This is a genomic window from Amphritea sp. (assembly GCF_050300915.1).
GTDB lineage: Bacteria > Pseudomonadota > Gammaproteobacteria > Pseudomonadales > Balneatricaceae > Amphritea.
This window is the reverse complement of sequence record NZ_JBNKYN010000001.1, coordinates 56,204-113,874: the sequence shown is the minus strand read 5'-3', so window position 1 is coordinate 113,874 and position 57,671 is coordinate 56,204. Positions and strand designations below refer to the sequence as shown.

Annotated in this window: 50 protein-coding genes and 1 tRNA gene (2 of these 51 running past the window's edge); 26 read left to right on the top strand and 25 right to left on the bottom strand. The window is 52.1% G+C overall.

The features are described from left to right. The 8 genes from bioB to ACQY8X_RS00500 form a co-directional block, all read left to right on the top strand. Positions 1-62 carry the final stretch of a biotin synthase BioB gene (gene bioB / locus ACQY8X_RS00535; protein WP_428033209.1) on the top strand. 985 nt of this gene lie to the left of the window's left edge, so only the last 62 of its 1,047 coding nucleotides appear in the window; its start codon lies beyond the left edge, outside the window; it ends in the stop codon at positions 60-62. A gap of 48 nt (positions 63-110) precedes the next feature. Beyond that, positions 111-1,280, top strand: coding sequence for an 8-amino-7-oxononanoate synthase (gene bioF / locus ACQY8X_RS00530; protein WP_428033186.1), 1,170 nt, complete (start codon positions 111-113; stop codon positions 1,278-1,280). Further along, positions 1,280-2,044 (top strand): alpha/beta fold hydrolase, encoded by a 765-nt coding sequence (locus tag ACQY8X_RS00525; protein WP_428033185.1) that lies wholly within the window; start codon positions 1,280-1,282, stop codon positions 2,042-2,044. Before bioF ends, ACQY8X_RS00525 begins: the two co-directional genes overlap by 1 nt. After that, complete coding sequence (gene bioC / locus ACQY8X_RS00520) at positions 2,041-2,826, top strand: malonyl-ACP O-methyltransferase BioC (RefSeq protein ID WP_428033184.1); 786 nt, start codon at positions 2,041-2,043, stop codon at positions 2,824-2,826. The genes ACQY8X_RS00525 and bioC overlap by 4 nt, the downstream gene beginning before the upstream one ends. Positions 2,827-2,831: 5 nt before the next feature. Further along, positions 2,832-3,524 carry a dethiobiotin synthase gene (gene bioD / locus ACQY8X_RS00515; RefSeq protein ID WP_428033183.1) on the top strand — a complete coding sequence of 231 codons (693 nt, stop codon included), beginning with the start codon at positions 2,832-2,834 and terminating at the stop codon, positions 3,522-3,524. A 131-nt stretch (positions 3,525-3,655) separates the two neighbouring features. Then, entirely contained in the window at positions 3,656-3,901 is a 246-nt protein-coding gene (locus ACQY8X_RS00510; protein WP_428033182.1) for a hypothetical protein, read from the top strand. Between the two features lie 182 nt (positions 3,902-4,083). Then, the gene (locus ACQY8X_RS00505; RefSeq protein ID WP_428033181.1) at positions 4,084-4,965 is read left to right on the top strand and encodes a putative metalloprotease CJM1_0395 family protein; all 882 of its coding nucleotides are present in this window, start codon (positions 4,084-4,086) and stop codon (positions 4,963-4,965) included. A gap of 205 nt (positions 4,966-5,170) precedes the next feature. Further along, on the top strand, positions 5,171-5,776 hold the full coding sequence (locus ACQY8X_RS00500; protein WP_428033180.1) for a glutathione S-transferase family protein: 606 nt from the start codon (positions 5,171-5,173) through the stop codon (positions 5,774-5,776). Between the two features lie 146 nt (positions 5,777-5,922). On the opposite strand, the gene ACQY8X_RS00495 is transcribed toward ACQY8X_RS00500, so the two are convergent. Beyond that, entirely contained in the window at positions 5,923-8,076 is a 2,154-nt protein-coding gene (locus ACQY8X_RS00495) for a glutamine synthetase III (protein WP_428033179.1), read from the bottom strand. Between the two features lie 378 nt (positions 8,077-8,454). On the opposite strand from ACQY8X_RS00495, the gene ACQY8X_RS00490 reads away from it, so the two are divergent. Beyond that, complete coding sequence (locus ACQY8X_RS00490) at positions 8,455-9,066, top strand: EF-hand domain-containing protein (RefSeq protein WP_428033178.1); 612 nt, start codon at positions 8,455-8,457, stop codon at positions 9,064-9,066. Positions 9,067-9,183: 117 nt separating this feature from the next. Here ACQY8X_RS00490 and ACQY8X_RS00485 read toward each other — a convergent pair whose 3' ends face one another. Continuing rightward, complete coding sequence (locus ACQY8X_RS00485; protein WP_428033177.1) at positions 9,184-9,858, bottom strand: cysteine hydrolase family protein; 675 nt, start codon at positions 9,856-9,858, stop codon at positions 9,184-9,186. 62 nt (positions 9,859-9,920) lie between these two features. On the opposite strand from ACQY8X_RS00485, the gene ACQY8X_RS00480 reads away from it, so the two are divergent. Beyond that, entirely contained in the window at positions 9,921-10,694 is a 774-nt protein-coding gene (locus ACQY8X_RS00480) for a DeoR/GlpR family DNA-binding transcription regulator (RefSeq protein ID WP_428033176.1), read from the top strand. A gap of 41 nt (positions 10,695-10,735) precedes the next feature. Here the strand turns inward: ACQY8X_RS00480 and ACQY8X_RS00475 are convergent, their stop codons facing one another. Next, positions 10,736-12,064 (bottom strand): aspartate aminotransferase family protein, encoded by a 1,329-nt coding sequence (locus ACQY8X_RS00475; RefSeq protein ID WP_428033175.1) that lies wholly within the window; start codon positions 12,062-12,064, stop codon positions 10,736-10,738. Between the two features lie 11 nt (positions 12,065-12,075). Further along, the gene (locus ACQY8X_RS00470) at positions 12,076-13,071 is read right to left on the bottom strand and encodes a phosphotransferase enzyme family protein (RefSeq protein ID WP_428033174.1); all 996 of its coding nucleotides are present in this window, start codon (positions 13,069-13,071) and stop codon (positions 12,076-12,078) included. Positions 13,072-13,248: 177 nt separating this feature from the next. Here ACQY8X_RS00470 and ACQY8X_RS00465 point away from each other — a divergent pair, with 177 nt between their 5' ends. The 5 genes from ACQY8X_RS00465 (at position 13,249) to fabG (ending at position 18,033) form a co-directional block, all read left to right on the top strand. After that, on the top strand, positions 13,249-14,385 hold the full coding sequence (locus ACQY8X_RS00465) for an ABC transporter substrate-binding protein (protein ID WP_428033173.1): 1,137 nt from the start codon (positions 13,249-13,251) through the stop codon (positions 14,383-14,385). A gap of 124 nt (positions 14,386-14,509) precedes the next feature. Continuing rightward, the gene (locus tag ACQY8X_RS00460) at positions 14,510-15,571 is read left to right on the top strand and encodes an ABC transporter ATP-binding protein (protein WP_428033172.1); all 1,062 of its coding nucleotides are present in this window, start codon (positions 14,510-14,512) and stop codon (positions 15,569-15,571) included. Continuing rightward, on the top strand, positions 15,571-16,425 hold the full coding sequence (locus tag ACQY8X_RS00455; protein ID WP_428033171.1) for an ABC transporter permease: 855 nt from the start codon (positions 15,571-15,573) through the stop codon (positions 16,423-16,425). Before ACQY8X_RS00460 ends, ACQY8X_RS00455 begins: the two co-directional genes overlap by 1 nt. After that, positions 16,425-17,240 carry an ABC transporter permease gene (locus ACQY8X_RS00450; protein WP_428033170.1) on the top strand — a complete coding sequence of 272 codons (816 nt, stop codon included), beginning with the start codon at positions 16,425-16,427 and terminating at the stop codon, positions 17,238-17,240. The genes ACQY8X_RS00455 and ACQY8X_RS00450 overlap by 1 nt, the downstream gene beginning before the upstream one ends. A gap of 13 nt (positions 17,241-17,253) precedes the next feature. Beyond that, entirely contained in the window at positions 17,254-18,033 is a 780-nt protein-coding gene (gene fabG / locus ACQY8X_RS00445) for a 3-oxoacyl-ACP reductase FabG (protein ID WP_428033169.1), read from the top strand. Between the two features lie 79 nt (positions 18,034-18,112). Here the strand turns inward: fabG and ACQY8X_RS00440 are convergent, their stop codons facing one another. Further along, positions 18,113-18,877: a hypothetical protein gene (locus tag ACQY8X_RS00440; RefSeq protein ID WP_428033168.1), complete on the bottom strand. Its 765-nt coding sequence runs from the start codon at positions 18,875-18,877 to the stop codon at positions 18,113-18,115. A 356-nt stretch (positions 18,878-19,233) separates the two neighbouring features. Here ACQY8X_RS00440 and ACQY8X_RS00435 point away from each other — a divergent pair, with 356 nt between their 5' ends. Continuing rightward, on the top strand, positions 19,234-19,890 hold the full coding sequence (locus ACQY8X_RS00435) for a response regulator (protein ID WP_428033167.1): 657 nt from the start codon (positions 19,234-19,236) through the stop codon (positions 19,888-19,890). A gap of 4 nt (positions 19,891-19,894) precedes the next feature. Continuing rightward, positions 19,895-21,232, top strand: coding sequence for an ATP-binding protein (locus ACQY8X_RS00430; RefSeq protein WP_428033166.1), 1,338 nt, complete (start codon positions 19,895-19,897; stop codon positions 21,230-21,232). 127 nt (positions 21,233-21,359) lie between these two features. Here ACQY8X_RS00430 and ACQY8X_RS00425 read toward each other — a convergent pair whose 3' ends face one another. The 8 genes from ACQY8X_RS00425 to ACQY8X_RS00390 form a co-directional block, all read right to left on the bottom strand. Continuing rightward, entirely contained in the window at positions 21,360-22,028 is a 669-nt protein-coding gene (locus tag ACQY8X_RS00425; RefSeq protein ID WP_428033165.1) for a tetratricopeptide repeat protein, read from the bottom strand. A gap of 72 nt (positions 22,029-22,100) precedes the next feature. After that, a complete protein-coding gene (locus ACQY8X_RS00420; RefSeq protein ID WP_428033164.1) occupies positions 22,101-22,868 on the bottom strand; it encodes an SDR family NAD(P)-dependent oxidoreductase in 768 nt (255 codons plus the stop codon). Beyond that, complete coding sequence (locus tag ACQY8X_RS00415; protein WP_428033163.1) at positions 22,858-23,526, bottom strand: TenA family transcriptional regulator; 669 nt, start codon at positions 23,524-23,526, stop codon at positions 22,858-22,860. The genes ACQY8X_RS00420 and ACQY8X_RS00415 overlap by 11 nt, the downstream gene beginning before the upstream one ends. Positions 23,527-23,606: 80 nt before the next feature. Next, positions 23,607-24,935, bottom strand: coding sequence for an AMP-binding protein (locus tag ACQY8X_RS00410; RefSeq protein WP_428033162.1), 1,329 nt, complete (start codon positions 24,933-24,935; stop codon positions 23,607-23,609). A 3-nt stretch (positions 24,936-24,938) separates the two neighbouring features. Next, positions 24,939-25,637: a thermostable hemolysin gene (locus ACQY8X_RS00405; protein WP_428033161.1), complete on the bottom strand. Its 699-nt coding sequence runs from the start codon at positions 25,635-25,637 to the stop codon at positions 24,939-24,941. A 199-nt stretch (positions 25,638-25,836) separates the two neighbouring features. Continuing rightward, a complete protein-coding gene (locus ACQY8X_RS00400) occupies positions 25,837-27,249 on the bottom strand; it encodes a sodium-dependent transporter (protein WP_428033160.1) in 1,413 nt (470 codons plus the stop codon). Positions 27,250-27,323: 74 nt separating this feature from the next. Continuing rightward, positions 27,324-28,391: a Glu/Leu/Phe/Val dehydrogenase dimerization domain-containing protein gene (locus ACQY8X_RS00395; RefSeq protein ID WP_091357764.1), complete on the bottom strand. Its 1,068-nt coding sequence runs from the start codon at positions 28,389-28,391 to the stop codon at positions 27,324-27,326. A gap of 36 nt (positions 28,392-28,427) precedes the next feature. Next, a complete protein-coding gene (locus tag ACQY8X_RS00390; protein WP_428033159.1) occupies positions 28,428-31,904 on the bottom strand; it encodes an indolepyruvate ferredoxin oxidoreductase family protein in 3,477 nt (1,158 codons plus the stop codon). Positions 31,905-32,649: 745 nt separating this feature from the next. Here ACQY8X_RS00390 and ACQY8X_RS00385 point away from each other — a divergent pair. Continuing rightward, positions 32,650-32,726, top strand: a tRNA-Met gene (locus ACQY8X_RS00385). A 786-nt stretch (positions 32,727-33,512) separates the two neighbouring features. Further along, the gene (locus ACQY8X_RS00380) at positions 33,513-33,890 is read left to right on the top strand and encodes a hypothetical protein (protein ID WP_428033158.1); all 378 of its coding nucleotides are present in this window, start codon (positions 33,513-33,515) and stop codon (positions 33,888-33,890) included. Positions 33,891-34,096: 206 nt separating this feature from the next. Here the strand turns inward: ACQY8X_RS00380 and ACQY8X_RS00375 are convergent, their stop codons facing one another. The 4 genes from ACQY8X_RS00375 to xseA form a co-directional block, all read right to left on the bottom strand. Then, entirely contained in the window at positions 34,097-34,858 is a 762-nt protein-coding gene (locus ACQY8X_RS00375; RefSeq protein ID WP_428033157.1) for an alpha/beta fold hydrolase, read from the bottom strand. A 103-nt stretch (positions 34,859-34,961) separates the two neighbouring features. After that, the gene (locus tag ACQY8X_RS00370; RefSeq protein ID WP_428033156.1) at positions 34,962-35,588 is read right to left on the bottom strand and encodes an FKBP-type peptidyl-prolyl cis-trans isomerase; all 627 of its coding nucleotides are present in this window, start codon (positions 35,586-35,588) and stop codon (positions 34,962-34,964) included. A gap of 49 nt (positions 35,589-35,637) precedes the next feature. After that, positions 35,638-36,468 (bottom strand): peptidoglycan DD-metalloendopeptidase family protein, encoded by an 831-nt coding sequence (locus tag ACQY8X_RS00365; RefSeq protein ID WP_428033155.1) that lies wholly within the window; start codon positions 36,466-36,468, stop codon positions 35,638-35,640. A 9-nt stretch (positions 36,469-36,477) separates the two neighbouring features. Then, entirely contained in the window at positions 36,478-37,848 is a 1,371-nt protein-coding gene (gene xseA, locus ACQY8X_RS00360) for an exodeoxyribonuclease VII large subunit (protein WP_428033154.1), read from the bottom strand. 165 nt (positions 37,849-38,013) lie between these two features. On the opposite strand from xseA, the gene guaB reads away from it, so the two are divergent. The 4 genes from guaB to ACQY8X_RS00340 all read left to right on the top strand — a co-directional run bounded on the left by guaB (position 38,014) and on the right by ACQY8X_RS00340 (position 43,165). After that, on the top strand, positions 38,014-39,483 hold the full coding sequence (gene guaB / locus ACQY8X_RS00355) for an IMP dehydrogenase (RefSeq protein ID WP_428033153.1): 1,470 nt from the start codon (positions 38,014-38,016) through the stop codon (positions 39,481-39,483). Positions 39,484-39,615: 132 nt separating this feature from the next. Then, positions 39,616-41,196, top strand: a complete 1,581-nt coding sequence (gene guaA, locus ACQY8X_RS00350) for a glutamine-hydrolyzing GMP synthase (protein WP_428033152.1) — start codon at positions 39,616-39,618, stop codon at positions 41,194-41,196. Positions 41,197-41,254: 58 nt separating this feature from the next. Continuing rightward, positions 41,255-42,529: a helix-turn-helix domain-containing protein gene (locus ACQY8X_RS00345; protein ID WP_428033151.1), complete on the top strand. Its 1,275-nt coding sequence runs from the start codon at positions 41,255-41,257 to the stop codon at positions 42,527-42,529. Positions 42,530-42,718: 189 nt separating this feature from the next. Next, the gene (locus ACQY8X_RS00340; RefSeq protein WP_428033150.1) at positions 42,719-43,165 is read left to right on the top strand and encodes a hypothetical protein; all 447 of its coding nucleotides are present in this window, start codon (positions 42,719-42,721) and stop codon (positions 43,163-43,165) included. Positions 43,166-43,533: 368 nt separating this feature from the next. Here ACQY8X_RS00340 and ACQY8X_RS00335 read toward each other — a convergent pair whose 3' ends face one another. Next, positions 43,534-44,202 carry an OmpA family protein gene (locus tag ACQY8X_RS00335; protein WP_428033149.1) on the bottom strand — a complete coding sequence of 223 codons (669 nt, stop codon included), beginning with the start codon at positions 44,200-44,202 and terminating at the stop codon, positions 43,534-43,536. A 506-nt stretch (positions 44,203-44,708) separates the two neighbouring features. On the opposite strand from ACQY8X_RS00335, the gene tadA reads away from it, so the two are divergent. Beyond that, positions 44,709-45,218 (top strand): tRNA adenosine(34) deaminase TadA, encoded by a 510-nt coding sequence (tadA, locus tag ACQY8X_RS00330; protein ID WP_428033148.1) that lies wholly within the window; start codon positions 44,709-44,711, stop codon positions 45,216-45,218. 17 nt (positions 45,219-45,235) lie between these two features. On the opposite strand, the gene ACQY8X_RS00325 is transcribed toward tadA, so the two are convergent. Together ACQY8X_RS00325 and mltF are read right to left on the bottom strand one after the other, a co-directional pair. Further along, on the bottom strand, positions 45,236-46,411 hold the full coding sequence (locus tag ACQY8X_RS00325; protein ID WP_428033147.1) for a M14 family zinc carboxypeptidase: 1,176 nt from the start codon (positions 46,409-46,411) through the stop codon (positions 45,236-45,238). A 170-nt stretch (positions 46,412-46,581) separates the two neighbouring features. Then, positions 46,582-48,045 carry a membrane-bound lytic murein transglycosylase MltF gene (gene mltF, locus ACQY8X_RS00320; protein ID WP_428033146.1) on the bottom strand — a complete coding sequence of 488 codons (1,464 nt, stop codon included), beginning with the start codon at positions 48,043-48,045 and terminating at the stop codon, positions 46,582-46,584. A 163-nt stretch (positions 48,046-48,208) separates the two neighbouring features. On the opposite strand from mltF, the gene purL reads away from it, so the two are divergent. Then, complete coding sequence (purL, locus tag ACQY8X_RS00315; RefSeq protein ID WP_428033145.1) at positions 48,209-52,111, top strand: phosphoribosylformylglycinamidine synthase; 3,903 nt, start codon at positions 48,209-48,211, stop codon at positions 52,109-52,111. Between the two features lie 103 nt (positions 52,112-52,214). On the opposite strand, the gene ACQY8X_RS00310 is transcribed toward purL, so the two are convergent. The 5 genes from ACQY8X_RS00310 to ACQY8X_RS00290 form a co-directional block, all read right to left on the bottom strand. Next, on the bottom strand, positions 52,215-54,086 hold the full coding sequence (locus tag ACQY8X_RS00310) for a TonB-dependent receptor plug domain-containing protein (protein WP_428033144.1): 1,872 nt from the start codon (positions 54,084-54,086) through the stop codon (positions 52,215-52,217). 223 nt (positions 54,087-54,309) lie between these two features. Next, positions 54,310-54,702, bottom strand: coding sequence for a rhodanese-like domain-containing protein (locus tag ACQY8X_RS00305; RefSeq protein ID WP_428033143.1), 393 nt, complete (start codon positions 54,700-54,702; stop codon positions 54,310-54,312). 477 nt (positions 54,703-55,179) lie between these two features. Further along, positions 55,180-55,806 carry an OmpA family protein gene (locus tag ACQY8X_RS00300; protein ID WP_428033142.1) on the bottom strand — a complete coding sequence of 209 codons (627 nt, stop codon included), beginning with the start codon at positions 55,804-55,806 and terminating at the stop codon, positions 55,180-55,182. Positions 55,807-55,918: 112 nt separating this feature from the next. Next, positions 55,919-56,218, bottom strand: coding sequence for a YciI family protein (locus ACQY8X_RS00295; RefSeq protein ID WP_428033141.1), 300 nt, complete (start codon positions 56,216-56,218; stop codon positions 55,919-55,921). A 10-nt stretch (positions 56,219-56,228) separates the two neighbouring features. After that, positions 56,229-56,786, bottom strand: a complete 558-nt coding sequence (locus tag ACQY8X_RS00290) for a septation protein A (RefSeq protein WP_428033140.1) — start codon at positions 56,784-56,786, stop codon at positions 56,229-56,231. A gap of 38 nt (positions 56,787-56,824) precedes the next feature. Between ACQY8X_RS00290 and ACQY8X_RS00285 the strand changes: the two genes are divergently transcribed. Then, positions 56,825-57,671 carry the 5' portion of a PHP domain-containing protein gene (locus ACQY8X_RS00285; protein ID WP_428033139.1) on the top strand. 29 nt of this gene lie beyond the right edge of the window, so the window shows 847 of its 876 coding nt (coding positions 1-847); the start codon lies at positions 56,825-56,827; its stop codon lies beyond the right edge, outside the window.

Sequence of the window (57,671 nt, the reverse complement as noted above, 5' to 3'; positions counted from 1 at the left end):
AACAGGCGATTATCAGCACGCTGCATAAACAGCAGGATGAGTCGTTCTTCTACGAAGCCTGATTAATCTTCCCGCCGGGCTGTCACAGACAGCCCCTATAGGATCTGACCATGTCTTTTGATCAGCTGAGCGCTGAGTTACAGGCGCGTAAAGAGCAGTCGCTATACCGTCAGCGACGGATCTTACAAAGTCCTCAGGCACCTGAAGTGATTGTCGATGGCAAAGCCTGTCTGGCCTTCTGTTCCAACGATTATCTCGGTCTGGCAAACCATCCCGACGTGATCGCCGCCCTGAAACAGGGGGCTGACAGTTATGGTGTCGGTGGTGGCGCTTCCCATCTGGTGAATGGCCACAGTCAGGCACATCACGCGCTTGAAGAGGAGCTGGCCGAGTTTACCGGTCGTCCCCGGGCATTGCTGTTCTCCACCGGTTATATGGCCAATATTGGTGCGGTTAATGCCCTGCTGGATAAACGGGATGCGGTGTTTCAGGACCGGGTCAATCATGCTTCGTTACTGGATGCCGGTCTGCTCAGCGGTGCGCGCTTTCAGCGCTTTCTGCATAACGATGCCGATAATCTCAATACCCGTCTGCAACGTACCGACGCCCGGCGTAAGCTGGTGGTCTGTGACGGTGTCTTCAGTATGGATGGCGATCTGGCTGAGTTGCCAGCGATCTGTCAAACCTCCGCTGCTCATAATGCCTGGGTGATGGTGGATGATGCTCACGGTTTTGGCTGTATCGGTAAGCAGGGGCGCGGTACGGTTGACCATTTTGGCCTGGGGAATGATCAGGTGCAGATCTTAGTCGGCACACTGGGAAAGTCGTTTGGTACCTCTGGCGCATTTGTTGCCGGTTCTGAAGAGCTGATCGAAACCCTGATTCAGCATGCCCGCACCTATATCTATACCACCAGTATGTCGCCTGCTATCGCGTCAGCAACCCGCGTCAGCCTGAAGCTGTTACAACAGGAGGAGTGGCGCCAGGAAAAACTCAACCAGCTGATTCAACGTTTTCGCAACGGCTGCGAACAGCTGGGGTTGCCGCTGATGGCATCTCCGACACCGATACAGCCGATTCTGGTGGGTGAGGCTGACCAGGCGATGGCGATCAGTGCGGCGCTGGAAGCGAAAGGGATCTTTATCGGTGCTATCCGGCCACCGACCGTGCCGCAGGGCGCGGCCCGCTTAAGGGTTACCATCAGCGCGACTCATACGGATGAGCAGTTAGATAGATTGCTGGATGCGCTGGATGAGGTGATGACAGGAATGACGGATTGATGCTTTATTCTGAACAACAGGGCAATCCGCAGGGACAACCACTGGTGCTGTTGCATGGCTGGGGTATGCACAGTGGGGTCTGGTGTACGCTTCTGCCTGAGTTGCAGCGAGATTTCCATATCACTCTGATTGATCTGCCTGGACTGGGGCGTAGCGCTGAAACCCTGCCTGATGACTACAACCTTGCGTCCGTTACGCAGTTACTCGCCGAGGTTGCGCCTGCATCTGCGGTCTGGCTTGGCTGGTCACTTGGTGGCATTATCAGCATGACGTTTGCCCAGCGTTACCCTGATCGGGTCAGTGGGCTGATCACTCTGGGCACCAGTCCCTGTTTTGTTGAGCGGCCTGACTGGTGTTTTGGTATGGACGAGGCAACCTATCGCCAGTTTGAAGATGATCTTGCCGCTAACCCTGCTAAAACGCTGCAACGTTTTAATATGCTTCAGACACAGGGCAGCGACACCGCTCGTGCCGATCTGAAATCATTGAAGCAGATTCTCTCTGAAGTAGCGCCGCCCCAGCAGGCACTGGTTGATAGTCTGGCGCTGTTACGTGAGGATTACCGTGGTCTGTACTCCTCCACTGAACACGCCACTCTACACCTGCTCTGTGATCAGGATATTCTTGCCCCGGCAGCAATGGCAGATGAGCTTGCACTGCTGCAACCTCAGGCTGGAATTGCTGTACTGGCAGATCAGTCTCATATTGGCTTTCTGTCTGCGCCGCAGAAACTGGCCGAGAAAATCCGAACGTTCAGTTTATGAGTGTCCAGTTTCTAAAACCGCAGATTGCCGAGTCATTCAGCCGGGCCGCAGTGAGCTACGATAGCGTTGCCCAGTTGCAGCGCCGAATCGGTCATCACCTGCTGGCTCAGATATCTCTGTCATCTGCTGACGTGGTGATGGATCTGGGGTGTGGCACAGGTTATTTTGTACCGTTGTTGTCTGAACAGGCAAAACCGCAGCAACTGATCTGCCTTGATCTTGCCCAGGGGATGCTCCGGTATGCCCGTCAGACGCGCGCAACCCCGAACACACTGTGGCTCTGCGGTGATGCTGAGAGTCTGCCGTTGGCGGATAACTCTGTTGATCTCATCTTCTCCTCTCTGGCGATTCAGTGGTGTGAAGATCTTGCTGCGTTGTTTAGTGAGGCGGCGCGGGTATTGAAACCTGGCGGGCGTTTTCTTTTCAGTACGCTGGGGCCGAACACCCTGCATGAGCTGCGTGACGCCTGGTCGGATGTGGATAGCTTTCAGCATGTGAATCGTTTTATCAGTTTTCCCCGTTTGCAGGTTTGTGCTGAAGGTTATCTGCAAAAAGTCAGTCTGATAGAGACTGAGGAGTTGCTGCTGTACGATCAGTTGCGTGAACTGACTGCTGAGTTAAAGGGAATCGGGGCCCATAATATCAGTGCCGGTCGACAGAGCGGCCTGACCGGCAAAGCCCGGGTGATCGCTTTTAAGCAGGCCTATGAACAGTTTCGACGGTCGGATGGTAAGCTACCGGCGACCTATCAGGTATTTTACGGTGACTTTATTAATGGATAGGCTAAATGGCTAAGCGTACTTTCTTTGTTGCAGGCACTGATACTGATGTTGGCAAAACCGTTGTTTCGGCAGGATTACTAGAAGCGGCTAATCAGCGCGGCCTCTCTACCGTCGCGGTGAAACCGATCGCTGCGGGATGTGAGCAGACCGAAGCGGGGTTACGCAACAGCGATGCGCTGATACTGCAGCAGAGCGCTTCCATAAAACTGAGTTATGAGCAGGTAAACCCCATCGCACTGGAACCGCCCATTGCCCCTCATATCGCGGCACAGCAGGCCGGGCGTCGTCTGGATGCAGACCGTATAGCGGCACTCTGTCGCGGCGTGATGATGCAGCCTGCAGATTTTATGATTATTGAGGGAGCGGGTGGCTGGCGGGTACCGCTGAATAACCGTCAGACCCTGGCGGATATTCCCAAATTGTTGCGTACCCCGGTGATTCTGGTGGTGGGGATGAAGCTCGGGTGCATCAGCCATACCCTGCTGACCGTTGAGGCGATCGTCAAAGACGGGCTACGGTTGGCTGGCTGGGTTGCCAATCGGGCTGAGCCCGACATGAGCTGTTACAGCGAGAATCTGGAAACCCTGAAAGCGATGCTATCGGCACCGTTACTGGCTGAAATACCCCATATTGAGGAGTGTTCTGCGCAGACTATAGCTAAATACATCGATTTAGAGCCGCTTCTGACTGTTCAATAAATGACCTGTATGCTTCTCTGAGCTATAATAGCCTCAGATAAGTTTTTGCAAGCATGTTTTTCACCGTTAACGTTTGTCAGTCTTGCAGCAGAGTAGTACTGCAGGCAGACGTGAAGAGAGCAGGTGTGTTTATGAATGTTACATCAGCATTGAGTACAGGGGTTCTCGGTATCAACCGGGGTCTGGATGGTGTTCAAAAAGCGGCGTCTGATATCGCGGGCGCAGGCAAAACCAATACCCCGGAAGAAGCTACTGGCAGGGATATAAATGAGTCTATTGCCGAGCTGGCGGTAGAAAAAAACGCTGTTGCTGCATCCACTAAAGTGGTTCAGTCTGTTGACGGCACGCTGGGTACACTGATCGATATCCGGGCCTGAGTTGCAGCGGTTTTTCAGAAGCAGGTGTTTAAACCTATAACTGTTATATATCTCTTAAGGGCCTGGATTTAAAAATGGGCTTTCAATGAAACGTTTTTAATGATCAGGGTTTAATAACATTTGTTACAACACTCAGTTTCCAGAAGTAAGGAGCCGGAGATCAATTACGGGAGGTGAGGGTGATGCAGTTACCGTTAACTGCCAATTCACTTACGTTGAATACATATTCATCCAACAACACTGCCGGTAAACATCAACCTGCAGTATCGGGTACTGCTTTACCCGCTTCATTATCTTCACCATCTTTACTTATCCCCGCAACGTTACAGACTTCTCCGATAAAACCCGTTGATGCTCCTGCTGCAGGCGGATCAGCCGAGTTCTACACCGATGAACAGCCGCTGAGTCGCGATGGGCGAAACGCTTCATCAGTGACGGATAGTGATACTAAAGATCCTCAAAATACAGATCCTCAGAATAATGAACAACAGTTGTTGCGTGAGCTGTCAGCCCGTGACCGGGAGGTGCGGCAGCACGAACTGAGTCACGCTGCCGCGGGCGGACAATATGCCGGTGCACCAACCTTCGAGTATCAGCGCGGGCCTGATGGGCGTCTCTATGCGGTGGGTGGTGAAGTCAGCATCGATACCTCTCCGGTGCCGAATGATCCTGAAGCGACACTGGAGAAGGCTGAAGTTATTCTCCGAGCTGCGCTGGCAGTAGCTGACCCCTCGCCCCAGGATCGGGCAATAGCGGCCCGGGCTGCAGCGATGGCAGCGGAAGCCCGGGCAGAGCTTGGGCAACAGAGACAGGCGTCAGATCAGAATAGTGGTGATCAGCGAGAAGCTGATCAGATGCGTGAGGCGCGTCGTTCTGAAGAGCAGCAACAGCGCATCAAAGATCAGCAGGAACAGGGAGACTCGCAGTCGGAAAAACTACAGGAGTTTAGTAAACAGCTGGAGGAGGTAAACCAGAAGTTTGCCGAGATTAACCAACGACTGATTGATGCGGGTGTGTTTAAGAAGCTGTTCGCTGAAGGGTTTATTTTTGATGAGAGGGTATAAGAGCATCGCCTCGTTTTACCGCTTCCCGAACGATCTGATAGCAGATAAAACTAGCATTACCGATTTTAAATCCTGAACTTTGCGCTCTGCCAGCCTGTCATAGCATCAGGCCATCGACGTTTTCACCGCTTTAGACTGTAAGAAACTCTGGCCTCTCGATAATAAACCCTTTAAATCAGATTGTTATATAGCAGGATGTGTTTACATGGCTAAGATTAAGGTTACCTATTTTGATATTAATGGCGGTCGGGCTGAGCCGATTCGTCTGGCACTGCACTGCCTTGGTCAGGAGTTTGAAGATTATCGTTTTCAGTTCAGTGAGTTTGCCGAAGTACGCAAGGGAACCCCTTTTGGGCAGGTGCCGGTTGTTGAGCTGGATGGCGAACAGATTACTCAGTCTAACGCCCTGTGCCGCTACTTCGGTAAACAGGCGGGACTCTATCCCGAGGATAACTATCAGGCATTGTTGTGTGATGAGGTCATGGATGTAGTCGAGGATATCAGTCATAAACTATCCGCCACGATGACCATGAGCGGCGAAGCGCTGAAAAATGCTCGTGAACAGTTAGTCGGGCCACTGACCACCTATCTCCAATGGCTGGGTGCGCGTTTGACAAAACAGGGTGGGGAGTATTTTGCCGATAACCGCTTAACTATTGCCGATCTGAAAGTGTTTGTTGTGGTTCAGTGGCTGGGTTCTGGCATGCTTGATCACCTGCCGTTGACGCTGGTTGAGGATGTTGCTCCAGAGCTTCTGGAACATCTGAAACGGATCACAGAGCATCCGCAGATCAAATCTTATTATGTATAGTGCATAACCTGATAAAGCCGCTCCCGGTTTGAGCATCATAAGCGGATGCTTGGATAACTGGGGTGAGGCTGGAAATAAAAAAGCACTGGCCTTGCGGTCAGTGCTTTTTTCATGCCCCGAAAGGGCGGGTGAGATTTTAAATGCGGTTATTTGATGAACAGCATCTCACGGTATTTAGGCAGCGGCCACAGGTCATCAGCAACCAGTGTTTCCAACTTGTCAGCTGAAGCCCGCACCTCATCCATCAGGCCACGAACCTCGGAAGCCAGGAAGCTCATATGGGCTTCGGTGGACTCAAAGTGCTCTGATGCCAGTGCAGCATTCAGTTTTTCAACAGAAGCCATCATCGCACTAGCGGTTTCAGCTACGGCACCGGCAGGTGAGTAGTCAAGTTTAATACCGGTAGAAGCGATGCTGGACAGGTAGTTGATAGCCGCCGGATAGATCATCGTCGTCGCCATCTCTGAAACCAGCTTCGCCTCGACCTCAATTGACAGAACATACTGTTCAGCATACACCTCAAAACGGCTGGCCAGTTCAACCGGTGTCAGCACGCCGGTCTTAGCAAACAATTCAACCACCTCAGGTGATTTGAATGCAGGCAGCGCATCTGCGGTGGTGGGAATATTCTGCAGGCCGCGTTCTTCGACTGCCGCTCTGTGCCATTCGGCAGAATAACCGTCACCGCCAAAGACTACATTGCCATGCAGTTGCATCAGCTCTTGCAGTACGCTGAATACCGCTGTTGCTTTGTCTGCATCTTTAGCCAGTTCCGCTTCCAGCTTCTCAGCAATCCACTCCAGAGAGTCAGCCAGCATGGTGTTCATAGCGACCAGTGGGCCGGAAACAGACTGAGATGAACCCACCGCACGGAACTCAAAACGGTTGCCGGTAAAGGCGAATGGAGAGGTACGGTTACGGTCACCTGGATCGCGTTCAAACTTCAGAATTTGTGATAGCCCCAGATCCATCAGCCCGCCGGTGGTTGGAACATGTAGCTCGCCGGTTTTGATATTGTCAAACACCTTTTCCAGCTGGCTACCCAGATAGACTGACAGAATAGCCGGAGGCGCTTCGTTGGCACCTAAACGGTGGTCGTTGGCGGCAGATGCGATCGCTGCGCGCAATAGTGGTCCAAATTTGTGCACGCCGCGAATTACTGCACCACAAAAGAGCAGGAAGTTCAGGTTCTCATTTGGTGTACTACCTGGATCAAGCAGGTTGCCCTGGGTAGCGTTACCGACAGACCAGTTAACATGCTTACCGGAACCATTCACACCAGCAAATGGTTTTTCGTGCAACAGGCAGACAAATCCATGTTCTTTCGCGGTTTTCTTCAGCAAAGTCATCAGCAATTGCTGATGATCAGAGGCAACGTTAGCCGCTTCAAAGTAAGGCGCGATTTCAAATTGGCCGGGTGCCACTTCATTGTGATGAGTCTTGGCAGGGATGCCCAGTCGGTAGAGTTTGTCCTCTAAATCCTGCATAAATACCTGAACACGCTCAGGGATTGCACCAAAATAGTGATCATCAAACTGCTGACCTTTAGCCGGTGGAGCACCAAACAGGGTTCTGCCTGCTAGCAGCAGGTCGGGACGTGTGTTGGCAAACAGCTCGTCAACCAGGAAGTATTCCTGTTCTGCACCGCAACTGGAGTTCAGTGTAGCGATCTCAGTTTCGCCCATCAGTGTCAGAACTTTCTTCGCTGCTTTATCCATAGCCGCATTGGAGCGCAGCAGAGGAATTTTCTTATCCAGCGCTTCGCCAGTCCATGACATAAAGACGCTTGGGATCATCAGCACAGCGCCGTTTGCGGTATGCATAATGTACGCAGGGCTGGTTGGGTCCCATGCGGTGTAACCGCGGGCAGCATTGGTCATACGCAGGCTGCCGTTCGGGAATGATGAACCGTCTGGCTCACCTTTGATCAGTAAACTGCCGGTAAATTCGGTGATTGCGCCGCCATCTGAGTTGGTTACAACGAAACCGTCGTGTTTCTCTGCCGTCGCATTAGTCATTGGATAGAAGATGTGAGAGAAGAACTTGGCGCCTTTCGACATCGCCCAGTCTTTCATCGCCGCAGCAACAACATCAGCGACAGCAGGGTCAAGCTCTTCGCCGGTTTGTACCGTTTTCTTAATCGCTTTAAACGCAGACTTTGAAAGAGACTCTTCCATTTGCTGCAAACTAAATACATCAGAGGCCCAGATTTTATTCAGTGGCTCAGTCATTTTTGTTTCAAATGGTTTTGCACTGGTGATTTCGTAAACCGCCTTAACGCGAGATTCATTTCCGCTCATGTACTACCTCTGGTATGCAAAATATTCTGGTGGACTTTGGTTACTGCGGATCGTGACAACCCAGTTAACCAATAGCTGACAAGCTATTGGTGTTTTACACAGCAATAATTGAACCAGTTTTATGATTGGCGACGGGTTGTACGAATAATTTTTCAGACGGCGTCGCTTTTGGCCGAACACCGGGATGGACTTGCCTGACTCCGGGTGCTCCGTAATGGATCAAAATCATATTCTTTGACTATTTATTGATCTGTTGCTGACTGGCCGTGGTCTAAAGAGAGTAGATTAGAAGAGTGCTTCTTTAAGCACTTTTATCCATGAGCGGCTATTAATGAGCTCATTTAAATTTAACAGATATTTACCCTGTAGAGGCTTATCATGAAAACACGACTCAGAGTCAGGTTATCCCCGATCTCAGCCCTACTGTCGATCTCTGCCGGTTGTATGATGATATTGGTGGCTCAGGCTGCGGATATTCCGGCACGGGGGCCTATCCCCTTTGCGGTTTATGACCAGGATGGAAACGGTGTTATTAGTCAGGAAGAGTTTGATGATATCCGTAACCAGCGCAGACAGCGCAACGTTGCTGCCGGTACCCCGATGCCGGGGATGGCGAATGCACCGATGTTCCGGGATTTTGACAGCGATGGCGATGGTCAGATCAGCGCCGCTGAATTGCAGGCCGGGCAGACCGCTCAGCGAAACCTGAAGGGCCAGAACCAACCGATGGGTGCCGGTAAAAACGGCATGATGGGCGCTGGCCGCAATCAGCCGTCCTTCAGTGATGTTGATCAGAACGGTGATGGTTTCATCAGCCAGGAGGAGATGAATACCTTCCGTAATGCGCGCATCACTGAGCGGGCTCAGGCGGGGTATCCCATGCGCAATCTCGCCAATATGAAATCATTTGAGGAGATGGATAGCAATCATGATCAGATGCTGGATGCCAGCGAGTTTAGTCAGCATCAGATGCAACAGCGTAATCCTTAAGAATAGTGGCTGCTTCAACCGGGCTTAAGCGAATTGCAATAGGCGGTTTTATCTAAGCGGGGGACGAACAGCGTTGATTGTTCGCTCCCCGTTTTACTTTCATGCCGCAGGCGAGGATTAAAGCAGCATATTTTTCAGATCATCTTTACGGACGACATGGCAGTAGATCATGTTGATGATCTCCAGTTCCCGTTGATGGATCTCATCGGTGGCGGCGGCACAGCAGTCATCAACCACCAGCACCTCAAAGCTTTCATCCGCCAGGCTGCGAACGGTGGAGGAGATGCACTGGTCGGTAAAAATACCCGCGATAATCACCCGTTTAATCCCCATATTCTGAAGTGTCAGACGCAGGTTGGTACCCGTGAGGGCAGAGTCTGTGGTTTTTAAAACGGTAATCTCATCACCGACAGGGGCCAGTTCTGGCACAATCTGGCTGTCATAGCGGTCTTTCGGTAATAACAGGTAGTTAAAGCCCGGTTTTTTCTGGCTTAAAGAGCGGTCGCGGCCATTTTCGGTCTGGCAGGCGATCCGGGCGAACATCACCTCGATACCCTGCTGTCTGGAGAGTTCAATCAGCTCGGCGGTGTTGGGGATAACCGTGTGGTTCATCCGCTGAAAGAATGGCTGCCAGCGCCGATCTTCCTCAGCATCGGCTTTGGACTCAAGGTAGGTTTTCTGTATATCGATGACCAGCAGAGCGGTTTGCTGAGGGTATATTATGATATCCTCAGGCTCATCGGCACAGGCATAGTAAAAGGAGCGGTAGGCTGTTTTCCAGTTCCACGTCATGTGTTTCTCCTGAGTAATATCAATGTGTTGCACAACAACAGAGAGTGAGTTAGTTTGATTTCATGGTAACGAATAAAAAAACAAAGCGTCAGAAACGGATTGTTGAAGAGCTTGGGTTTCAGCCCGGTTTGCGGATTACCGATCTGGCTGAAAAGCTGAGTGTATCGGCTGAAACTGTCCGTCGGGATCTGGATGAACTGACTCAGCAGGGACTTATAGACCGTACTTACGGCGGTGCCGTGGTGCGCAACAATATGCAGGAGCCGGTGCTCAACGAACGGCAGAATCTGATGGTGGACGAGCGCCAGAAGATCGCACGGGCTGCGGTACCGGTGCTGACCGGTGGTAAGCATTTTATGATCGGTTCGGGCGCTACCACGGTGCATCTTGCCCGACGCATGGCGTATGAGATGCACAATATTACGGTGTTCACCCACTCGTTTGGAGTGGCCACTGTGTTGTCGCTGAATCCGACCATTAAAGTGTTTATGGCTCCGGGCCGCTATTATGCGCCGGAAGGAGCGTTGCATGGGTCGCAGACTATTCGCTATCTGCAAAACTTTCGTGCCGACTGGGCTATTCTCGGCGCCAGTGGTCTCGATCTTGAAGGCGGTAGTGATGCGGTGATTGAAGCGGGAGAGGTCTATGGTGCTATGATTTCGCGCTCGACCCGGGCGATGATTGTGGCCGACCATAGCAAATTTGATCTTACCTTTGCTGCGAAATACAGCAGTTGGAATGAGATCGATGTACTGGCCTGTGATGAGCGGCCGAAGGGCGAGCTGGCGCGGGTAATCGACGCCGCAGGCACTTCGGTGGTCACCTACGAACGATGAACTGTAGCGGGTTAAACAGACGCGGTTCTCACTGTTCATGATCAGTTGGCGAGTCGTTCCAGAACCTTCTTTATCGCATCAATAAAAAAGTCCGCCTCTTTCTGGTTAAGACACAATGGTGGTCGAATTTTCAGGGTATGGCCATAGGGACCTGCGGCACCAATCAATACCTTTTCATCACGCAAACCATTGATCACCTGGATTGCCAGTTGGGCTGCAGGTTCTCCTGTCCCGGGATCGCACAGATCGAGGCCGATAAACAGCCCGGCACCTCTTATCTCACCAATGCGTTTATCGGTTTTACTCAGCAGGGTCAGCTGCTGTCTCAGATAGAGACCGATGGTTTTTGCGTTTTGCTGCAGGCCTTCCTGCTCTATCACTTCCATCACCGCCATTGCTGCCGCTGCCGCCACAGGGGTGCCGCCGAAGGTGTTGAAATAGCCCACATCGTCGCAGAAGTTTTGCAGCAGGTCGGGTTTAACCACCAGTGCCGCGACCGGGAAACCATTACCCATCGGTTTGCCCATCGTCACCATGTCTGGCACTACGCCATGACGCTGAAAACCCCAGAAACAATCGCCGGTGCGGCCAAAGCCCGGCTGCACTTCATCGGCGATATACAAACCTCCGGCCCGGTGAACCGTATCAACCGCTGATTTGAGAAAGCCTGCAGGATCGCTGAAGACGCCATCACTGGAAAATATAGAGTCACACAACAGCGCGGCAACGCCGTAACCCCGGTCTGTTAACAACGCTATTGCCCCGCTGACGGCCTGATTAAACCCGGCTTCAATGTCATCGCCATAAGCCGCACTGCCAGGTTCCGGAATGGTGACTACATAGTCAGGGCATACACCATGTTTAAGTGCGGAAGGTGAGACCTGGGTGACATACTCTGTATTGCCGTGGTAAGCGGTGGCGGTGACGATAAAACCCTGTGATCCGGTGTTGGTTTTCGCAATGCGCATCGCCAGATCATTCGCTTCGCTACCACTGCAGGTCATCACCACATTTTTTAATTCCGGTGGCAGGGTCGACTTCAGCTTTTCCAGGTAGCTTTCAGTGATCTCACTCAGGTAACGGGAGTTAGTATTAAGTGTTTCTAACTGCTGGGTGATGGCGGCTGTTACATGGGGATGACAGTGACCAACCGAGGGCACATTGTTGTAAAAATCGAGATAGCGCTCACCGGCCACATCGGTCATCCAGCAGCCCCGGGCGGACACCATCTCTATCGGTTTTTTATAAAACAGTACCGAGGCCGCACCGATATTGTCTGTCCTGCGTTTTAGCAGAGGGCTCGCGATGCTTTCCTGGCTGCTGGCATCGAAGGCATTCATATCCAGAATGCCACGTTTATTATTCGACATGCGCGTTTCCATTATTGATGACTGGAGAGGTATTGAGCCGCTATCTTTACGGTTCCGTCGGTGAAACCTGATCCGAGTTCCTCTGCTGTGGGGGTTTCACTGTGACTGGCAAGCCAGGCGGTCAGCAAGATCCGGCGCAGGGTGATAAAGGTTGGGAACATCGCTTCATCGGCCTCTGAAAGCGGCCGGTTGTTGCGGTAACCTTCAATCCAGGCTGTTTGCAGGTCGGGAATGATCGGGTCTTCTTCTATAAAACTGATAGCGGCTGCAAAATCATACATAAACCAGCTCAGCCCGCAGTCATCAAAATCGATTACCCCTAAACGGTCACCCTCGATCAACAGGTTGGCCAGCCGCAGATCGGCATGCACCAGACCAAAGCGGTTTTCGCCCATACCGTATGCATCGAGTTTATCTCTGATTATCAGACAGGCTGCTTCTATGGTGCTGCGGCCTGTGTCGGTCAGGCCTGCCGCGGCCCGCCAGTCGCCCCACAGCGGCGTCGCTCCGAGCATGGTTTCAAAGTTCCAAGTTTTGCGAACAAAGTTAATCGGTCGTATCCAGCTCTGAGAATGGTTGTGCAGTTTTGCGCTGATACTGCCCAGTTGTCTGAAACCATTGACCAGCTCTGCATCTGCGGAGGGTTCCTTGCCGGACATAAAGCTGAATGCCACCACATCCCGTGTTTCATGGCCGGTGGTGAATGACGCAATCAGCGATCCGCTGAGCGTTTTGATCGGTTCTGGTGTTTCCACCACGCCCTGCTGGCGCAGATCGTTAATCCACAGCAGTTCAGAGTTGATCTCGTCGCGGGTGTGATAGCCAGGGCGGTGAACGCGCAGGATAAGCTGCCTGTTCTGTAGCGGGTCAAAAGCCAGACAGGTCATATTCTCAGAGATAGTCAGTAGGCTGACTTCGGTCTGGTCTGACAGGCCCCACTCTCCGGCCAGACTCCGCGTGCCACACAGTAGCTCATCCAGTAGTTGATCGCTATATAGACCACTCATAACGGGGTATCTCCAGAGGCTGTTGAAATTGTCATTGTTGTTGAAGGTTAAACATAAAATGTTTGACTTACAACATTTATTAATGCAATTTGTGTGTAGTTGCTCAAAATATAATCTGATTTGTTGCAGTGTAACGCATTGCATTTGAATCCTGAGGATTGATAAGAGGGATAGACCATGAAACTTTCTAGACGTGATTTTGCAAAAGCGCTGGCCGCTTCAGCTGGCATGGCTGCTCTGGGCAGTCCCTTTGGACGCCTGAGTGCTGCTGAGAGTGGCCACCTGAATATTCTTTGCTGGGAGGGCTATAACACTGATGAGGTGCTGGGGCCATTTCGCCGTCTCAATCCAGGAGCAACCATTCGCGCAGAGAGTGGTACATCCGACCCGGATATGATTAACAAGCTGCGTGCCGGTGAGGTCAATGTCTGGGATCTGATCAACGTCAACCAGCCCTGGGCGCGGGCGCAGCTATACCCTTCAAAGCTGATTAAGCCGCTCAACAAAGAGCGCTTTATGCCCTACTTTGACAAGATGGCTCCGGAGTTTAAAAAACCTTATCCACTGGCGTTTGCCGATGATGGCGAGCTGATCGGTATGCCGCAGCGATACGGCCCTTTCTCTTTTGTGGTCAACACCGACAAGATCAGTCAGAAAACCGCCGAAGAGGAGGGCTGGAACCTGTTCCTCGATCCGAAGATGAAAGGGCGTTATGGGGTGCTGACCTATGACAACTGGAACATCATCCACATGTGTATTACCGCTGGGCTTAACCCTTTCAAACCCATTGATGAGGCGGGCTTTGTCACCTTTAAGGAAACCGCAGAAACCATCTTTGGTGGCGCGAAACTCCTGTCCGATGATCTGGTGGCGATGAACACCGCGCTGGTAAACGGTGAAATTGATGCCTATTTCACTGGCGGAACCTATACCGCCAGTCCGGCGCGTCTCGATGGTCTGTCAAATATTCGTGCTATCACGCCGAAATCCGGTCCGATTGATGGCAAGGGCGGGGTTGCCTGGATCGAGCTGACCTCGCTGGTCAATAACCCTAAACCCACCACGCTGGCGGAAGATTTCCTCGAGTTTGTACAGAAACCGGACATCGCTAAGGCGGTTGGTTTTGCTGAAGGCACCTATAACCCGGTCAGCCAGATGGGTGATCCTGAGGTGTTCAGCCTGTGGTCTGCTGAAGAGCTGGATGCGATCCAGTGGGACACCATTGAGGAGGAGATGGCTTTGTCTGTCGAGTACGACACCGTGGCTTCCTATGACGAGCTGATTACCATCTACAACGCCGTAAAACGCGCCTGATAAAGCAGCGCTTAGTTGTATTTTTTTGCCGGGCAATAACAGGTATCAGTGAGGCATAGTATGTGCTGGGCCTGTTATCACCGGCGCAACGGTCATGACATTTTTATAGTTTGGATGAGAATCGATGAAGGCATTACCGATTTTAAGCATTGCCGGGTTGTATAAAAAATTTGGTGATTTTACTGCCCTCAATAGTATCGACCTGGATGTGAAAGAGGGTGAATTTCTGGCTATTGTTGGCCCTTCCGGCAGTGGTAAAACAACCCTGATCCGGCTGCTGGTGGGGATGGATGAAGCCACTGACGGCACTATCTGGTTGCGAAATAAACGTATCGATATTGTACCGGCGAATAAACGTCCCACCTGTATGGTATTTCAGTCATTAGCACTGTTTCCCCATATGACGGTAGGACAGAATATTGAATTTCCGTTGAAAATAAAGAATGTTGATGCGCAACAGCGAAGGGCCCGGGCGCTGGAGCTGCTGGATCTGTTGCGACTGCCGCAGGAATATTATTCAAAAGGGATCAATCAGTGCTCGGGTGGCGAAAAACAGCGTGTCGCACTGGCGCGTGCACTGGCATTTGATCCGGAAATTCTGTTCTTCGATGAACCGCTGTCTGCACTCGACTACCGCTTGCGTAAAACGCTGGAAAAAGAGCTCAAAGACCTGCATGCCCGCACCGGGAAAACCTTTATCTATATTACCCACAGTCTGGAAGAAGCGATGGGGATGAGTGACCGTATTGCGATTATGCGCAAGGGTGAGTTCGAACAGATCGCCCCGGCGGATGAGATCTATACCCGCCCGGTGAGTCGTTTTGTTGCTGAGTTCATGGGGGATGTGAATCTGTTTGATGTGGATAACAGATCCCGGGATTCGCTGCAGATATCCCCGATGGCTGTGGATTCTCTGGGGCTGAGTGAACGTGGCGGAACCCTGATGGTGCGCCCCGAAAATGTGAAGTTTATTGCCGCCGATGCCGACGCAGATATTAAAGTCACCGGCACCATCAGTGCTGATTTCAATCTGGGGTCCCGCATCCAGTATGAGATCAATACCGGTAATGATAAACCACTGATTGTTGAAACCCTGCGTGATGATATGTATCAGGGGCAGTTGCATGATCAGGTTACCCTGGGCTGGACTGCGGATCATTGTCACCTGATTCGGGAGCGTCTCTGATGGAGCGATTAGATAAACGACTGGGGGCATTATGTGCCATGCCCATCGTTGCTTTACTGACGCTGTCATTTCTGGCGCCACTGTGCGTGGTGGCGGCGTTTTCGATTATGCCGGAAAAAGTGTTCTCGCTGGCGAATGTGCCCGATTTCTCTGCCTATGCTGAGATCTTCCGTCAGGGATACTGGCGCTCGCTTTGCTGGTCTCTGGGGATGGCATTTGCTGCCACTCTGTGCCTTCTGGTGCTTTGCTGGCCATTAGCTTTTGCAATGGCAAAAGTGTTTAAGAAGTTTACGCTGGTGCTGACCATTGGTGTGGTGATGACGCTGTTTGTATCGGAAAATATCCGCATGTTTGGCTGGGTATTGACGCTGATGAAAGGCGGGCTGGTGGAGGGCTATCTGCGGCACTGGTTTGGTGTTGGTTTTGATGGGGTGTTGTATAACGTGCCGATCATCGTCTTTGGTCTGGTGTATGTGTATTTCCCTTTTATGTTGTTTCCTCTGGCACAGGGGATCTCCATGGTGCCTGATGATGCCCGTCAGGCCGCTGCAGATCTGGGGGCAAGCCGGACGCGCATCTTCTTTGAGATCGATCTGCCGCTGGCGGCTCCCGGGATTATGGTCGGATCGTTGCTGACCTTTGTGCTGGCGGCTGGTGCGCTGGCTGAATCAAAATTGCTGGGTGGACAGGCGGTGATTGTGATCGCCGATGAGATAGAAACGGCCTTTACCTATGGCCAGAACTGGCCGCTGGGGTCTGCACTATCCATGGTACTCATCACTCTGATTGGTGGCCTGGCGATCTGGGCGGTCAGTCGTGTAGATCTGGATACGATTATGGGAGGTAAGCGCTAATGGCCCGTTCATCACGTACAGACAAAGCGTTACTCATCTATGGCATAGCGGCACTGGTGTTTCTCTACCTGCCGCTGATTGCCGTCTTCTTTGCGTCTATATCGAAAGGCCGCTATCTCTCATTTCCCATCCGGGCCTACGATACTAAGTGGTACGGTTCGGCGCTGCAAAGTGATACGGTGGCGGAGTTGTTGCGTATCTCATTACAGGTGGCCGGTATCGTTACCCTGGTCAGTATGGTGGTGGGGTTCTTCGGGGCGCTGGCATTTGCCCGCTATCACTGGCGTTTCAGAAAGCTGTATCAGAAGCTGATTCTGTTGCCGATCTTCTTTCCTCAAACGGTTTTAGGTCTGGCATTGCTGATGTGGTTTAACTCTCTTGAGGTGATTCCGACCTGGCATACCGCGGTGATCGCTCATCTGGTCTGGATCTCGCCGATAGCGACCCTGATTATCTCTATCAGAGCCTTTAGTTTTGACCCGACGCTGGAAGAAGCTGCCCGTGATATGGGCTGTTCAACATTTCAGATTATGAAGGAGATTACTGTGCCGCTGCTGATGCCTGGGGTTATCTCGGCGGGGCTGTTTGCCTTTCTGCTCAGCTGGGGGAATTTTCCACTCTCATTATTTACCACCGGGGCGGACTCAACTCTGCCGGAATGGCTATACGCCAAGATGGTGTCGGGTTACTCACCGCTGGTTCCTACGGTTGGTATTTTAACGGTGCTCTCTTCGGCTTTGATTCTCGCTGTCGCGCTTATCGCGCCCTCTGTACCGAAATTTTTAGCACGTATAAAACAGACTACAACACCTTAAGGAGGTCGCCCAAATGTTGACATCAATTGAAGGAAAAACCTGTATTGTGACAGGTGCATCGAAAGGTATTGGCAAGGGGATAGCCCGGGTTTTTGCCGCTAAAGGCGCTAACGTGATGGTGGTTGCCCGCGGTGAAGCCGATGCGATCAAAGCGGTTGAAGAGATCACCGCAGCAGGCGGCACGGCGGACTTCTATTGTTGTGATATGTCCGACTGGGGTCAGGTCTCAGCGATGTTTGCAAAAACCGCCGAGCGCTTTGGTAGCGTGGATATTGTCTGCGCCAATGCGGGTATTTTCCCGCAGGTGAAAATGGTCGATATGGACCCGGATGACTGGGATCATGTGATGACGACCAATCTGAAGAGTACCTTTCTGACGGTCAAGGCTGCGATACCCTATTTTGAAAAAGCCGGGCAGGGACGCGTAGTCGTAACCTCATCGATCACCGGCCCTGTCACCGGCTTTCCGGGCTGGTCTCACTATGGCGCATCAAAGGCGGGGCAGCTGGGCTTCCTGAAAACGGCAGCGATGGAGTTGTCCCGCTATAACACCACCATCAATGCGGTGATGCCCGGTAACATCTATACCGAAGGCCTGCAGGGGCTGGGGCAGGACTATCTGGATACCATGTCTGCGTCTATCCCGCTGAAACGACTCGGTTCAGTGGAAGATATTGCCAATGCGGCGCTCTTTTTTGCCTCTGAAGAAGCAGGGTATATTACCGGTCAGCAGATCATTGTTGATGGTGGTCAGATTCTGCCCGAGTCTCTTGAGGCAATTGCAGAGATCTGAAAGGCGGTGAATGAACAGCAAAGGGCTATCCTCAGATAGCCCTTTGCTGCGTGATCCGGACATTCTTCAAGCCCTTAGGCTAAACCGCCCCGGTTTGCTGCAAATTCTGCAGAAATCCCTCAAAGAAGCGTTTGTCACTGTTGTACTGGTCGCTACTCATCTGCAGTTTGAAATCTTCCAGATAGCGCAACCAGTCGGTCGACCACTGCTTATAGGAAAAATCCGCAGAGGCAAATGGATTAACATAGCCGGGTTCACCTGGTTCGTGACGAGCCACAAACCGGCCATTTTCATCCACCTCAATATTCGCCACGATCAGCGAACTCATAAGATGGCCCTCTGCCATCATCTTGTCCTTAAAACTCATTCCGTCAGTGGTTTTATACCAGGCTTCGGCGACCGCTGGTGGTGTATTGGAGTTGGGGAACATGAAGGTTTTACCAATGCCGACATCGGTAAAACCATCGTTGTCTGAATCCAGGCCTGTGTGGGGCAGGCGCAGCAGATTATTGGCCCCCTCGCTGCTCATCTGGTCGATCTTGCTGTCATCAATAAAGTCAGCCAGGCTATGCACCTCTCTGAGCACTTCCCGGTCCTCATAACTGAGGTTCTTCAGGAACGACTTACTATTGATGGGCTGCTGTTGCGAGGCCATCTCTGCCAGTTGTATAAACCGTTCCTGGTTTTTAAACAGACGACTGACAAAATCATCGCTGGCACCCCCCTGCATCGCATCGCTGATCACTTTATCAAAACCACCGGACAGATCGGTCTGAACCCGGCTGAAGCGATCTGAAGTGGCTGAGTAAGCCGCTGAAAGAGGGTTAACTGAACTGGTCTGCATGATAGTCTCCCGGGTAATCCCTTATGGGGGTCGTTTTGAAGCGCCCTTTGATTCAATGAACAATGACTTTTCTAAGCGGATATCGTGCCAGTGGTTATCATTGAAAATAAAAGCTTTTAAAAACAGTTGGTTGCTTGTCAGTTAACCGGCTCAATACGGTTTCGAGGGGCAAGGCCTTGCCGCCGGGGGGTAGTCGGTTTCCGTTTTGCAGACTGGTTTGCAAAGCCGGATGGCTGTGGTTAACTCACTGCTGAGCTTAACAATGTAAACCTCGTTGATGTTTGTCTCTGGAAGCGGCCGTTCAGGTTGTTGTCAGGTTTATGTTTTTTAATGGAGGAAAACTGTGGAGATTGTGGGTGCGTATTTTACTGGTTGAAGATGAACGGGGTTTAGGTGCGGCGATACGGGAGCATATCGCCAGTGAGGGGCACGCGGTGGACTGGTTCGAGACTCTCTCTGATGCATCAGCCAGTCTGACGACCACCAATTATGATCTGATTCTGCTTGATCTTCTTCTGCCCGATGGCCATGGGCTGGATCTTCTGACCCGGATCCGGTCAGCTAAAAGCAGTGTGGCGGTGATTATCCTCACCGCACTGGATCAGATTTCGGACCGGATTAAAGGGCTGAATGCCGGTGCCGACGACTATCTGGTTAAACCCTTTGATCTGGGGGAGCTATCGGCGCGAATTATCGCTATTCAGCGGCGTCTCTATGCTGATGGTAGCGGTATGCTGACACTGGGGAGCCTGAGTATCGATCTGACCAATAAGATCATCCTGAATGACGGTGCACCTGCAAACCTTAGCTCCCGGGAGTGGGCGGTACTTGAGCGACTGTTGCGGCATAAAAACTCAATAGTCGCCAAGTCGGTAATCGAGGATGCGCTGTATGAGTATGGCGCAGAGGTAGAAAGTAATACGGTCGAGGTTTATATCAGCCGGTTACGGAAAAAAATTGGCAAAACCAGTATCGAAACCATCCGTGGTGTCGGTTATCGGATGAAGGTTTAAACGGATGAGACACCGCAGTATTAAACGCCGGCTGGTGGTTTCGATAGTCTCTATTGTGACGCTGATCTGGCTGGGCTCCAGTGGCTATTCAGCCTATGTCTTCAATGATGAAATTAATGAAGTGCTGGATGACGCGCTGGTGCAGAATGCCAAACGTCTGATCCCTCTGGCGCTTCAGGATGGCAGCGATGGCGATGAAACGAAAAACAGTGATCAGACCCCTCCGGTTGCCGAGGCGGAAAACGAAAGCTATTTTCTCTATCAGATTCGCGCTAAAGATGGCCATGTAACCCATTTTTCCCATGATATTGCTAAACGTCCTTTCAGTGAGTTATTGGTGGATGGGTTTCAGGATCTGGAAGGCTTCCGGGTTTATACCGAGAGCATCCACAATGGTGATTTTTTTGTTCAGGTCGCAGAACCACTCGATCACCGCGAAGAGGCGGTAATGGAGAGCCTGTGGGGGTTTCTGGTCCCGCTGCTGCTGGTGATACCGGTGACCGGTTTTATGGTGTGGTGGCTGGTGGGCAACTCTCTGATGCCGCTGTTCAGGCTGAACAGGGATATCAGCGAGCGGGGCAGTGAGAACCTGACCCTGTTTGACCACCGCCATCAGCCGCAGGAGCTACTGCCGATCACTGCATCACTGAATGGGCTGATGCAGAAAATATCCCAGGCGATCTATGCCGAGCGGGAGTTTGCCTCCAATAGTGCCCACGAGCTGCGCACGCCCGTAGCCTCTTTGCTGGCGCAGACCCAGCGTTTGCTTGCCGTCTCTGAAGATATCGATACCCAACAGCGGGCGGCAGAGCTGGAACGGGGCTTAAAACGGTTACAACGGCTCTCAGAAAAACTGTTACAACTCTCCCGGGCGGATGCGTCGGTGCTTCGCCGTGGTGAAACCTCCAGTGTAATGACGCTGCTCGCCTTTTTGATAGAGGAGTATCAGCGGGGTACTCAGACAGACCTGCCGATAATCTGTGATGAAGCCAGCCTGCACTCTCTTGAGTGGCCGATGGATATGGATGCCGCCGCCATTATTCTGCGCAATCTGATCGAAAATGCTCTGCGTTATGGCACGCCACAGCAACCGGTGGAGATCTTCAGTGATAGCGATCATGCCCTGCATGTGGTCAACAGTTGCGCCATTTTGCCCGGGGATCAGTTACAGCGTCTGACCAACCGTTTTGAGCGTGGTAGTTATCAGTCTGAAGGCACCGGACTGGGGTTGGCGATTGTCGATACCTTTGTTAAACACGGCTCGGGAACGCTGACATTTTACTCTCCCGCCCGCCATCGTAGCGATGGCTTTGAAGTGGTGATTCAGTTCCCTTCAACGTGAAGACCTGGTTATAAACGCCAACATAGTAAGACGTTTGTCAGGTTGGAGTAGAGATGAAAATCCCGGCGGAATTTGCCGGGATTTTTTGGGTTTATCATGGGGAAATGATAAATAGCAGAGGGGGAGATTACTTTTTCAGTCCGGCAAGTTTTGCCATGGCCAGTTCGATCTCATGCCGACGTCCGGCATCAGCTATCGGGCGCTCGGCGCGGGGTTTGGCTGAGAGAGCTTTCTCAAAATAGTGTTTAGCTTCGTCATAGCGTTTGCTTTCCATCAGGAAGTCAGCGTAAAAGTAGTTGGCATCGATACCATCGGGATTCACTTCAAGGGCCGCCTTAAGATGTTGCTCCGCTTTGTCGTCACTGCCGAAGGCGATGGGCCAGCCGGGCACCTGATAGTAGAGTGAACCCAGCGACGTATGGGCTGAAGCGTTCAGTGCCGTTGGATTCTGTTCCAGAGAGGCTTCAAACAGTTTTTTAGCTTCTTTTACTTTACCCAGTGCAGACAAACCCTTCACGATACCCGCATCGGTGGAGAGAATAATACCCTGCCAGATTTTGGGTTCGGCAAAATCGGCATATTTGGCTGAGGTCTGTTCAGCCTGCTGCTCCAGCTTCTCGATAGCAGAGAGCTGGAGTTTTTCATCGCTTACCTGGTATTTGATTCTGGCCCATTCAGATTGCAGCGCTGCCACATCCTGCAGCATCTCTTGCTGGCCCGCCTGAGCGGCAAACGAGGTAGAGAGGGGCAGGTAGAGGCTCATTACCGCAACCGATATCAGGAGTTTATGTTTCATCATGTTGACCTCAAAGGTTATCTGTCTGGACTATCGGGCTGCAGCTCTGTTGCGCTAACCCAAAAGATACAGTCAGGTTGCGTTATTTAACTCAGTTGATAGTTTTTTTGCTGATTCTGTCTTGTGATGTTTAAAAATCGCCTCGCCAACCCTGACATTCTTGCGTAATCCCTTATCCACAACCGAAGGGAAGTTCGCATTCATAAAGGCGAAGAAACGTTCAGGCTTGCCAAAGCGGACCTCTTTTTCGCCAAGCAGGATGGCGTCGAAAATCCGCTGAGCGACTTCCTCCGGCTGATCATAGGCAGTGCCGGTCTGACTGTTAATCTCGCTGCTGATCCCCTGATTCATTCGGGTTTGCACCGCCCGTGGAGCGATCAGCGTTACCCTGATTCCGGTATCACACAGTTCTCGCCGCAGGCAATCGGAAAACGCCTTAATACCTGCTTTGGCGGCCACATAGCCGGAATAATAGGGCAGGGGAATAATGCCCATCATTGACCCCACATTGATGATCTGCCCGGTATTGCGTTGTTTCATTGCCGGCAGCACCGCCTGTGACAGACGCATCGGCACGGTCAGGTTCAGGTCGATAAGTTCGCTCAGATGCTGGTCTTCGCAGTGCGCGCACTCATTGTAGCCTGCCATATTGATCAGAATATCCGGCGCCAGATGGGACAGGGTGTGGCAGATACCGTCGATATTGTCACTCAGATCGCCAGACTCCTGGCGGTTGAATACAATGACATCCCCGCCTGCATCCCGCAGCAGTTTGACCAGGGGGGCACCGATGCCTCCGGTCCCCCCGGTAATAAAGATGCTTTTCCCTTTAAGCGACATCTTTCACCCCCTCAAAAGGGATAGTGCGCAGCACATTAGCAAACAGGCGGAAGGTGTTTTTAGCCACTTCGATGATGGCTGCCTGGTCTTTGGGGTCGGTTATTTTTTCCAACGTTTTTTCAAAGAACTGCATATGACTGATATCCAGATCACCGTGGGAGTGAAGATAGGAGAACGCCTGCTCTGGCAGATCCAGTGACTGTTTAACCGCATCCGCACCTTTGTTAGCGATGGCGATTGAGGTGCTTTCCAGCATAAACACCATACCCAGAAAGCCGACCGGATTTTTGCGGTTGATATAGTCGTAGTTGTAAGCGATCAGTACCTGTGTTTCCAGCGCTGGCGTACTGTTGCGCACCGTCTTCCGGTCACCGCCGACCGCTTCGATATCGTTGAGAATCCACTCTTCATGGCCGATCTCCTCTTCGATATATTCGGCAATCACTTTTTGCAGAAACAGTTTATTGGCGGGCAGTCTGGCGCCCATCGACATCAGAAATGGCACCGTATGAGACACATGATGAAAGGCTTCGGTCAGGTAGGCCAGATAGGCTTCCTGGGTGATCTTACCCTGGAGGGCATTGGTCAGCTGGGGTACCTGATAGAGCTCTGCACGTTCGGCTTCGGTTTCCTGAATCAACAGATCAAAAAAAGTCATAAAGTGTCTCCTTGTACGTTTTTGAGTACGGAAGTTTTTGCGAGAATAGGTTTCTGTGCGCATAAGTTGATGATTTGAAATTAGAGTTGGTTAAGCCGTTCTAATATTTTTGCCCGCCGGGGGCGGCCTGTGCCGGTCAGCAGGCCGTTGGCAAGGGTGAACGGCTCCGCCAGACGGTAATCTCTGATCTGCGCATATTCCGGTAGCCCCGTATTGGCTTTCAGAATGACCTGCTGGATATCGGCGTTTACTGACACCGGCACGATCAGCGCACTCAGATGCGGTTGCGCATCGCCGTAGACAACCGCCTGAGCGATCTCCGGCTGACACAGCAGAGAGGCTTCCACCCACTCGGGGGAGATATTGCGGCCATAGGAGGTGATCAGAACGTTCTTTTTCCGTCCGGTGATGGAGAGAAAACCCTCTGCATCCAGAGCACCCAGGTCTTCAGTGTTGAAGCTGCCTGTCGCGCTCTGGCCGATGTAACCGAGAAAACCGGGGTTATGAATGTTGATCTCTCCCGCTTCAACGCTTGCCGTTACATGGGGGAGCAGTTTGCCCACACTGCCTGGACGGTCATTGTCCGGTGTATTCAGTGACACCACCGAAGCGCACTCTGACAGGCCATACCCCTCATACACCGGTAGTCCCATCTGACGCGCCATCTGAATCAGATTGGCATCGGTTTTTGAACCGCCCACGGCGATGAATTTTAGCGAGGGCAGCGGTCCCTTTTGCGCAATCTGAGCCAGCAGGATACGCAGTACTTCAGGTACCAGAATGATCGATGTCGCTGCGGTTTCGGCAATCTGCTGATGCAGGCCGTCATAGTTCTGGCCAAACGCCGTGAGGGATGGCAGACGGATGGTACAGCCGGCGATCAGCGCGGCGTACACCCCGGCAACATTTTCCAGTAATACCGCCAGCGGCAGACTGCACAGATGGGTGCCGACAAAGTCCTGCCCCAGCACCTGCTCGATACTGTGGGCAACATTTTCCATGGCCCGCTGCGGCAGACAAACCCCTTTAGGCTGGCCGGTGGTACCCGAGGTAAAGGTGACTTTGGCTGTCGTTTCGGGCAACGCAACTGTGTGCTGTATTCCGGTTGCCACCAGACCATCAGGTGAAATAATGTGAGATACCGCCGCCTGGGAGAGTGTATGGTCTCTCTGCTCCGGGCTGAAGAACGGTGGAATCGGTACACAGACGACCCCGACACTGAGGGCTGCGAGATCCCAGAGCACCCAGTCAACGCTGTTATCCAGAGCGATGGCCAGAGTCGACACCTGGCTAAGCTGTTCTGCCCGGTCAGCAATCTCTGCTTTCAGGTCACGGTAATACACCGTTTGCTGCGCGTCCTGCAGGGCGATTTTGCCTGGTGCATGTTGATTGATGCTCTTGAATATCATGGTTTAGTGTTCCGCTTTGAAGTGGAGACGGGGAAATAAACGTGGTCGGCACTCCCGGAAATCAGCACCGAACAGTGCTTTCAGGCGTGCAACGCCGGTATTAACATTGCCCACCAGTACCCGGGGTTCAGTATCGTAGTAGGTACCCCAATCGGTATCCTGCTCACTGATATTGTTTAAGTGGGCGCGGCATAGTTCTTTGGGATTCAGTCCGGTACGTTTGAAATAACGGTGCAGGAACTGTGTTCCGGTAATGGTGGCGTAGCGGATTTTCTGGTTTTCCAGATAGGACGCCAGCGCGGCAAACAGGAAGGCCGATGCGCCTTTACCGGCGGATGCCAGATTGCCTATCTCGATGATTTGCGCACGCTCGCAGTCCAGCACGTTCTCAATCGGCTGGTCCAGATACTGTTCCAGAAACAACGCTTCTTTATCGGCATAACGGACACCGACAGCCGCCAGAATCTCATCATCCGCATTGCGCACCGACATAATCATCGGGTAGGTAACGTTGATATCGGCGTTATAACTCTGCTTGTAGATATTCTTTATAAAATCAACGACCCGCTGACGCTCAGGTTCAAAGGCACCGGTGATGCTGATAACTGAGGGATTCAGCGAACTGATCTTTGAGATCAGGCCCTGATTGAGATACAGATTTGCTGTATTCAGATCGTTTTCCTGGTAGCGCAAGATATACATTTGCTGTCCCCTGTTTAAGTGTCAGGGACATTCTTGCTGACAAAGCTGACATGAATCTGAACGGGGCAAAATAATTCAATATTTTTTTTATGGTTATTTGTCCGGCCCGGGATAAATGGGGAGAGAGGTGTAAAAAATATCAAGGCGTGAACAAAAAAGCCCTGCGTCGGCAGGGCTTTTGTCGGTGATAGCGGGACTATCAACTCAGGTTGTAGATAAACACCACCAGTACTGCTGCCGGCGTGATAAAACGGATAACAAACATAAAACTTTGGTAAGCCAGGCCGTTGCCCATATCAAATTCATTTTTGGCGGCCGGTTTTGCCATAAACCAGCCGACAAACAGCGCGGTTGCCAGGCCGACTAACGGCATAATCAGGTTGGCGGTGGCGTAGTCGAACAGATCGAAGAAGGTCTTTCCGGCAAAGCGTTCAAACATGCCCAGCGGATGAACATCTGCCCACACATTCAGCGACAGAATGGTAAGGATCCCCAGCGCCCAGATACTGATGCCGCCCATCAGGGTGGCGCTCAGACGGCTGATTCCCTTTTGTTCTTCAAACCATTCTACCAGAGGCTCCAGTAGCGAGATTGCCGAGGTAATGGCTGCGACAACCAACAGGATAAAGAACAGGCTGCCAAACAATATACCGCCGCTCATCTGGCCAAACGCAATCGGCAGGGTCTGGAAGATCAGTCCCGGGCCTGCCCCCGCTTCAAGACCGTTGGCAAACACCAGCGGAAAGATCGCCAGACCTGCCAGCAAGGCCACCAGGGTGTCGACAACGGAGACGGTGACTGCCGTTTTCACGATGGAAACCTGTTTCGGCAGGTAGGAACCGTAAGCCATCATTACCCCCATCCCCAGGCTGAGAGTAAAGAAAGCGTGTCCCAGTGCCGTGAGCACACCGGCGGTGGTCAGTTTGGAGAAGTCTGGCTGAAACAAAAATGCAAAACCCTCGGCAAAGCTGTTGGTGCTCATGGCATAACCCACCATCACCAGCAGCAGAACAAACAGCAGCGGCATCAGGATATTGATCGCTCTCTCCATACCAGAGCTGAGACCGCGGGCGACGATCAAAATGACCAGCAGCATAAACACCGAATGCCATAACAGCAGAGTGTAGGGATCGGCCAGCAGGCTGCTGAACATCGTGCCAATCGCTGCGGTGCTGGCGCCGACAAACAGGCCGTTGGCGGAGTTGCCAATATAGGCCAGCGCCCAGCCACCGATCACCGAGTAAAAAGACAGGATCAGAATCGAGGCCAGCATCCCCATTCCCCCGATCCAGATCCAGCGGTTGGAGAGACCATCCCGCCGGGTCAGGTTGCGCATGCTGTTGATCGGGCTGCGACCGCCACGGCGACCGATCATCACCTCCGCAATCATAATTGGAATACCGATCAGGGCGATACACAGCAGGTATACCAGAACGAATGCTCCGCCACCATTTTCACCGGTGATATAGGGGAATTTCCAGATATTTCCCAGCCCTACGGCCGAGCCGCTGGCAGCCAGGATAAACGCCATGCGGGATGACCACATCGGGTGGTCTTTGCCGGTGTTGTCGGCAGTGGCATCCAGTGCCGGGTTCTGAACCAGTTCAGTCATTGATTTTCTCCAGATCTTATTTTTATGTCAGAGAGAGCCAGCCCATCGGTGATGGGCTGAGTTGTTTTTACAGGTTAGTGTGCCGCACGTGGCTGATTAATGCGTTCTTCGGCCAGCTCATTGGCGATCTCCCCGGTTGGACGATCCTGGGCATCGGCCCGACGGAATATCTCGCACAGGGTGTCGGCGATGGTCTCGATATGGGCGCGCACCTGAGTGTGTTGATGACCGATACGTTCATAGAAAATATCGATGATGCCGCCCGCGTTAAGGACGTAATCCGGGGCATAGAGAATGCCACGCTCACGCAACATCAGATCATGGCGTTGTGACGCCAACTGATTATTGGCCGCACCGGCAATCACTTTTGCTTTGATCAGCGGAATCGACTCATCATTGAGCACGGCACCCAGGGCGCAGGGGGCGATCACATCCACATCCAGAGAGAGAATCTCATTCTGACTGACGGCGATAGCACCCAGTTCTTCGACTGCACGGGTTACCTGTTGCTGATGGATATCGGTAACAAACAGCTGTGCACCCGCCTGATGGAGCTGTTCGGCAAGCCGGTAGCCGACATTACCCACTCCCTGAATCGCCACCTTGAGACCTGTCAGATCGGTGCGGTCCAGTTGATACTGCACCGCCGTTTTCAGACCGATAAAGGTGCCATAAGCGGTAGCAGGGGAGGGATCGCCATTGCAGGGCAGACCATCAATACCGGTACGTTCGGTGATGCCGGCCACATTGCCAGTGTGTTGTGCCATCACCTGCAGATCGGGTACCGACGTGCCGGAGTCCTCTGCCGCAATATAGCGGTTGCCGGTGTGCTCCAGAAAACGTCCCATCGCTGCCAGCAGCTCCGGGGTTTTATGTTTGCGCGGGTCGCCGATGATCACCGACTTACCGCCGCCCAGGTCGAGATTGGCCAGGGCCGACTTATAGGTCATCCCTTTGGATAGGCGCAACACATCGTTAAGGGCTTCCTCATCGCTGCTGTAGTGCCACATCCGGCAGCCCCCTAATGCGGGGCCGCGGTTGGTGTTATGGATGGCGATAATGGCCTTCAGGCCAGTGATCTCATCGTGACAGAAGACAACCTGCTCATGGTTATCAAATTCGGCATGACTAAAAACGGACATAACGGTTTTCCTGAATAATGCTGGGTTTTATTGTTATTAAACAGTTGCCTGGGATGCGCTGCTGTGCGCTTCAAGGATCTGCTCCCGAAGCTGTTGTCGCTGGATTTGCGCTTGCTCATAGGCGCGCTCCTTGACCGGTCCATAGCCGCGAATCACAGAGGGTAGCCGGGCCAGCTCAATCGCATCCTGCAGATTGTCCACACTGAGATTCTGCAGTAGCGCCTGAATATCCTGCTCGTATTCGCGGATCAGTCGTCGTTCGAGACGGCGATCAGCACTGTAACCAAACAGATCCAGGGGGGTGCCCCGCAAAGGTCTGAGGCTGGCCAGCAGACGAAACAGCGGCATGATTTTTTCGCTAAAGCGGCGCTTGACCGGGCGCCCCGTAGCGCGGTTGATCCGCGAGATCAGCGGCGGTGCCAGATTGAATTCGAGTTCAAAGTCTCCTTCAAACTGGCTTTCAAGTTGCTGCCGGAAGTGGCTGGATGTCAGCTGTCGGGCAACCTCATACTCATCCTTATAGGCCAGCACCTTGCTGTAATTTTCCGCAACGGCCAGGCTCAGGGTGTTCCCTCTGCCCAGTTGCTTTTCCGTGTCAGCGACGTTCTGCACCAGTGACTGATAGCGATGCGCCAGGGCAGCTCCCTGATATTGGTTAAGGTGCTGCATCTCCCGGTGAATCACCTCTTCCAGCCCGGGCATTATCCGCACCGTCTGAACATCACTGGCCGGGGAAGTGATCTGTTCAACCTGCTGCAGGTTGTGCGCTGCACGGCGTCCCCAGAGGAACGCTTCTTTATTGGCCGCAACCGCCACACCATTGAGTTCGATCGCTTGCCCGATTGAATCCATCTCAAGCGGGATCAGCCCTTTTTGCCAGGCATAGCCGATGCAGAACAGATTAACCGCCATACCATCACCGAGTAGCTGCGTGGCCAGGGTGGTTGCATCAAGACAGAAGCTGCTCAGAGGTTTGGCGCTGTCACGGATTACCTGCTCCATCTCTGCGGTGGGTACCTGCAGATCGGGGTCTCGGGTAAACGCCGCAGGCATGGTTTCATGATTATTGATCACCACCTGGCTGCGCTGCCGATCCAGCTTGCCCAGCGCCTCTTCGCTGGCCCCTACCATCAGGTCAAAGCCGATCATCAGATCGGTTTCACCCGCCGGAATACGCACCGTATGGATCTGTTCCTGAGACTCGGCGATGCGGATATGGCTCATTACCGCGCCAAATTTCTGTGCCAGGCCTATCTGATCCAGCACCCCAGTACCTTTACCTTCGATATGCGCCGCCATCCCCAGCAGGGCGCTGACGGTCACCACCCCAGTGCCACCAACGCCGGTCAGCAGGATGTTGTAGGGCGTGCTACAACCGGGTAGCTGCGGCATGGGCAGCTGCGGGAAATGACGCTCTTTACCCAGTGGTTCGGGTTTACGCAGTTTGCCCCCTTTGACGGTAACAAAGCTGGGGCAGAAGCCGCGGATACAGCTGAAATCCTTATTGCAGGCGGACTGATCGATAGCGCGTTTGCGGCCACGGTCGGTTTCTTTGGGCAGCAGCGACAAACAGTTGGATTGCACGCCGCAATCACCGCAGCCTTCGCAGATCTCCTGATGAATAACCACCCGTTTTTGCGGGTCGGTCATCTCACTGCGTTTACGGCGCCGACGTTTCTCCGCCGCACAGGTCTGGTCATACACCATCGCGGTGCAGCCAGGGATCTCCCGCAGCTCCATCTGCACCGCCTGCAGATCATCCCGGTGGTGGAAGGTGACCCCATCGGCAAATTCAGAACGGCTGGGGTATTTATCCGGTTCATCGCTGACCACAGCGATACGGTGGACACCTTCACCATAGAGCTGGTGGGTAATCTGCTGTACTGTCAGCTGGCCATCAATGGGCTGCCCCCCGGTCATGGCGACGGCATCGTTGTACAGCACTTTATAGGTGATGTTAGCGCTGGAGGCGATCGCCGCACGAATCGCCAGCAGGCCCGAGTGAAAGTAGGTTCCATCGCCGAGGTTCTGGAATACATGGTTGTTATCAGTGAAGGGGGCCTGACCGATCCAGGTCGCGCCTTCGCCGCCCATCTGGGTAAAGGTGTCGGTGCCACGGTCCATCCAGGTGGCCATATAGTGACAACCGATACCGCCCAGTGCACGGCTGCCCTCAGGCACCACCGTAGAGGTGTTATGGGGGCAGCCGGAGCAGAAGTGTGGAGTGCGCTCCAGCAGGGCACGCGGCTGTGCCAGTTGGTACTCTTTTTCGCTAAGAAAGGTGAGGCGGTCAGCGATCTGCTGACTGTTGTGGAAGGGGGCGACACGTGCGGCAATCGCCCGGGCGATCATCGCCGGTGTCAGTTCGCTCAGGCTGGTTAGTAGCTCATTGCCCAACTGATCTTTCTTACCCACCACCCGGGGACGAGCACTCTGATGCCGGTCCTGCCAGCTGTAGAGTTGCTCCTTCAGCTGATCTTCGATCAGGCCGCGTTTCTCTTCGATGACCAGAATCTCTTCCAGACCTTCAGCAAACTCATAGACCCCTTCGGGTTCCAGCGGCCAGGGCATCGCGACTTTGTATAACCGGATACCCAACCCGGCGGCCTGCACGTGGCTGATACCCAGATCTTCCAGGGCCTGCAAGACATCAAGATAAGACTTACCGGTGGTGACAATACCCAGGCGCGGCTGAGCGGTATCGATAACGATTTTATCCAGTTGGTTGTGGCGGCAGAACGCCTGTGCTGCCGCGATTTTGTAGCGGTGCAGTCGCGCTTCCTGTTGCAGTGGTTTATCCGGCCAGCGGGCATTCAGGCCATCTGCGGGGCGCTCGAAGTGTTCGGGGAGGCTGATCTCCAGTCGCTGGTGATCAAGATTGGCTGAGATGGCTGAATCCATTACCTCGGCCAGCGCTTTCAGCCCCACCCAGCAGCCGCTGAAGCGGGACATTGCCCAGCCATACAGGCCATAATCCAGCATCTCCTGAATCCCGGAGGGATAGAGCACCGGAATCATCGCATCCATAAAGGCGTAATCGCTCTGATGGGGAAGGGTCGAGGATTTACTGGCATGGTCATCACCGGCAACCGCCAGTACTCCACCATACTCTGAGGTACCGAAAGCGTTGGCATGCTTCAGTACATCACCGCTACGGTCAACCCCCGGACCTTTGCCATACCAGAGGCCGAAAACGCCATCGTAGCGGGCACCTTCAAATATGTTGACCTGTTGTGACCCCCACACGGCGGTTGCCCCCAGATCTTCATTAACGCCCGGCTGAAAAACAATATTGGCTGCTTGCAGGTGGTCACGGATCTGCCACAGGGTTTTGTCAAAGTTGCCCAGAGGTGAGCCCCGATAGCCTGAGATGAACCCGGCTGTATTCAGTCCGGCCTGTTTATCCCGTGCGGCTTGTAACATGGGCAGGCGCGCCAGTGCCTGACTACCGGTCAGGTAGACCCGTCCGCTCTGTTTTTCCCACTTATCCTGCAGTGAAACGGTATTTTTCATGTTGATAGCTCCCGGTTCTGAACGGCAACAGTTATATGCTCTGGCTCAGAACGAATCAGACAATAAACGACAGGTAACGGAGGTTCAGACGCCGTGTGGCGAAATAATCGAAACCGTTGGGGAGCGAGCTATCAGATAGGGTGATACAGGTTGGCAGCGATGAGATGCACAGCCAGACAGTAGAGATCGGCACAGGGGAGTGCGCCACAGGGAAACGTGGTCGGTCATGATGATTACCTTTCACCTCAGCCGGATCACAGCCAGGTGCGAATATATTGTTGTTATTGTTCCGGCGGATAGGCCGGGATTTTTATCCTTTCAGCGATACCTTTTTGGGGCGTGCTGACGGTCAACATTAGTCGCGGTAATAGGGCAAGTCAACCAGGGAAATCGATAGGGACTGGCCAGATATAGCTGTTTTTTGTGGCATAAATTAATTCAGGCAGAGGATTTTTCTATCGGAGTTTTATAGGTAGATACCCGTATTTCCTTTAAATTCAACAGCGATTCCTAATCCGCCGCAGACTTAATCGTCAGCATTTTTTACTGAAGATTTTATGTTCTCAGAGGATATTCATTTTTAGATGCGGCCGGTGTTAGTGGGTGAGAAGGCCTGTACAGGTGTAACGTTCAGAGAGAGATTGTTTTCTTAGCTGAAAACAGGCTGTCAGCTGAACTATTGTAATTAATTTAATAAAACGTTTGCCAAGAGGGTAACTCATCTGTAGTATACGCCCCACGTTGATGCGGGGTGGAGCAGCCTGGTAGCTCGTCGGGCTCATAACCCGAAGGTCGTCAGTTCAAATCTGGCCCCCGCTACCACTATTAAATAAAAAAGGGGATACCGAAAGGTGTCCCCTTTTTTATTTAATGTTGTAAGGGACGGATGAAGAACGAAGTTCACAAGTTGTGCTTAGAGCACAACTTGCATCGAGACGCGAAGCGTCGAAGCCCGAAGGGGCATAACAGCCAACAGGCTGTTATGAATAAATCTGGCCCCCGCTACCAACGTAATAATTAAAGGTGTGTCGTAAAGACATGCCTTTTTTTGTGCCTGAAATTCAGTGATTTATACTGATGGAAAGAAAGCGTCGGGCTCGGTTCTTTATAAACGCTCGGGAAGGTCGTCAGTTCAAATCTGGCCCCCGCTACCAACGTAATAATCAGAGGTGTGTCGTAATGACATGCTTTTTTTGTGCCTGTAATAAAGTCCTGTAAAGCCCGGGTTGGATGTTTCTGGTCGTGGCACTTGCCAGCTGTTTTACCGCGAAACCGGTTCATGCAGGTTAAAGGACGGTGTTTACTCACAGGCTTATAATAAAGGCTTGTAAAAAGGGCAAAACCATAGATGAAATGCCAGCTGATTCTAATCAAATACACCTGAATTAAGAGCTCTGTCGTCATTGTGGAACAGGTTGTTATCTATTACCCAGATTGGGTAATTTAACTGGCATAAACTGATTAAGATCACTTTTTATACAGTTGAGCTGTGTTACCTTCTGTGCGTAACGTGATCAAACGAGCGTTTGTATAGAGGTTTGATGCCTGGGGGGGCTAACAACACGTGAATTGATTGAAACTTCATTAGCTTTTAATAGGTGTAAGGCTATGAACAGATATCTGATTCCAGTAATGTCCCTCCTTCTGCTGCTGCCCTGTAGCGGAAACTGCGCCGGACTGGACGGCTTAATGGATATGATTTCGGGCGTAATTAGCGGCGATGAAATACAGCAAGGCGAAGCGCAACAGTCTGCTCAGTCAGAAGAGCATGTTGAACCAGGGGCTGATTTTTCAGGTGCATTCCAGCCGCTGGTACGGGAAGATGGTTCAGGTTTGAGTGTCGATACCGGTCAGTTTATGCTGGTGCGGGTGTCGTCCGGAATATACGCGCTTTATAGCCTTAACTCCGAAGACCGGAAAGACCCTGGCTTATGGCTGGGTAGTGTCAACGGGCGCTTGGGTATGGGGCTGTCCTATGACTTCTAATTTCTGCCTTACTGTGCGTCATGTTTGCTGAGAGTACATGTCAGTACTCTCTCTGGGGTCGTTAGATTTTGTCACTGATTTAACAATGTTCACCTGATCTCTTCAGATCAATCCTGCTCTGGCCAATCGAATCTGATGCTTTATCGAACACTCTGCATCTGACCCTCTTCAGGGGGAGATTTCAGCTCTGTTGCCTGCTGTTGGATTCACTTCGTCAGATAATTTAAGACTAATCGGGTAAAAATCGAAGCCTTCTCGGCGTGGGGCCAGTGACCACTGCCCTGTATCAGTCGATATTCGGCTTTGGGAAACAGGCTGAGTATCTGCTCACGATAGTCTGCGGTGATGTAGTCTGAGTTTTCGCCTTTGATAAACAACACCGGTTTTTCGAAAGCGGGACCGCTAGGGGCTTTACTGATCTCATCGTAGCAACTTTCCAGCACCGGCAGATTCATTCGCCAGGCAAAGCGCTTCTCTTCAGTGCGATACAGGTTGGTGAGCAGGAATTGCCGGACACTGAGTTCATCAACATACTGGCTCAGCTGTTTGTCGGCCTCTGCGCGGGATGTCAGGCTGCCGAGGTCGACGGCGTTCAGGCCGGTAAATACATCGCCGTGATGGTTGGGGTATTGTACCGGGGCAATATCTACGATGATCAGTTTGTTGACCCGTTGCGGATGGTTCAGTGCCAGTTGCATGGCGACTTTGCCACCCATTGAATGGCCCAGAATATGAGCGCTTTCGAGACCTTGCTGATCCATCAGTTCGAGAATATCGTCAGCCATCAGTGGATAGCTGGTTTTATCTGCATGGGGAGAGCGTCCGTGGTTGCGCAGATCAACCGCGTAGACGGTAAAATGCTCAGACAGTGCTTTGATCTGACCACTCCAGTTCAGCAGCGTGCCAAACAGACCGTGCATAATGATCAGAGGGGCTCCGCTGCCGGAGATCTGTAGATTCAGTTGCATTATAGCTCTCCATAAAAAAGACCGGAGCGGGAACGCTGCCGGTCTCTGTCGGTTAAGCTGTGGTTAGCTTAACCGGATTGGACTAAGTTCTTCTAAGCAGTGCTTAGAGAATATCCAGCAGTTCTACATCAAATACCAGTGTTGAGTAAGGCGGGATACCACCAGGAGAACCCTGAGCACCGTATGCCAGCTGATAAGGAACAGTCAGACGCCATTTGGCCCCTTTAGTCATCAGTTGCAGTGCTTCAGTCCAGCCAGCAATCACGCCGCCGACAGGGAATTCAGCTGGCTGACCACGGTCGTAAGAGCTGTCGAAGACTTTGCCGTCGGTAAACGTGCCGTGGTAGTGAGTGCGAACAGTGGATTCGCGGGTAGGGCTTTCGCCACCCTCTTCACCGGCAGTGATAATTTCGTATTGCAGACCGGAATCGGTCACAAATACTTCTTCACGCTGAGCATTTTTTTCCAGGAACAACTCGCCTTCAGCGGCTGCTTCTTTGGCCAGCTGTTCAGCTTTTTCCTGCATGCGAGCCTGGATTTCGTTAAATGCAGCCTGGATTTTTTCGCCTTCGATGCTCAGGGCTTCGCCGGCAAATGCTTCCTTGATGCCGGTAATTACCGCATTCAGTTCAACGCCGTCAAAGCTCTGGTTTGCCAGGTGATCGCCCATTTGACGGCCGATACCGTAGCTGGCGATCTGTTCACTTGTTTCAAATTTAATATCAGACATGAGTACTCTGTCGCTTCGGTTTTAAGAACGCGAAGCCTATCATATTCACCTACTCTTTAACAAAGAGAAGCGGATCGACCCGGGTATTGTTGAGGCTGACACTCCAGTGGAGGTGAGGGCCTGTTACCCGTCCGGTTTTGCCGATGGCGCCGATAATGTCGCCGGTATTCAGCTGATCGCCGGTCTTTACATCAATTCTGCTCATATGGCAGTACATGGTGGTCAGACCATAACCGTGATCGACAATGACGGTATTACCGTTGAAAAAATACTCGCCTACAGCCACCACTTTTCCCGGTGCCGGTGCGCTGATAGCGCCGCCTTGTCCACCCGCGATATCCAGACCGCTGTGGGGGTTACGGGGTTGTTCGTTAAAGAACCGCTTGAGCCCAAACGGGCTGCTGAAACGCCCGCTTGCTGGCAGCTTGAAATTCACGCTGGAGAGAGTGGGGGTGCTCCAGGTTTTGAATGCGGCAACCATCTCTGCTTTTTCGCGTTTATAACGGGCCAGATCCTGTTCGTTTGGATTAACGTGACGTTTGTTGGTGACGGTCAGGTGTTGCTCTTCATACTCCTTACCCTGAACCTGGAACGGAAAACTCTCACCATCCGCTTTCATTAGCTGGGTCTCGGTTGGTTTGGCTGACAGCGGAATGCCGATCACCGCGATCCAGGGGGCTTGTTGGGCGTAGGCTGTATCCTGAGTGGGTAAAACCATAATGCGGTTGCCCCGGTACCAGGCTGATGGCGCGGTTGCGCTGGTCAGGCCGGTCAGTGGAATCAGGGCGATACCTCCGGGTACCCGGGACTCCTGCGGCAGTTCAATGGCGGCAGCTGAGAAACTGAATAACAGTGTAAATATAAAACTAACGAGGCGCATAGGGGGTCTTTACTCCTTTATAACCTGAGTGACCGAGCTTAAAAAACGGCCATTACTCAGTCGTGTCTCAACGTTTTTTCCGACAGTTAAGTCATTAATGTCCTGTACCACTTTGCCCGTTTCGTCCTGAACAATAGCATAACCCCGGTCAAGGGTGGCCAGTGGGCTGACGCTGTTGAGTGTGGCCGCCAGGCCGCTGAGTTTCAGCGAGTTTTGCTTCAGGCTGTTTTGCATCAGCGCAGTTAAGCGGCGTTGCAGCTCATTCATCCGTCGTTGCTCTGAGGTGATGACGGGCATCGGTGAGCAGCGCAGATAGCGTTGCTGTAACTGAGAGTAGTATTGTTTCTTGCCTTCAACGATATGTCTGACAGCGCGTTGCATCCGCAGTTCAAGGTCATCGAGTTTTTGCGCCTGCTCTCGGAGTTTATCCCCTGGATGGCGCAGTCGGGTGCGGGTCCACTGTAGTTGCTGCTGGCGTTGCTGAAGACTGCGCTTCCAGGCCTGCATCAAACGCTGCTGAATCTGCTGCAGGCGTAGCAGTATTTGCTGTTGATCCGGGCTGATCAGCTCTGCGGCTGCCGATGGGGTCGGGGCGCGCAGATCCGCAACAAAATCGGCGATAGATACATCGGTCTCATGGCCCACTGCACTGATAACCGGTATTTCACTGTCAAAGATGCTGTGTGCCACGATCTCTTCGTTAAATGGCCAGAGGTCTTCCAGAGAGCCGCCACCACGGCCAACAATTAATACATCGCAACGACCATCTTCATTCGCCAGGCGGATAGCATTGGCGATCTGCGCAGCCGCTTCATTCCCCTGCACGGCGGTTGGGAACAGTATTACGGGTAGTGAGGGAAAACGGCGTTTAAGTACGGTGAGGATATCGTGAACTGCCGCGCCGGTTGGCGAGGTGATTACGCCCAGATATTTCGGGTGAGCCGGGATCGGTTTTTTAAACGCCGGATCAAACAACCCCTGCTGTTGCAGTTTGAGCTTGAGCGCTTCATAGGCTTGCTGCAGTGAGCCAACTCCGCTCTCTTCCATGTAATCACAGATCAGCTGGTAGTCGCCACGGCCCGGATAAAGGCTGACTTTGGCCCTGACCACCACCTTGTCACCATTTTTGGCCTGATATTTCAGGTATTGATTGCGGTTGCGGAACATCGCACAACGCACCTGCGCGTCTCTGTCTTTGAGGGTGAAATACCAGTGTCCGGAACTGGCTTTAACCACGTTGGACAGCTCTCCCTCCACATGTATTGTCAGGAATGAGCTTTCCAGCAGGGACTTTACCTGGCGATTCAGTTCGGTAACGCTCAGAGCGCTGTTTGCCGGACTGTTGCTGGTCGAATATTGGGGGTGTGAGTAAGGTTGCATAGTGCGCATCTTAAACCAACCGATCACCGCTTTGTAATGACCGTTTGGCATAATTAACGAAATGAATAAAAATGGTTGGGATTAATCTATTTTGATTGTCGAAGGTTCGACAAAAGGCTATAATCCCGCGTCTTATTTTTTTAGACACTACAGGCAATCTCACCCATGTTGCGAATCGCTGAAGAAGCCCTCACTTTTGATGATGTTCTACTGGTTCCCGGTTACTCCGAGGTTCTGCCTAAAGACGTTTCGTTAAAGACACGCCTGACCAAAGGCATCGCCCTGAACATCCCTCTTGTTTCTGCTGCTATGGATACCGTTACTGAATCCGGCCTCGCCATTGCTATGGCTCAGGAAGGTGGTATTGGTATTATCCATAAAAATCTTACCATCGAGAAACAGGCTGAACAGGTCCGTCTGGTTAAGAAGTATGAGGCGGGTGTTGTCAGTGACCCGGTGACCTGTACTTCGGATATGACCGTAGGTGAATTGAACGCGCTGTCTGCGCGTCTTGGCTTCTCTGGTTTCCCCGTTGTTGATAATGGCGAACTGGTTGGTATCGTCACTGGCCGTGATGCCCGTTTTGAAAAGAAACTGGATGCGTCTGTTGCCTCTATTATGACCCCTAAAGAGCGTCTGGTAACGGTTCTGGAAGGGGCTGACCCTGATGATGTTCGCAATCTGCTGCGCAAACACCGTATTGAAAAAATTCTCGTAGTCGATGAAGCGTTTGCCCTGCGCGGTATGATGACCGTTAAGGATATGAATAAAGCCTCGACTCATCCAAACGCGGCGAAAGATGGTAAAGGCTGTCTGATCGTCGGTGCTGCGGTAGGTACGGGGGCTGAAACTGCAGATCGTGTTGATGCTCTGGTTAAAGCGGGTGTCGATGTGATTATTGTTGATACCGCCCATGGACACTCCAAGGGTGTTATTGATCGGGTTGCCTGGGTGAAGCAGACTTATCCTAATGTTCAGGTTATCGGTGGTAATATTGCGACTGCTGAGGCCGCTGTTGCACTGGCAGAAGCGGGTGCCGATGGCGTTAAAGTCGGTATCGGTCCGGGTTCTATCTGTACCACACGTATTGTTGCCGGTGTGGGTGTTCCACAGATCAGCGCCGTGGCCAATGTTGCTGCAGCACTTGAGCCTTACGGAGTGCCTTGTATCGCCGATGGTGGTGTGCGGTTCTCCGGTGATCTGTCCAAAGCGATTGTCGCAGGTGCATCGGCGGTGATGATCGGCTCTATGCTGGCGGGTACGGATGAGGCGCCGGGTGAAGTTGAACTGTTCCAGGGCCGTGCTTACAAGTCTTACCGTGGCATGGGGTCACTGGGCGCGATGGCACAGACCTCTGGCTCTTCAGACCGTTACTTCCAGGATGCCTCCGAAGGTGCCGAAAAACTGGTGCCGGAAGGTATTGAAGGTCGGGTTGCCTGTAAAGGTCCGATGGGTGGTGTTGTGCATCAGCTGGTGGGTGGTCTGCGCTCCTCTATGGGGTATACCGGCAGCCCGGATATCCTGACGATGCGCACAGTACCTAAGTTTGTACGTATCACCAGTGCAGGTATGGCTGAGAGCCATGTGCATGATGTCAGTATTACTAAAGAAGCGCCTAACTATCGCGTTGGATAACCGCTTCTGAATGAATAAAACAGGTGGGATGGCTTCGGCCCTCCCACTTTTTCTTTTTTAACACGCTGCTAAAACAGCCAATCGCCAGAGTAAACCTGAATGGGTATTGGCGATGATTTCGGAGTCATCGAAATGTCACAAGATATTCATGCTCAACGAATTCTGATTTTGGATTTCGGTTCGCAATATACTCAGTTAATCGCCCGTCGTGTACGAGAGATCGGCATCTACTGTGAGATTCATCCATGGGATATGGATGAATCGGCGATCCGGGAATTTAGTGCCAAGGGCATTATCCTGGCTGGTGGCCCGGAGTCCGTTACTGAGTGTAACTCACCGCGCGCGCCCCAACTCGTGTTTGAACTGGGTATCCCGTTGCTGGGTATCTGCTACGGTATGCAGACCATGGCTGAACAGCTGGGTGGCAGTGTTGTGACCTCTGATCAGCGCGAGTTTGGCTATGCCAAGGTGCGTCTGGAAGATAGTCCGAGCCGTTTGCTGGAAGGGATTGAAGATCAGATTGCCAATAATGGTTCCCTGCTGCTGGATGTCTGGATGAGTCACGGTGATAAGGTGGGAACCCTGCCAGAGGGCTTTAACGTAATCGCCAGCACCGCCAGTGCGCCAATTGCGGCGATGTGCCATCCGGGCAAAGATTTCTATGGCGTGCAGTTCCATCCTGAGGTGACCCACACTAAGCAGGGCGGTCGTATTCTGGAGCGTTTCGTTCGCGAAATCTGTGGCTGTGACGCCCTCTGGACCCCTGCTAATATCATCGCTGATCTGATTGATAAAGTACGTGACCAGGTAGGCGATCAGAAAGTACTGCTGGGCCTTTCTGGCGGCGTGGATTCATCGGTTGTGGCGGCATTGCTGCATAAAGCGATTGGCGATCAGCTGACCTGTGTGTTTGTTGATAACGGTTTGCTGCGTAAGAACGAGGGTGATCAGGTAATGGACATGTTCGCCAAGAACATGGGCGTTAAGGTTATTCGTTCCGATTCAGAAGAGCTGTTTCTGGGCCGTCTGCAGGGCGAAAAAGATCCTGAAGCCAAGCGAAAAATTATTGGCAACACCTTTATCGAAGTGTTCGATGCAGAAGCGACAAAACTGACTGAGGTTAACTTCCTGGCGCAGGGCACTATCTATCCTGACGTGATTGAATCTGCGGGTGCCAAGACTGGTAAGGCCCATGTGATTAAATCCCATCATAACGTTGGCGGTCTGCCTGACGATATGAAGATGGATCTGGTTGAACCGTTGCGTGAGCTGTTTAAGGATGAAGTCCGCAAAATTGGTCTGGAACTGGGTCTGCCATACGATATGGTTTACCGTCACCCATTCCCGGGGCCAGGTCTGGGTGTGCGTATACTCGGTGAAGTTAAGAAAGAGTATGCAGACATTCTGCGTGAAGCCGATGCGATCTTCCTGGAAGAGCTGCACCGTGCCGACTGGTATCACAAAACCAGCCAGTCATTTGCCGTATTCCTGCCGGTGAAGTCGGTTGGCGTGGTCGGTGACGGCCGCCGTTATGAGTACGTGATTGCATTGCGGGCTGTTGAAACCATCGACTTCATGACCGCTCGCTGGGCGCACCTGCCGTATGAGCTGCTGGAAACGGTTTCCAGTCGTATTATCAATGAGATCCCGCATGTATCCCGCGTGACTTACGACGTCAGTTCTAAGCCGCCTGCGACTATTGAATGGGAATAATCAGGATTCACATTGATTGATAAAAAGCTCTCGCTGGCGTTGCTGACCGGGGTATAGCGTGAACACACTGTTTGCGGTGCTTTACCTCCTGGGAACAGCGCAGGGGGTAATGCTCTCAGTGGCGCTGCTCTCCAGTCATGATGAGCGGCGCAGAGCCAATCGCTATCTGGGGCTGTTAACCCTGCTATTTTCCGTGGCCCTGGCCGACTATGTGCTGGACTACGTTGGCCTGACGGCGACTTACCCATGGGCGCGCACTCTGCAATGGCCCAAAGAGTTCTTCTACGGGCCGCTCATCTATTTCTATGTGCGTGAACTCTCTCTGCCCAACCCGCCGCAGCTGCGCGGGCGGCAGTGGCTTCACTTCGTCCCGGCCGGGCTGCACGTGATCATCAGCTGGTCGTTGTTGACGCTGAGTGGCGAAAGACAACTGGGGATTTTAACCGATGCGCCCAGGGTGGGGGATAAGTGGCTGTGGATGATTTTTGGCCCCATAGAGCAGACGGTTACCATGTTGGTGATTCTGCTCTATCTGTTTATCAGCCTGAAGCTGCTGCGCGCTCACGCCCGGCGTGTGTTAGAGACCTATTCCTACACCGATAAACTGAGTCTGGATTGGCTGCGCCACCTGATTATTGGCTTGATCTCGATCTACTTAATCTGGGTGTTGCAACTCTTGAGCCCAACCTCTTTCTGGGAAGAGGTATTGCAGGCAGTGCTGGGTCTGGGGTTTGTGGTGCTGATCTACTCCATGGGTTACAAGGGGCTGCGGCAGCCACATATCTTTCACCTGGATCTCTCTGTACCTGCGGTTCGATCCTCGACATCGGCTGTCGTGACCGGGGCCGGGCAGCCAGCTGTGAATGAAGCCGGTGCCGGTGAACTCGATGGCGGGATCGGGAGGGCGGAGAAGACACGTGCTGAGAGCGCTGCTTCGTCATCTGCCGATAATAAGTACAGTAACTCTCCGCTGTCGATGGAGCTGTCGCAGGCGTTGTTAGAGGAGCTGAAAGCGCTGATGTTATCTGAGCGCCCCTATCTCGACAATCAGCTCACCCTGCCGCAGTTGGCCGCGATGCTCAATATTTCGGCACACTATCTTTCTCAGGTGATCAATCAACAACTGCAGATGAACTTCTTCGATTTCATCAACGGGCATCGGATTGAGTCATCGCTGGCGATGTTGCAGCAGGCGGATGAGACCGGAATGACTGTGCTCGATATTGCTATGGCGTCCGGTTTCAACTCCAAATCGGCTTTTTACAGCGCTTTCAAAAAGCATCAGGGGGTGACTCCGGGTGAGTACCGCAAGCGCTTAGCAAGCGCCTGTTAGTACAAAATCTCGCTTTAAATGCTCATTTTGTCTGTTATTTGAGCAGTCTGAGGTTCTGATGGATCGATCAGGACGACGAAAACGCTGAATCATCGTGAAATAGCCCTGTCTCCGGCTCTGACGCCGGATTGAATGACGACTGGCTCTGATGGCTGTCGTCAGCCGTTACTACAAGACTGGAAACTATCTATGAAAATGATGAAACTTATACTCGGCACTTTGCTTGTCTCTACCTTAGGCGCTTGCGCTGGCGTGAACTCTTCTGAACCGATGGCCGGGGAGGGGGAGAAAAATGCCGAGGTGCTCTTTTTCCGGCAAGCGTCTCTGCAGGCCAAGCTGGCCGATGCCTATCTGGGTTCAGGTGGCGGTGACTACTTTACCCAGTTGGGCGAGAAGGAGTACACCCGCTACCCGATGACATCCGGTTGGCATGAGTTTGCGGTGAAAGCACAGGGGAGTGTCTCGTCGTCGCAGAATATTGAGTTCCACGCCGGTAAAACCACCTGTGTTGAAGTGCGCCCCAATACGGAAGACGTTGAGTGGCTGGCAGTGCCTTTCCTGAATGTCCTGATCCCCAGCTTTAAGCTGGATTCGGTCCCTTGCCCTTCGTTGGCGAAACTGACTCAGGTGCAGTGATGCGCGAAGCAACACAGCCCTATCAGGTTCTGTGGGGGCTGTGTTGCAGGTTCCCCATCTTCACACCGATAAGGACGTTGTCCGGGAATTTTAGCGCTGCGGCAGCATGCCCCGACCTGGCCGGGTTTGATCAATGCAAGAAGTGAAGGCCGGAAGCTGGAAAAAATTGAGCAACACCCAGCCAACGAGGAAGAATGGAATGTATAGCTTAAATCCATGGTTCAGGTTTGTTTGTTGATCGTGATTCTTATTGGTCTTTCTCATCAGGGGCGCAGAGGGAAATTACCTGTGTCATTTCCCTCTACTGGTATAACTGGTTTGTAACGCGTCATCCCTGACAGATCTTAATGCTCCTGCGTGACAACTATTTAGTTACTACCGGCGACCGGTTTGGTACCTATCATCTCAATGTCAACACGGCGATCGAGCTGTAAACAGGCCTTGGTTCTTGAGACGGTCATCCCTTTACATTCACCAGTTTCGGAGGGGGCTGTTTCACCTTTCCCTATCGCAGTAATGCTGTTTGCCGGAATCCCTTTGCTGACCAGATAGTCTTTAACTGATAGTGCGCGGCGTTCCGAGAGCTTTTGATTATATACTTCGGAGCCGATGCGATCGGTGTGGCCGGTGACCTCAATGGTCTCATAGGTTGCACTGTTAAGCTGTTGCACCAGGTCGTCCATCAACGCCATGCCCTCAGGTTTCAGTGCGGACTTGTCGAAAGCAAACAACGTACTGCCTGAAAAACTAATTTTTTTGCGTGACGGTGCCGCTGGCGCTGGTGCTGGTGCTGGTGTTGGGGACACAACGGGGGCTGGAACAACCGCAGCTACCGGTTTGTAAGCCGGGTCGCAGGGCTCACGATAACTGGCTGGAGACCATTCACTGATGTGCCAGCACAGACCATCACTGCTCATCACGTTTTTGCCGTTGCTGTCGACCAGATAACCTTCGGCCGTCGCGGTCAGTGGAATCAGCGCTGTTGCTGCGACGGCAACAATCGCCAGTTGTGAAATCTGTTTTCTAATTGGTTTCATGCACTTATTCCTTTAATGAATTTCAAACTGAGTAAATATCCGGGCAATTGGCAGTAAGAGATATCTTGCCAGACGGCTCCACCCTGACTTATTGCGTTTGTTGTCTGCGTAACGCATGGATGAGTATAGCTTATAGATTTGTATCCGGGGCGTCTGTCTGCCACCGAACATAGCATAGAAGGCGCAAACGGAGGCTCCTCTCTACAGGGGGGCAACCCGAGGAGTTAGCAGGAGTTGCGAGATCGACGCGGGTAACTGGAAACAGTTCAGGAGAAACAGAAGGTTGAGAGGAGTAATTTTTATCAGCGTAATGCGGGGGCGAACGGTTGGATATAAGGGTATTCAGGTGCAAAAGGAACCATCCTGATGATCTCTGAGAAGATTTCAGCGTACATTGTCTCAACAGGAGGGGCTTATTTCGCAACGTCCTTAAAGATAAGTGAAATATATTTTTCAGGCAGATCAGATGACAGCTGTCCGGAGGTTTTTTTGTTATATTGCACTCTATGAATCAAGACGACGATTTACACTGGATGGAGCATGCGCTGCAGTTGGCACAGCGAGCCGCTGATGCTGGCGAAGTGCCGGTTGGCGCCGTTGTTGTGCTGAATGGGGCGATCATCGGTGAGGGCTGGAACCAGCCGATCTCCGGCCATGATCCAACCGCTCATGCTGAGATAATGGCGCTGCGTGAGGCGGCTGCGAAGATCGCTAATTATCGTTTAGCGGGGGCGACGCTCTATGTCACCATTGAACCCTGTACCATGTGTGCCGGAGCGATTATCCATGCGCGGGTAAAGCGGGTCGTGTTTGGTGCGTCTGAACCCAAGGCAGGTGCCGTTATTAGTAATGCTCTGATGTTTGATCAGTCATGGATGAATCACTGGCCTGAATATACCGGAGGGGTGATGGCGGAACAGTGCAGCGATGCCATCAGTGCTTTCTTTCGTCAGCGTCGCTCGGAGAAAAAGGCTGCCAAGCTTGCCGAAAAAGCGTCCGCTACCCGATCTGAATGATGAGCTTTTAAACACGGCTATAGCGTAGGCTTTTTCTCACGCATACTTTCTTTGCGTGCCAACAGGGTGCCATCACCTTCGGTACGCTGTTTTATCCACTGAATCAGATCAGCCCACATTCTGTCGATATCATGCTGTTTAGGCATGATGCCTGCGTGCTTCAGTTCGATGGTCATTACCGGGATCTGTTTGACAAACCAGCCATAGTTGCCGAGTGATCCGGGGTAAGTGCCAAGCTGTTTCAGCTGAAGCGGGCCGAGATTGCGTGGTGGTGTGATGGTGCCGTCATAATCCAATATCCCATGGGGGGCATGAACTGAAACGATAATATCTGGCTGTAACTCGTCAATCAGTAAGTGAATCGCCTGGGTTTCCGGCTCGCTCAGGGGTTTGGCACCGGGGTAATAGCGGGCTCGTTTTTTGGCGTAGGTTTGCCAGTGTTCGATAGGATCAATTGCGGTTTCAGCAGGGATAAAGTTACGGTTAAGATCGACATGGTTGGCATTGACCCGGGTGGATTTTTTTTGCAACAGCCCGTCCGGGTTAGTCAGGGGCATAAAGTGCCAGTCATACACCCCGCTGTGACTTTCCTGCAAAATTTTCAACCATTTAAATGAGATACTGACGCTGGAGTATTCATCGCCGTGGATACCACCGAGAAACAGGATTCTGGGGGCATCTTCCCGCTTTGGGGATGCCGGGAAATGTTTTTCTAGCAGGGGTAAATGATGGTTTGAGTAGAAGCGTGGTGGCGCAAACGCTGCGTTAAGGCACTCTTCAGCGGAGACGCTGCTTAGTTTTTCACCGATCCGATTACAGATTTCGATGACCTCCTTATCAGGGCCTGTTTCTGCTTGAGTGACTAGGCTTTTCTCTGCTGGGGGGGCCGCCTCTGAGGTTTCTGTTTGCGCCGTTGCAGGGGGCGTTTTTACTGCAGCCTGGCTGTCTTCTTGCGGGGCGGTGCTGTCCGGAACGTCAGTTCTGGCCGCCGTGGTCGCTGGTGTATCGGAGACTTTGTCTAGCGTCTGCAGGGAGGGGGGCGGGGCTGGATTTACGTCAGGGTTGCCGGTTTCTGGTTTTTCGTCCGCAACACTTGTCGGTGCCGACGTTAATGCGCTTTCTGCCTGGGGCGGCGTTTCTGTCGTATAGAGTGACAACGGGTCTGCTGGTTCGGCAAATCCAGGTGCACCCATGCTGAGAGTTAGTCCGGCGACAAGTATCGTTATAAGTCGAAGAAACATGGGGTCAGGCTTACTCTGCAGATAGTTTAGGCAAGCATTGTAATTGGCTTTTCGGCGGATGTGGAGATCCGCTGGTGCGATTGATGAAAAAAGAGCGCGGAACCCCCATCAAATCAACGTTATTAAAGTGTTGAGGGGATGGTATCAATCATCTCCTGGACGGCATCTGCACCATTATCCTGAGGCTGTCCCGGCATGACGATTTCGCCCTCGTTTTCGGCTGGGCTCAGTGGCGGTTTAGCCGCTTCAATCCTGGCTTTGCGCAGCTCCCAGTCGAGCAGGTCATAATAGTTGCGGATGTTTTTGACATAGAGAACGGGCTCATAACCCCGGGCATATCCATGGCGAACGGTCTGGAAATACTCTTTCTGGGTGAGCAGTGGCAGGAACTCTTTGACATCACTCCATTTGTCGGGATCCCTGCCCGCCCGGGCGGTGAGGACCCGGGCATCTTCAAGATGACCATAACCGATATTGTACGAGGCCAGTGCAAACCAGATGCGCTCTTTTCCCTGGATTCTGTCAGGGATCTTACCCATCACTTTTTTCAGATAATGGGCGCCGCCCATGATGCTTTTAACCGGGTCGGTACGGTCTTTGACGCCGACCTCTTTGGCTGCAGCCTGTGTCAGCATCATGATCCCTTTTACTCCGGTAGGTGACACGGCATTGGGGTTCCAGTGGGATTCCTGATAGGCGATGGAGGCGAGCAGGCGCCAGTCGATATCGGTCTCCTGTTCCGCCATCATGAAATACTGTTCCAGGTTACAAAAACGGGTTTCCAGATCGCCGCGAAAGGTTTCAATATCAACATAGCCGAGTCTGGTTTGTCGGGTGAGGTATTTCTTTTTCAATTTGACCAGAAGGTCCTGGGTTGCCGGACGTTCAAAAAAACGTTCAGTGGCGCGCTGCAAACTCTGATCGCTTTGCTTAATCAGCAGCCAGGCAACCGGGTTGGGTGTACTCAGAACCAGTGATTTCTTCAGTCCGGGGAAATAGGATTTCTGGGCGTCAAATATCAGATCATCACTGACGGTATAGTCGATCTCCTGCTCATAGACATCTTCAAGCAGCTCGGTGACACTGCTGGTAGTGGTTTCCTGCCACTTCAGATAGCTGTAGGTTTTTTTCAGGGAGCGTAACAGTTCGGCATGGCTGCTATTCGCGATCACCTTGATGCTTTTGTTCTCAAGGTCTGCAATTGTTTTTGGCTCAGGTTTGCCCTGGGTAACACGGTAGATGAGTGTTGGCGTTGAGTAGGCGTATGCGGGTGAGAAGCGAAAACTCTGTTTACGTTCCTCGGTAATGGTCAGTCCGGCTGCGGCAATATGTGCGCTGCGATTTTTCACCAGGGTGAATATATCACCAAAGGTATCCGGGATGATCAGCTCAAGTTCGACACCCAGGTAATCGGCAAACGCCTTGAGCAACTCGTATTCAAATCCGGTGGGTTCACCGTTGTTATCCTGATAGTAGGTTGTCGGTGTATTGCGGGTGGCAACCCTGAGTATTCCGGTTTTCTGGATCGAATCAAGCTGAGTATGATTACTCTGGTTATAGAGCAGTAGTGCAGCGAAAAGCGACACTGAAATCAGTAGGAAAAGTAGCTCTTTAACGTGAAATAAATTTATTCGCATAAGAAAATGGGCTTTTTCTGGTAACCAATCCGCTATTTCAGTAAAATTCGGCCTTAATTTTCTCCTACATACAACCTATCTGTTAGACACACTCAAGAGGCTTGAAACTAACATGCTGGTACTGCGTGGAGCGCCTGCTCTTTCTGCTTTTCGTCACGATAAGCTGCTGTCTGCCCTGAAATCACGAATTGCCCATATCACCGGTGTTTATGGTGAGTATATGCATTTCGCGGACCTGGAAAAAAATCTGTCGGATCAGGAGCGTAACACGCTTGAGCGTATCCTCTGCTACGGCCCTAAAGCTAAAGTGGAAGAGCCATCAGGTCAATTGATTTTAGTCATACCCCGTCCAGGTACTATCTCTCCCTGGTCGTCTAAAGCGACGGATATCGCCAGAAACTGCGGACTGCAGAGCATCAAACGACTGGAGCGCGGGACTGCCTATTTTGTGCATTCTGAGCAGCCACTGAGCGATGCGGAGCTGGATGAGGTGCGTGCTGTGCTGCATGATCGCATGGTTGAGGCGACGCTTAACGCGGTCGATGATGCATCACAACTGTTCCGTGCTGATCAGCCAGCCCCTTTGACACTGGTGGATATTCTGGCGGGTGGACGTGATGCGCTGGTGAAAGCCAACACCGATCTGGGTCTGGCTCTGGCGGATGATGAGATCGATTATCTGGTCGACAGTTTTATCGAGTTGGGGCGTAACCCGGCAGACGTAGAGCTGATGATGTTTGCTCAGGCAAACTCTGAGCACTGTCGGCACAAGATTTTCAACGCTTCCTGGGATATCGATGGTGAAGCACAGGAGAAATCGCTGTTCGCGATGATCCGTAATACCAATGAGCTGGGGGGGGAGAATATTCTTTCTGCTTACTCTGATAACGCCGCAGTGATGGTGGGTTCAGAGGCGGGGCGTTTTTTCCCTAATCCTCAGACCAAAGAGTATGGCTACAATCAGGAAAGCATTGAGATCCTGATGAAGGTTGAGACTCACAACCATCCGACCGCGATTGCGCCGCACTCCGGTGCAGCCACCGGTTCCGGTGGTGAGATCCGTGATGAGGGTGCGACCGGTAAAGGCTCTAAGCCAAAAGCGGGTCTGACTGGCTTTACGGTGTCTGACCTGAAAATTCCGGGCTTTGTACAGCCTTGGGAATCTGATTATGGCAAGCCTGAACGGATCGTCTCGGCGCTGGATATTATGCTGGAAGGCCCCATCGGCGGCGCGGCGTTCAACAATGAATTTGGTCGCCCGGCGCTGAATGGATATTTCCGTACCTTCGAACAAAAGGTTAACGGCGCGGCGGGTGAAGAGGTGCGTGGTTATCATAAGCCGATCATGATCGCCGGTGGTTACGGTAACATTCGTACGGATCACGTTGATAAAGGTGAGATCGAAGTCGGTGCCAAACTGATCTGTCTGGGTGGCCCTGCGATGCAGATCGGTCTGGGCGGTGGCGCTGCCTCTTCAATGTCTTCAGGTACTTCCTCTGCGGATCTGGATTTCGCTTCGGTACAGCGGGATAACCCGGAACTGGAGCGGCGCTGTCAGGAAGTGATCGATCAGTGCTGGCAGCAGGGTGATGCGAACCCGATCGCCTTTATCCATGACGTGGGTGCTGGTGGTTTGTCCAATGCGTTCCCTGAGTTGGTTAAAGATGGCGGTCGTGGCGGTAATTTCGAGCTACGCAACGTTAATAATGATGAACCAGGTATGTCTCCGCTGGCGATCTGGTGTAACGAAGCGCAGGAACGCTATGTGCTGGCGGTACAGCCTGAAGATATGGCACGTTTTGAAGCGATCTGTGCCCGTGAGCGTTGTCCCTATGCGATTGTTGGTACTGCTACGGATGAGAAACATCTGACCCTGAGCGATGCCCATTTTGGCAACAAGCCGGTTGATCTGCCGATGAGCGTACTGTTTGGCAAGCCGCCTAAAATGCACCGCTCGGTTAATCGTATCAGCTATGAAGTCCCTGCCTTTGATGCCAGCACCGTTAATCTTAAAGAAGCGGCTAAACGGGTGCTGAATCTGCCCGCAGTTGCTTCAAAGTCGTTCCTGATTACCATCGGTGACCGCTCAATTACCGGTCAGGTAGCGCGTGATCAGATGGTCGGTCCATGGCAGGTGCCGGTGGCTAACTGTGCGGTAACGACAGCATCGTTTGATACCTATGCGGGTGAAGCGATGGCTATGGGTGAACGGACGCCGCTGGCGCTGGTTGATTCGCCTGCGTCTGGCCGGATGGCGGTGGGTGAAACCGTGACCAACCTGGCATCCGCCCGCATCAGCGACATTATCGATATCAAACTCTCTGCTAACTGGATGTGTGCTGCGGGCCATCCGGGTGAAGATGAAAAACTTTACGACACCGTTAAAGCGGTGGGTATGGAGCTGTGTCCACAGCTGGGAATCACCATTCCGGTAGGCAAGGACTCCATGTCGATGCGTACCGTATGGAACGATGCCGGTGAAGATAAATCGGTAACCGCGCCGACCTCGCTGATTATTACCGGTTTTGCCCCGGTACTGGATGTCCGCAAAACCCTGACACCGCAACTGCGAACCGATATTGAAAACACCGACCTGATCCTGCTGGATCTGGGTAACGGTCAGAACCGGCTGGGTCTGTCTGCGCTGGCGCAGGTGTACAACGAAGTGGGCCAGGATGTCCCTGATGTGGATGACCCTGAACAACTGGTTGCCTTCTTTACGGCTATTCAGGAACTTAACGAGCAGGGGTTGCTGTTGGCATACCATGACCGTGCCGATGGTGGTTTGTTTACCACCATTGCCGAGATGGCATTTGCCGGACATACCGGTGTCGACATCAATCTGGATATGCTGGCGACTGACAGTTCTGAATTTGCTGCGGCGCTGTTCTCAGAAGAGCTGGGTGCGGTGATTCAGGTTAAACGCGATGATATCGAACGTGTGCTGACTGAGTTGAATGCAGCGGGTCTGGCCGAAATCACCAAGGTGATCGGATCGGTTAATATGGACGACGAGTTGCGGGTTCATTTCGATGATGAAGAGATCTACTCTGAGTCCCGTACCACACTGCAGCGTACCTGGGCGGAAACCTCTTACCGTATGCAGTCTCTGCGGGATAACTCAGTCTGTGCCCAGCAGGAGTTTGATGGGCTGCTGGACAAGCACAATCCGGGTCTGACTGCCGAGCTGACCTTTGATCAGAACGACAATGTGGCAGCGCCCTATATTCAGACCGGTGTACGGCCGCAGATGGCGATTATTCGTGAACAGGGCGTTAACGGTCAGATCGAGATGGGGGCGGCATTTGACCGGGCCGGTTTTGCTGCCGTCGATGTGCACATGAGTGACATTCTCGAGGGACGGATCGATCTGGACCGCTTTAAAGGCCTGGTTGCCTGTGGCGGTTTTTCTTACGGTGACGTGCTGGGCGCGGGTGAAGGCTGGGCTAAATCGATTCTGTTCAATAGCCGGGCACGGGATCAGTTTGAGGCGTTCTTTAATCGCGATGATAGCTTCGCGCTGGGAATCTGTAACGGCTGTCAGATGCTGTCACAGCTGAAAGAACTGATTCCAGGCAGTGATCACTGGCCTCGATTCTCTCGCAACCTGTCCGAGCAGTTTGAAGCCCGGGTGGCGATGGTGGAGGTGCAGCAAAGTCAGTCTGTCTTCCTTCAGGGAATGGCTGGGTCGCGGATGCCAATCGCGGTGGCTCATGGTGAGGGGCGTGCCGAGTTTGCTGATCAGACCCATCTGGCGAATCTACAAAGCTCTGGTACGGTAGCGCTGCGCTATGTGGATAACTACGGCAAGGTGACTGAAACCTATCCAGCTAACCCGAATGGCTCGCCTGTGGGGATCACTGGTGTGACCACCACCGATGGCCGGGTTACTATCATGATGCCTCATCCGGAACGGGTGTTCCGTGCGGTAACTAATAGCTGGGCGCCGGATCAGTGGCAAGAGGATGGCGCCTGGATGCGGATGTTCCGTAACGCCCGGGTATGGGTGGGGTAATCTGCTAGCTGTTGCGTTGCCAGCCTGATAACGTTATTCAGGCGTCAGGCAGAGAGAAAAAACGCGCCCTGTTGGCGCGTTTTTTGATAACAGTCTCCGGCTTTTAAAAGCTCAGATCGATGCCCGCATAGTAATAGCGCGACCCCGGATCTTGTGGCGTGCCGCGTAGCTCCATATTCTCCGGCAGTTCCCGGTTAAGCAGATTATCGATCCCTGCCATCAGTTGCACAGAGTGATTGAGCTGGTAGTTCAGATGGGTATCCACCGTGGTAAAGTGTGAGTCATAGGGTGACATTAAATTGCTGGGTGTAGCGTAGTAGTAACCCGTATAGCGAAACCTGATACTACTCGACCATGCAGAACTCCATTCTGAGTCAAGGGATACCCGGCTTTGCCAACGAGCACGTTCGGTCAGACGTTCATGGGTAGTGGCATCTCTGGCATCCAGATACTCCAGTGATCCGCTGAGCTTCTGTTGATCGGTCAAAGCATAGGAAAGGGTTGCTTCTGCACCTTCCAGTGTCGCTTTATCAATATTGGTGTACAGGTAGGTTTTGGTACAGCTAAAGCCAGGACAGACACCTGATGTACTATTCAGTTCTGCGGCGATCAGCTGGTCTACATCGGAGCGGTACAGTGTTAGTTCCAGAGCACCGCGATCCAGTTGATATCCAAGGCTAAGCTCATAACTGACCGATTCTTCTGGTTGCAGATCCGGGTTACCATTGATGATGCTGGTGCCATAACCGTTGCGGGTAAACGTGGAGTACATCTGCACCAGAGAGGGGGCGCTGAATGCTGTACCGTAGCTCCCTCTTATTTTCCATGGCCCATCGCTCCAGGAGAGGGACAGGCGGGGGTTGGTTGTGCTTCCGAAATCATTGTAGTTGTCATGACGAATACCGACGGTCAGGTTAACACTGTCTGTCAGGCTCCACTGATCCTGCAAAAACAGGTAGTAGTTATCACGATCAACGGATTGGGTGTTGATGCTGATATCGACATCGTCCTGGCGGTAGCCCGCACCGAGATTATAGAGGTGGATGTCGTTGAACAGGCCCGCATAGCGCCCCTCCAGCTGAGTTTGCCTGAAGTCGGTGCTTTCCTCTCCGGAGCCCCGGTTGACCAGCGCATCGCTATAACCCTGGGAGAGATCCAGATCAAACTGATCCGTATCGAACTGCTGTGTATAGCGGCCATTGAGTTGATAGCGCTTTTCTGATTCAAACCTGCCGCTGTCGTCAGCTTTTTTGTCGTTCTGGTCAAGATACTCTGCCCCCAGGGTTAGCTGAATATCATCCCGCAGATCATACCGGCCACGATAGTTAAGGAAGGTGCGTTGTTCCTCATTCAGGGTGCCGTTATCGTTTTCATAGGGGTTGCGCTGTTTATATTCGATCCCCAGGCTATGGCTACTGCTAGCGGTTACAAAATCACGGCTGGCATGCACAATAACCGTTTCTCGTCCGGCGGGTGATTCGGCTCCGCCAAGGGTCAGGCGGATTCGTGACAGGTCTTTGTCCGCTTTTTGAGTAATGATGTTGATGACACCCCCCAGGGCATCGGAACCATAGAGTGCTGACATTGGTCCCCGCACAATTTCGATACGTTCAATGTTTTGTAGCGAGATGTTATTGACGTTGTTGCCTGCGTATTTCTCAGTCCGGCGCAGTCCATCAACCAGAATGAGCGTGTGTGTACTATTGAAACCACGAATAGAAACCGATGAGCTGGAGCCACCGTCGGTGACCTCCAGGCCGGTACTCTGTTTCAAAACCTCGGCAAGGCTGCGACTGGAAAATGATTCGATCTCCTCCCGGGTGACAACCTCAATTGAGGCATCCACATCCTGTATTGACTGCTCTACCTGTGTCGCGGTGACAACGATGGTGTTATCAACAGAATTTGTAGCTGCTGCTAACGGTGCTGATACGCCGTAGACTCCCAACAACACATATGCTTTCATGTACTTCATAACCTTACATTCCATCAGTGATTTTGACGCTGCTATGGTAAAGCCTGACGATTGGTGGGAGGTGTGACAGAAGCGCGCATGCGTCAATTTGTCGCTTGAACAGAGCTGGAGCGCTTTTGAGTGGGAAGGCTATTAGATTAAAGAGCTAATACGTAGAAAGTTGTTAATAAGTAGCAGAGCTTATTAGAAGGGTGTAAATAGCCAGGCTGGTGGATGGAGCATTTCAGGTCTGCTCTTCTAACGGGAGTTTCAGCTTCCACCATGCCAGCATACCACCTTTAAGTTCCTGAGCATCAAAACCGGCCTTAGCGAGTTTACGGGTCGCGGGTTTGCTGCGATGGGCTGAGAGGCAGATACAGATGACCGGTTTATCCGTCGGCAGTTCACTTATCCGCTCGGCATTGAGGCTGTGAAGTGGCAATGAAATGGCACCGGGAATATGACTTTTATTAAATTCCATTGGCGTACGTACATCAATAAACAGATAGTCATCAATCTGTTGCGAGGCGATCTCAGCTGAGATTGAGGCAACGTTGCCAAGGGGGAGCCAGTTAAGCCAGCCGGGCAAGCCATTGCCATTATTGTTTCCGGGTGTGGTGCTTTTTGGTCTGTTCATCGGTGTACCCAAATATAGCCTTGTTGTAAGTCCACTATGGTCGGTAAACCTGCGGCTAGTCAATCCTCAACCGCGACACTGTCAATGTTATCCCAGCTCCTTTGAAAGCTATGCAGCGCATTCGGTTTCGGTATCGACCGTATTATCTGTAATCGAAGGGTGTCGAGTTGTGCCTGCTTGTTCTCACCGCTCAGTGATTTAAGGTGGTTGCTGGTGATTTTCAGGGGGTGGCTGATGTGTGGTATATACCTTTCTGCAACAGATATCTCTCTGTTGTGTGGCTTGTGGCGCGAAACAGGCCTCTGCGTAGTGTTTTTGTCTCCAGGCCTGGCGTTGATGCGGTATAAAAATGATATAAAAAAACCGAAGATCATACAGTATGCTTGTATGAGCTCCGGTTTATAGCAAACCTTACGGCTACAGTGCGGTAAGGTTATTATTGGCAGCGATTATTGCTGTACTTTTATTGCTGTACTTTTACTGCTGTACTTTGATCTGTTTCTGGCCGCTGATAGATACTTCTACGCGACGGTTCTCTCTCAGACAAGCCTTACGAGATGCGCCTGTGTCAGTACATACCTTAACAGGATTCGCTTCACCGAAAGAGTAGGATACTACTTTGCTGGTTTCGATACCGGCTTTAACCAGAGCTGCATCTACTGCTTCAACGCGACGCTTAGAAAGCGCATCGTTGTATGCGTTGGTGCCGATGGAGTCAGTGTAACCTTTCAGCTCGATAGAGTTCAGTTTAGCCAGGGAGCCCACATAGTTTACGATAGCGCTAACATCATTGACTTTGCTGCTGTCGAAGTCGAAATAAATGATGTGGCTCTCTTGAGCGTCAATCATTTTTGTTACCATTTTAGGTGCCGGGGCTGGAGCTGGGGCTGGAGCAGGTGCAGCTGCGACTGGCTCTGCGCCACACTCAACAGTTTTATCCTCTTCAGTCCAGTAGCTGTGCTGCCAGCACTCACCATAGCTGGTTTTCCAGACAGTGTCGTTAGAGGTGGTAGCATAACCGGCGTTGGTTGGGTGGGCATTAGCTACTGCAGAAATTCCCATTGTCAGAGCCAGAGCGGCAGAAAGTGCAAGCTTCTTCATCATTTACATCCTTATGTTGTAATTTCGTTCTTTTGTCGCCTATTTATACCAGTTCAACCTGAACCTAACTTAAACAGGTTGTGCTGATAGCGGGCATTTAAGCCTAAAAGAGACACTATGGTAAAACTTTTTTGTATGGTTTTACCATCACTTGTCGATAAACGCCTGCTTTTTTATACGGATCCTGATCAGCCCAGGATTGTGCCTCTGCCAGCGAGGGAAATTCAGCGATGACCAGGCTGCCAGTAAAGCCTGCAGGCCCCGGGTCTTCGCTGTCGATTGCCGGGTGAGGGCCGGCCACCAGAAGTCTTCCTTCATCGCGGAGGGCTTCCAGCCGCGCCAGATGGTCAGGCCGTGTAGCCATGCGCTGTTCAAGTGTCCCCGGTTCATCTTCACAGATAATTGCGTAAAGCATTGTATGGTCCTTAGTTATCGCTATGGTTTTCGTTATTGTCAGGTTTAATGTGTTTGGAGATATAAAAGCCCTGTAGCAAAATGAACACCATTGTCAGGCCGAGCATGCCAAACAGCTTGAAGTTAACCCAGGTTTCCTCGCTCATAGTGTAGGCTACGTAAAGGTTTACAGCGCCTAAAATTAGGTAGAATATGATCCAGGCGATATTCAGCTGTTTCCAGGCATTGGCTGGCATATCAATCGTACCGGCCATAAGTCGCTGAATAATAGTTTTCTCACCAATAAACTGGCTGCCCAAAAAGGCGGCTGCGAATAGCCAGGTGACGACGGTCGGTTTCCACTGAATAAATGTCTTGTCCTGAAACAATACGGTTGCACCGCCAAGAATCACAACCAGCCCCAGCGTGACCAGCTGAATCATCTCTATTTTGTGAGTTTTTATCCAGGTATAGAGCATCTGTAATAGGGTGGCAGGAATTAGCACGGCGGTTGCCAGAATAATATCGTCGGTGCTTTTGTAGACAATAAAGAAGATAATGACCGGTAAGAAATCGAGAAATATTTTCATAGCAACTTTTTTTGGTTAGGAAGTGGGTTGATTATAGAGTGAGCCAGTTGAGTTATAAACCCGAAACCTGTGAGGAATTGCCTTTCAGTGACCTTCATTGTCATTCCTGTTTCTCTGATGGTGAACTGACGCCTGCGGAGCTGCTTAAAGGGGCTGCAGATAAAGGGGTTGGCGTATTTGCGATTACCGACCACGATACGGTTGTTGGTGTCGCAGAGTTAAAGTCGGCTGCGCCAGAATATGGCATTCTTGCGGTTGCAGGTACCGAACTGACCTGCCAGTGGGGGCGCAGTATGGTGCATATCATTGGCTTAGGCTTTGATGAATGCCATCCGGCGTTGCTGGATTACCTGAAACAGCTTGATGCATTGCGGCTGATGCGGGCAGGGCTGATTGCCGAGAAACTCTGTAAACGCAATATTCCGGATCTTTTACCCCGGGCGATTGAATTAGCGGGTAATGGTCAGATTGGCCGCCCTCATTTTGCACTGGCCATGGTAGAGGCGGGTGTTGTAAATAATGAGGTGCAAGCGTTTAACCGATATTTAGGTGCGGGCAAAGTTGGCGATGTAAAAGTCGACTGGCCAACAATGGCACAAGGGATAGATATTATTCACCAGGCGGGTGGTGTTGCTGTTCTGGCTCATCCGACTAAGTATAATATGACCTTTACTAAAGTAAGGTTGTTGGTGGATAGCTTTTCTGAGCAGGGTGGTGATGCGATTGAAATAAGCTATCCCGGGGTGGAGTCTGGCCATATGTTGCAGTTGGATAAGCTGGCATCAAAGCATAAAATGATGGTGTCGGCGGGCAGTGATTTCCATAAAAAGCAGTTTCACTGGACTGGAATTGGAAAATATCCCCGTTATAGCAGTAATAATCTCC

Excerpts from the sequence above, each read along its gene's own strand:
- ACQY8X_RS00335 (WP_428033149.1), bottom strand. The coding sequence starts at position 44,202 with ATGAAACCAATTAGAAAACAGATTTCACAACTGGCGATTGTTGCCGTC.
- ACQY8X_RS00490 (WP_428033178.1), top strand. The coding sequence starts at position 8,455 with ATGAAAACACGACTCAGAGTCAGGTTATCCCCGATCTCAGCCCTACTG.
- ACQY8X_RS00440 (WP_428033168.1), bottom strand. The coding sequence starts at position 18,877 with ATGCAGACCAGTTCAGTTAACCCTCTTTCAGCGGCTTACTCAGCCACT.
- ACQY8X_RS00300 (WP_428033142.1), bottom strand. The coding sequence starts at position 55,806 with ATGATGAAGAAGCTTGCACTTTCTGCCGCTCTGGCTCTGACAATGGGA.
- ACQY8X_RS00465 (WP_428033173.1), top strand. The coding sequence starts at position 13,249 with ATGAAACTTTCTAGACGTGATTTTGCAAAAGCGCTGGCCGCTTCAGCT.
- ACQY8X_RS00430 (WP_428033166.1), top strand. The coding sequence starts at position 19,895 with ATGAGACACCGCAGTATTAAACGCCGGCTGGTGGTTTCGATAGTCTCT.
- ACQY8X_RS00525 (WP_428033185.1), top strand. The coding sequence starts at position 1,280 with ATGCTTTATTCTGAACAACAGGGCAATCCGCAGGGACAACCACTGGTG.
- ACQY8X_RS00390 (WP_428033159.1), bottom strand. The coding sequence starts at position 31,904 with ATGAAAAATACCGTTTCACTGCAGGATAAGTGGGAAAAACAGAGCGGA.
- guaB (WP_428033153.1), top strand. The coding sequence starts at position 38,014 with ATGTTGCGAATCGCTGAAGAAGCCCTCACTTTTGATGATGTTCTACTG.
- ACQY8X_RS00505 (WP_428033181.1), top strand. The coding sequence starts at position 4,084 with ATGCAGTTACCGTTAACTGCCAATTCACTTACGTTGAATACATATTCA.
- ACQY8X_RS00460 (WP_428033172.1), top strand. The coding sequence starts at position 14,510 with ATGAAGGCATTACCGATTTTAAGCATTGCCGGGTTGTATAAAAAATTT.
- ACQY8X_RS00425 (WP_428033165.1), bottom strand. The coding sequence starts at position 22,028 with ATGAAACATAAACTCCTGATATCGGTTGCGGTAATGAGCCTCTACCTG.
- ACQY8X_RS00370 (WP_428033156.1), bottom strand. The coding sequence starts at position 35,588 with ATGTCTGATATTAAATTTGAAACAAGTGAACAGATCGCCAGCTACGGT.
- ACQY8X_RS00380 (WP_428033158.1), top strand. The coding sequence starts at position 33,513 with ATGAACAGATATCTGATTCCAGTAATGTCCCTCCTTCTGCTGCTGCCC.
- ACQY8X_RS00395 (WP_091357764.1), bottom strand. The coding sequence starts at position 28,391 with ATGTCCGTTTTTAGTCATGCCGAATTTGATAACCATGAGCAGGTTGTC.
- ACQY8X_RS00485 (WP_428033177.1), bottom strand. The coding sequence starts at position 9,858 with ATGACGTGGAACTGGAAAACAGCCTACCGCTCCTTTTACTATGCCTGT.
- ACQY8X_RS00340 (WP_428033150.1), top strand. The coding sequence starts at position 42,719 with ATGAAAATGATGAAACTTATACTCGGCACTTTGCTTGTCTCTACCTTA.
- ACQY8X_RS00475 (WP_428033175.1), bottom strand. The coding sequence starts at position 12,064 with ATGTCGAATAATAAACGTGGCATTCTGGATATGAATGCCTTCGATGCC.
- ACQY8X_RS00400 (WP_428033160.1), bottom strand. The coding sequence starts at position 27,249 with ATGACTGAACTGGTTCAGAACCCGGCACTGGATGCCACTGCCGACAAC.
- ACQY8X_RS00365 (WP_428033155.1), bottom strand. The coding sequence starts at position 36,468 with ATGCGCCTCGTTAGTTTTATATTTACACTGTTATTCAGTTTCTCAGCT.
- tadA (WP_428033148.1), top strand. The coding sequence starts at position 44,709 with ATGAATCAAGACGACGATTTACACTGGATGGAGCATGCGCTGCAGTTG.
- purL (WP_428033145.1), top strand. The coding sequence starts at position 48,209 with ATGCTGGTACTGCGTGGAGCGCCTGCTCTTTCTGCTTTTCGTCACGAT.
- ACQY8X_RS00470 (WP_428033174.1), bottom strand. The coding sequence starts at position 13,071 with ATGAGTGGTCTATATAGCGATCAACTACTGGATGAGCTACTGTGTGGC.
- ACQY8X_RS00295 (WP_428033141.1), bottom strand. The coding sequence starts at position 56,218 with ATGCTTTACGCAATTATCTGTGAAGATGAACCGGGGACACTTGAACAG.
- ACQY8X_RS00495 (WP_428033179.1), bottom strand. The coding sequence starts at position 8,076 with ATGAGCGGAAATGAATCTCGCGTTAAGGCGGTTTACGAAATCACCAGT.
- ACQY8X_RS00415 (WP_428033163.1), bottom strand. The coding sequence starts at position 23,526 with ATGACTTTTTTTGATCTGTTGATTCAGGAAACCGAAGCCGAACGTGCA.
- ACQY8X_RS00290 (WP_428033140.1), bottom strand. The coding sequence starts at position 56,786 with ATGAAAATATTTCTCGATTTCTTACCGGTCATTATCTTCTTTATTGTC.
- ACQY8X_RS00410 (WP_428033162.1), bottom strand. The coding sequence starts at position 24,935 with ATGATATTCAAGAGCATCAATCAACATGCACCAGGCAAAATCGCCCTG.
- ACQY8X_RS00325 (WP_428033147.1), bottom strand. The coding sequence starts at position 46,411 with ATGGGTGCACCTGGATTTGCCGAACCAGCAGACCCGTTGTCACTCTAT.
- ACQY8X_RS00450 (WP_428033170.1), top strand. The coding sequence starts at position 16,425 with ATGGCCCGTTCATCACGTACAGACAAAGCGTTACTCATCTATGGCATA.
- ACQY8X_RS00500 (WP_428033180.1), top strand. The coding sequence starts at position 5,171 with ATGGCTAAGATTAAGGTTACCTATTTTGATATTAATGGCGGTCGGGCT.
- bioD (WP_428033183.1), top strand. The coding sequence starts at position 2,832 with ATGGCTAAGCGTACTTTCTTTGTTGCAGGCACTGATACTGATGTTGGC.
- guaA (WP_428033152.1), top strand. The coding sequence starts at position 39,616 with ATGTCACAAGATATTCATGCTCAACGAATTCTGATTTTGGATTTCGGT.
- xseA (WP_428033154.1), bottom strand. The coding sequence starts at position 37,848 with ATGCAACCTTACTCACACCCCCAATATTCGACCAGCAACAGTCCGGCA.
- ACQY8X_RS00305 (WP_428033143.1), bottom strand. The coding sequence starts at position 54,702 with ATGAACAGACCAAAAAGCACCACACCCGGAAACAATAATGGCAATGGC.
- ACQY8X_RS00420 (WP_428033164.1), bottom strand. The coding sequence starts at position 22,868 with ATGTCGCTTAAAGGGAAAAGCATCTTTATTACCGGGGGGACCGGAGGC.
- ACQY8X_RS00510 (WP_428033182.1), top strand. The coding sequence starts at position 3,656 with ATGAATGTTACATCAGCATTGAGTACAGGGGTTCTCGGTATCAACCGG.
- ACQY8X_RS00480 (WP_428033176.1), top strand. The coding sequence starts at position 9,921 with ATGGTAACGAATAAAAAAACAAAGCGTCAGAAACGGATTGTTGAAGAG.
- ACQY8X_RS00455 (WP_428033171.1), top strand. The coding sequence starts at position 15,571 with ATGGAGCGATTAGATAAACGACTGGGGGCATTATGTGCCATGCCCATC.
- ACQY8X_RS00375 (WP_428033157.1), bottom strand. The coding sequence starts at position 34,858 with ATGCAACTGAATCTACAGATCTCCGGCAGCGGAGCCCCTCTGATCATT.
- ACQY8X_RS00405 (WP_428033161.1), bottom strand. The coding sequence starts at position 25,637 with ATGTATATCTTGCGCTACCAGGAAAACGATCTGAATACAGCAAATCTG.
- fabG (WP_428033169.1), top strand. The coding sequence starts at position 17,254 with ATGTTGACATCAATTGAAGGAAAAACCTGTATTGTGACAGGTGCATCG.
- bioC (WP_428033184.1), top strand. The coding sequence starts at position 2,041 with ATGAGTGTCCAGTTTCTAAAACCGCAGATTGCCGAGTCATTCAGCCGG.
- bioF (WP_428033186.1), top strand. The coding sequence starts at position 111 with ATGTCTTTTGATCAGCTGAGCGCTGAGTTACAGGCGCGTAAAGAGCAG.
- ACQY8X_RS00310 (WP_428033144.1), bottom strand. The coding sequence starts at position 54,086 with ATGAAGTACATGAAAGCATATGTGTTGTTGGGAGTCTACGGCGTATCA.